Source organism: Citrobacter telavivensis (assembly GCF_041807075.1).
GTDB lineage: Bacteria > Pseudomonadota > Gammaproteobacteria > Enterobacterales > Enterobacteriaceae > Citrobacter_A > Citrobacter_A telavivensis.
Genome location: NZ_JBGUBF010000001.1, coordinates 1,317,233 through 1,374,903, shown reverse-complemented (window position 1 = coordinate 1,374,903; position 57,671 = coordinate 1,317,233). Strand labels below are relative to the sequence as shown.

The following is a 57,671-nucleotide window of genomic DNA, read 5'->3' as shown; positions in this document are numbered from 1 at the left end:
TCCGCTTCCGAGTATTTCTTGTAGTCGCCCTTGTTGATCAGCATATTGTCCAGCGCGTCGCCAAGTTCACGGATGTCGTCATCAGTGGCGTGTGCGACGGCGAGTTCCACGCATTTAAACTCCACAGTCTGACGGAAAATCATCATATCGTGAAACTCTTCGCGGCTGAGGTGCATGATTGGGCGGGGATCGTTACTTAACATCTGCGGGGTGAAGTTTTCGCTGACGTAGCTGCCGCTGCCCTGACGCGTCACCACAATCCCCAGGTCGCGAAAGCGCTGAACCGCGCTGCGAACGCTGACCCGGCTGACGTTAAATGAGGCGGTCATCTCCGCTTCTGAAGGCAGACGGCTACCCGGCGCCCAACTGCCGTCCAGCAGTTTGCCGCTTATCTGATCATAAATTTCATTTACAACATTTTGTTTTTGAATGGATTTTATGCTCAAGGTGGGTATCCGCTACGATGTCGCTCAGGTTTTTCATTGTATAACAATTCACTTTTAAGAACAAAGCGCCCGGCCGGGCGCTCCACAGTGTTAATCAAAACGAATGAGTACCTTCGCAGAGACATTTTTGTCGGTGGCGGTAATCAGCGCATCCTCAATTTGCTGAGGGGGAAATTCAGCGCTAATGAGAGGACGAGGATCAACGCGTCCGTCTTCCAGCCAGCGAACCGCCGTCACGAATTCGTCGATAAAGCGGAATGAACCTACCCAGTTGATCTCTTTGACCAGCATTGATGAGACCGGCCAACTGACCGGGCTTGCTCCCATCCCTACCTGGACAATGGTTCCGGCAGGACGAGTGAAATCCACGGTTGATGCCACGGCGCCCGGTGCGCCAGAGGCCTCAAACACAACGTCAAAATAGCCTTTTCGTTGCTGATAATGCGCCACCTGCCCTTCATCTCGTGGATCCATCGTGGCAGTTGCCCCCATCTGACGTGCCAGTTCCAGGCAGCGCGGGCTGAGATCGGAGGCCACCAGTTCAGACGCTCCGGCACTGCGCGCGGCGGCAAGAATCAGACAACCAATGGGACCCGCGCCTATCACCAGTACGCGTTTTCCGGTCAACTGCCCTGCCACTTTTACCGCGTGAATAGCGACCGCCAGCGGTTCTGAAAAAGCCATCACGTTCGCAGAAACGCGACTGTCGTACGGGACACATTGATCCGGTTTCACCACCACATATTCAGAAAAACCGCCATTCACATGAGGATTGAACTGCGCACTGCCCATAAATCGCATCGATCCACACAGGTTCTGATGGCCGGAAAGGCACATTTCGCACTGATTACAAGGGCTGGACGGATTCACCGCAACCGCCTGACCGACAGTCAGATTGCTTCCAGCCGGGACTTTGCTGACCACACCGACAAACTCATGACCAATCACCATGGGGTGTTTGAGAATCGACATCCCTGCCCGCCCATGTTGGTAGTAGTGAATATCAGAGCCACAGATGCCGCCACAGGCCACCTTCACAACAACGTCATTTTCTCCACGTTCTATTTCGCGTGATTCAAAACGTACGTCTTTTTCCGCATGTGCCAGGCAAGCGTTACAGGTTATTTTTTCCATTTTCATCATGACCTCATTATTTGTTGGCAGTTGCCGGATTAATTGCATTCTTATCCACGGTGTCGGCATTCTTTTTTTCGGGAACGATCACCTCAATTTTTCCGACCAGGAAAAGGTAGGCTAATAAGCCCAGCCCGGCGATGCCTGCGATATACCACATGGCATACTGGAAATTTTGTGTGCGCTGGAGAATAACCCCAATGACAATGGGACTCACGATCCCCGAAAGATTACCGCAAATATTTAAAAATCCACCCATGGTGCCGAGGAAATTACGCGGAATGACATCACTCCAGACAACCCAACCCAGATTGGAAAAGGCATTAGCAAAGAACGCGATTGACAGAATCACAATCGCAATGACCGGTTGGTCTTCAAAGAAATTGACCAGACCAATAATCATCGTGACACACAGTCCTGCCATCACCGGTAATTTTCGGGCCAGCGTTCTGGATTTACCCTTCTTAAGCAGCATATCGCTTAAAGTGCCGCCGCAGAGAACACCAAACATCGCCATAATATAGGGCAGCATGGCACCAATACCGGCTTTAGAAATTGAGAGGTGCAGCCCTTTCTCCAGGTAGACAATAAACCAGGTCAGGAAAAAATAGAGTGTGGACGAACAGGCAAACTGAGTAATGAACAGTCCCCAGATAGTCTTTTTGCTCAGAAAGAATTTAATATCATGCCAGCTGATTTTCTCGCTAACGGTGGACTGGTTGGCTGAACCATAGCCACCGCCTGCTTTAATGTAGTCCAGTTCAGCCTGGTTCACAGAGGTGCTGTGTTGCGGATCGCGATAATACAATAACCAGTAGATACCGAACAGAATCCCCGCGCCGCCAGACAGGTAGAAAGACATCTCCCAACCGTAATTGGCCACAATAAAGGAGAGTGCCGGCGTCAGTAAGGCCAGCCCGATATATTGTGCGCTGGAGTAAATCGCGGTGGCGCGTGCGCGTTCATGATCCGGGAACCAGGTGGCGATTATTTTCGTATTGGATGGGAAAGACGGCGCTTCAGCAACACCGATTAATGCGCGACAGGCCAGCAACATCGCAAATGACGCCGTCGCCGTTGCGAATAAATGATGCGAAGCAAATCCCATCATAAAGGTAAAAATACTCCACAGAATAATCGCGCCACCGTAAAGAATACGTGAACCGATGCGATCAAGGACATAGCCGACAGGAATTTGACTGGCAGCATAGGCCCAGGTAAACATGGAGAAAAGCAAGCCCAATTGGGTGGGTGTCAGACTGAAGTCATTCTGGATATTCGTTCCCGCAACGGCAAGATTGGCGCGATCCATATAATTAATTGCAGTCACAATAAACAGCAATGTGAGAATAAAGAGTCGTGATCTTGAAGCCTTCATAATAATACCTGTGTTATATCGGCATGCTGAGTAATAAACACATGCCGTGAATTTTAAAGGCGAGTCATTAGCGTACTTACGGCTTACAGTACGGCGAGCCAGCCACCATCAACATAAATAATTTGCCCGTTGATGTAATCAGATGCTTTAGAGGATAAGAAGACAGCGGTACCGATTAACTCTTCCGGACGGCCCCAACGCTGAGAGGGGTTACTGCTTTTCACCCAACTGTCGAACTGCTTGTCCTCGATAAGCGCCGTATTCATGTCTGTCAGAATGTAACCCGGCCCAATGGCATTGGTCTGGATATTAAACTGCGCCCATTCGGCTGCCATCGAGCAGGTGAGCATTTTGATCCCCCCTTTCGCCGCGGTGTACGGGGCAACGGTCGGACGGGCCGCCTGACTGGTGAGGGAACCGATATTAATAATTTTGCCGCCACTGTTACGCGCAATCATCCGTTTCGCCGCCGCGCGGGAGACCAGAAACGCGCTGGTCAGGTTGGTATCGATAACCTTCTGCCAGTTTTCCAGCTCCAGTTCGACCATCGGTTTACGGTACTGGATGCCAGCGTTATTGATCAGGATATCGACATCGATTCCCTGTGCATCCAGTTTGCTGAAGGCAGCTTCAATCGCCTGTTCATCGGTAACGTCAAACGCCACCCCGTGCGCGTCGTAGCCTTTGCTTGCCAGTGAATCCACCGACTCTGCCAGCAGTGCATCGCGAATATCATTCAGAATGACCCGGGCACCCGCAGCGGCAAGCCCCTCCGCGTAGGCAAACCCCAGCCCACGCGCAGATCCTGTTACCAGTGCCGTTTTCCCCGTTAAGTCAAATAAAGCGCTCATGTTGTTTTTCTCCCTCGATTAACTTGTATGACGACTGTCTTATTTAAGGTTGAATTTTCACTTGGATAAAATCAACAACCCGCCCATGAATTTGCAACAAAGATCACAAACAGTTGAGATTCACATCACTTCAAATCATTGTATATCATGCAGTTAAATGAAATTAAAAATTCAGAGTCACAGGCAATTTGATCATCATCACAGAATGGCACTTTCAATATCGCGCGCTAAAGGAAGCGTGATATAACAACATCAAGTTGTAGGACAACTTACAAATAAGGGTCATGTTATTTTTAACAGTATGACATGCCGTAAATACGCTGAGTTGAGGAGTGAAAGTGAGTAACCTGAAAATTACCAATGTAAAAACGATTCTAACGGCGCCCGGCGGAATTGACCTGGCGGTCGTTAAGATTGAGACCAACGAGCCGGGACTGTATGGTCTGGGATGCGCAACATTTACCCAACGTATCTTCGCGGTAAAAAGCGCGATCGATGAGTACATGGCCCCTTTTCTGATGGGTAAAGATCCGACGCGTATTGAAGATATCTGGCAGTCGGGTGCGGTGAGCGGTTACTGGCGCAATGGACCTGTCATGAACAATGCGTTGTCCGGTGTGGACATGGCGCTGTGGGATATCAAGGGTAAACTGGCGGGCATGCCGGTTTACGACCTGCTGGGTGGCAAATGTCGCGATGGGATCCCCCTGTACTGCCACACCGATGGTGGCGATGAAGTCGAAGTGGAAGATAACATCCGCGCCAGAATGGAAGAAGGCTACCAGTATGTTCGCTGTCAGATGGGCATGTACGGCGGCGCAGGGACCGACGACCTCAAACTGATCGCCACACAACTGGCGCGTGCGAAGAACATTCAGCCGAAGCGTTCACCGCGTAGTAAAACGGCCGGTATCTACTTTGATCCGGACGCCTATGCAAAAAGCGTTCCGCGTCTGTTCGAGCATTTGCGTAACAAACTCGGCTTTGGTATCGAATTTATCCATGATGTGCATGAGCGCGTGACGCCGGTGACGGCGATTAATCTGGCAAAGACGCTCGAACAGTATCAGCTATTTTATCTTGAAGATCCGGTCGCGCCGGAAAATATCGACTGGCTTAAAATGCTGCGCCAGCAGTCTTCAACACCGATTTCTATGGGTGAGCTGTTTGTGAATGTGAATGAGTGGAAGCCGCTCATCGATAACAAACTGATCGACTATATTCGCTGCCACGTGAGCACCATCGGCGGGATTACGCCAGCGAAGAAACTCGCCGTCTACAGCGAACTGAACGGCGTACGTACTGCATGGCACGGGCCAGGAGACATCTCCCCGGTCGGGGTCAGCGCTAATATGCATCTTGATTTGAGCTCGCCGAACTTTGGCATTCAGGAGTACACGCCAATGAACGACGCGCTGCGCGATGTCTTCCCTGGCTGCCCGGAGATAGACCAGGGTTATGCGTACCTGAACGATAAGCCGGGGCTGGGTATCGATATCGATGAAGCCAAAGCAGCAAAATATCCGTGCGAGGGAGGGATCCCGTCCTGGACAATGGCACGTACGCCTGACGGTACGGCCTCAAGACCGTAAATCCGTAAATAATGATGACCCGGTTGATGATTGCCGGGTCGTTTTAACTGTCTTTCAACCTCTGCTCATCGCATGACATCTACTCTCCCTTCTTCAATGTATAGCGTTTAGATATACATTTGCTACGGTCTCTGGCCCATACCGCCGCAATGCCCCCGAATCAGTTCCCGTAGTGGTACGTCCTGTACGGCTGACTCACCAGGCTTCAGGCTCTCTTAGCATATGGACGATGTTGCACGGATTCATGATCCAGCCGCCGTTGAAGCCGTCGGGTAACGGTTCTACGGCATCACAGCGTACGACGCCGCATTGTTCGGCGTATTCTTCTGCGGCACTGAAATGGGGCGTGAATAATTCCAGCCAGAGTTCAGCCTGACTGAGTCCCGGCGCTTCATCAATCCAGAGTTTGTTCGGTCCGAGTTCGAATCCGACCGCTGGCGGCTTATCGGTAATTTCAGGCAGACCAATAATGTTCCGATAAAAATCAATCGTCTGTTGATACTGATGTGATGGCACCTTCATCGCGATGTCGATGCCACCTTTGATATCTGGTTTATTCATAAGGAATTTCCTTACCGATGGCGGGCAATACTAAACTAGTATAGTTCATACGGTGTGCCCGCTTAGCTAACCCATCACAGGAGAATTGATGATGTCCGACTGGAATCCGGCGCTATATATGCAGTACGGTGCAGAACGCTCAAGACCCGCCGCTGAGCTGCTGGCCAGAATTCAACTTGAGCATGTCTCTTCTGTGGTGGATTTGGGTTGCGGGCCCGGTAACAGTACGTCGTTACTGCAACAGCGCTGGCCTGGCGCGAGTATTACCGGCGTGGATACCTCCCCGGCGATGCTGGATGAGGCGCGAAATGCCTTGCCTAATTGTCATTTCGTTGAAGCAGACATTCGTCAGTTTCAGCCCGTTACGCCGCCCGATGTCATTTACGCAAATGCCTCACTGCAGTGGATCCCCGATCATTATGCGTTATTTCCCCGGCTGGTCGCCCTGCTTAAAGATAATGGCATTCTGGCCGTTCAAATGCCGGATAACATGCTTGAGCCTTCGCATGTGCTGATGCGGGAGGTGGCTTATGAACAGGATTATCCGAATCGTGGTCGCGACGCCCTGCCCGGCGTTCACGCGTATTACGACATTCTGAGCGAGGCGGGATGCGACGTGGACATCTGGCGCACGACCTATTACCACAAAATGCGTTCGCATCAGGCGATCGTTGACTGGGTCAGCGCGACGGGATTGCGCCCCTGGCTGCGGGATCTGAATGCACACGAACAGCAACAATTTCTGAATCGCTATCATCAACTGCTACAGGAGCAATACCCGCTGCAGGAAGATGGCCAGATACTGCTGGCATTTCCCCGCCTGTTTATGGTTGCGCGTCGCCAGTCCTGATCTCAGTCTCTCAGTATACTGACCGCTTTCCTGGCGGCCAGTTTTGCTTCCTGTTTCGGTCTGTCACTCTTTACGTCAACTGGTAGTGTTTGTCCGGCATCCGTTTCGGCGGAATGGCCGATTCATCATTCATCTGCAAGAGGTCAATTTCGATAGCGTTGCAAATGGCATCAAGGGGTAAATCATTATTTTCGGTGCCGAAGGGATCCTCCAGCTCTTCTGCCAGCGCGTCCAGAGAAATAAAAGTGTAGGAGATGAGTACCGAAATAAAGGGAGTCATGTAGTGCAGGTCAACCACCAGGGCAAAAGGCAGCATGATGCAAAACAGATAAACCGTACGATGGAGGATCAGCGTATAGGCAAACGGCACGGGCGTATTGGCAATTCTTTCGCATCCGGCAAGCACGGCGGACATGTCGTTTAACCGATTGTTCAGACTATGAAATAAGATATCCGATAGCTGTCCGTCTCGTCGACGCGTCGCCAGCCATTCTCCCATCATCAGCAAAATTCGGTTTGCCGGAGAGTGAGCAGCAAACACGCGCTGTAGATCTTCCGCGCTAAGATACTTCGCAATCGGTCCAGCCTGTGGTTTGCGCCGCAGCATCATGCGCAGGCAGTGAGCAAAGGCGATTTGTAGGCGGACAAACTGCCCTAACTCGCGGTCATCCGGTAAAACCGTCTTGACCTCCCGCAGCAACGAACGGGAAGCGATCATCAGTTGCCCCCAGAGTTGACGCGCCTCGACATAACGGGAGTAACAGGCGTTATTGCGAAAGCCCAAAAAGATAGCGATCGCCACGCCGAGTATGCTAAACGGTGCGAGAGTAAATTTGATGCCCAGCATCGTGTACCACGGCAGCAGGACGATCACGGCAATAGACAGCAGGAAATTGAGCAGTAAACGAGAAGAGATTTTTGCTAACACGGAACCATGCCAGACGAATATCAGGCGTAACCAGTGCTGTTGTGGACGAACGATCATGACGGTGTTCTGGAAAGAGACGAATCTGACCATTAAACGTGATCTGGATCAAACATTCAAGCGAGTTAAAAGTGACATTGTCACTTGCTTAGTGCTGGACGGGCTCTTTTCAGCGCAGGACTTACAGACGGGATAAGTAGTTAACTACATTGTATGTTGTAACTACATGGTTCTGCTAAGAAACCCGGTCTTAGCCGGGTCCTGTATTAGCACAGCGGTTTCACCGCTTCGCGCATTCCCTTCGTCAGAATGGCATCGAGATCGGCCGTCACCTGCTCAACCAGCCCCGCCACCTTCGTCAGGTCTTGCTCCCAGTGCGCTTCTACTGCCAGAACGTTACTCACCAGTTGCTGAGTACCGATCTGGCGATCGCCATGCTGGCTCCAGAGCTGCTGGAAACGGGTAAGCCAGTGCGCATCATCCTGAACCGGATAAGATTCCCCGTCACGCTCACCCCGATAGAACGCAATCAGCGCGGCTAAGGCGAATGTCAGACGAGCCGGCAGTTTGCCATTCGCCTTCTGCCCTGCCAGTAACTGCGGGAGAATACGGGTACGGAATTTGGTCATCCCGTTTAGCGCAATCGACAGCAACTGATGCTTGATGTACGGGTTGCGGAAACGTCCGGTTACCGCGCTGGCAAATGATTCCAGTTCATCACGCGGCAGATCGAGAACCGGGATGATCTCGTCATAAATCGCTTTTTCAACAAAGGCGCAGATCTCTGCGTCATTCATCGCCTCGCCGACCGTATCCAGTCCGGCCTGGAATGCCACCGGCACCAGCGCGGTGTGTGCACCGTTGAGGATGGCGACTTTGCGCTCTTTATACGGTTTGATGTCGTCGACAATCAAAACGTTAAGCGGATATTTGTCGAGACGCAGTTCTGCGGCCAGTGATTTCGGCCCCTGAATGACAAACAGATAGAAGTGTTCGGCGGTATCGAGGAAACCATCGTGATAGCCCAGGTCAGCTTCCAGCTGCGCCGCTTCATCGCGCGGGTAACCGGTGACGATACGGTCCACCAGCGTAGAACAGAAGACGTTTGCCCGATCCAGCCAGGTAATAAATGCCGCAGGCAGCGCCCACTCTTGCGCATAGCGCAGCACCAGTTCACGCAGCGCATCACCATTATAATCAATCAGTTCGCAAGGGATGATGACCCAGCCTTTATCCTGCGCGCCGTTGAAATGGCTGTAGCGTTCGAACAGCAGACGCGTTAGTTTCGCCGGATAACTTACCGCCGGCGCATCATCAAATTTATCGCCAGCGTGATAGCTGATGCCCGCTTCCGTGGTGTTAGAGAACACAAAACGCATCTCAGGATTGTGCGCCAGTTTCAGGAACGCATCGTAATCACCGTAAACGCTGATTTCACGATTCACTGAACGAATCAGGCGGGCATCGCTGACGGCTTCTCCCTGTTCATTCAGACCACGAATGATTGTGGTGTAAAGGCCATCCTGTGTACTGAGTGACGGTGGGAATGTGCTTTCAATAGGTCGAACAATGACCACACCAGAATTCAGATCGGTATGTTCATTCAGGAGATCTACTTGCCAGTCAACAAAGGCGCGAAGGAAGTTACCTTCACCAAACTGAATAATGCGTTCAGGATAGTGAGCACCGGGAAAATCGCGACGGTTAAGTGTTTTCACAATGGGTTCCCTTTCGATTAGTCATACAACCTGATTAAATTGGTAGAACAGGTTAGCAAAACTTTACGAGAGTAAAACCCTGTTTTGATCAATTCATGACGACTATTTATAGAGATTTATAGAAAATCGTGGTGCCGGTCAGCTTTCCATCAGGCATCAGCGCATAGTTCGGGATCTCACCCGCTTTGAGCCAGCCACAAGAGTGGTAGAACAACTCAGCATCGCTTCCCGTTGCCGTATCCAGCACCAGCTGTGTTTTGTGCTGTTGTGCTGCGCTCGCTTCCAGCGCCATCATGAGCTGGCGGGCGAGTCCCTGACGACGAGCGCTGGAGTGAACGAGAAGTTTCGCGACGTCCGCGCGATGAGGTTGATTTTCCGGTTGCTGGACAATGAGTTGAACCGTACCGACCATTACGCCAGAAGCGTTGTCGACCGCAAGAACGACGCGCTCTCCTCTACTCACGCTTTGCGCGACGCCATGCCAGAACGCACGCGCTTTTGACGGTTCAAACGGTAAAACAAAACTGACCGATGCGCCGCGCGTCACGCAGTCGATCAGGACGTCACAGAGCTCATCAATTCTTGCCTCGATGGCTCCTGCGTCCAGCACATAACAGGGTTTTGATGGGGGCATGTTGTCTCCTTAAATTGAGACAACACCATGCACTTAACATTGTGATAACACAACGGGGAATAACATAGGATATTGTTATGCCAGATCGCTTTCGGTAAAGACTGCACTGCCGGTCCGGCGGTCGCTGGTACGATTTCGACCTTCGTTCTTCGAACGGTAGAGGCATTCATCCGCTTCAACCATCAATTTGTTAAATACGTCCGTCAGCAAATGGGGGCCGATACTGCCGTTCCCCAGGCCAATGCTCACCGTCATATAGATGTTCTGCTGGTTCCAGGTGAAGGGTTGCTGCGCCACCGCCTTACGGATGTTTTCCGCCAGAAGCATTCCCTCTTCAGGGTGCGTCGAAGGTACCACGACGACAAACTCTTCCCCTCCCATACGCGCCACCAGTCCCCGATCGCCGACAATCTGCTGAATACGCTGCGCAAACACGCTCAGCACCAGATCGCCACATTCATGGCCGAAGTTGTCATTAATGCTCTTGAAATAGTCGATATCCAGCAGCATGACGGTAATATGCTGTGAGCGCGAATATTCCTGGCGCTTCAGCGCTTCATAGAGTCCGGAACGGGAATAGACCTGGGTGAGAAAATCGAAATCGGCGCGCAGGGAAACCTGCTTCATCAAGGAATTAATCGCCGCTACGCTGACTGAAACCATAATGGGACAAATCGCCATCGTGGCAATTCCCAGTCGTGCAGAGAACATCTGCGGCGTAGACAATGGCGACTCCACCGCGATATTGATAATCGAATTTGCCACCAGCACGATTTCAACGGCACCGGTAAGAAAGGTCAGCAGACAGGTGACCTGCGGCGTATAACGCACCGCACACCAGATCAGCGCCGGCAGCGGAAAAGCCAGGCTTCCGGCACCGCCAATAATGACCGACGCCAGTACCGAGATAATTAACGCCGCCACCGGCATCAGTTGTTCTGGCTTAAAGCGTTTGACCGCACCGGGAATACCCAGCGTCAGCATACAGGGCACAATCAGCACCCCTGTCGAGAATTGTTCGCTAAACCAGTCAGCAACCAGCGGCCAGAATGAAAGTCGGTCGATGCCAACGGACCCCATCGCCCCCAATATTGCGCAGAGCAGCGCCGCTACCAGACAGTAATTAAATAAGCGTAAGGCACTGATGGGCTCATATTTATTTTTCCCCAGTCGTTTATCGCGGATCACCAGTTGGGCGACAACCACGATAAACACCATGTTGGAGAGATTAATGACAAGCGACACCCAACCCCACTCGGTGGTGATCGCATCATAACCCAACATCGCAACGTAGCTGACGGCATAATAATGCAGTTTATTAAGCCAGACATAGCGGGCAAAAACCCCGGCGATCACGCCGTTTAGCGGCCAGAACAGAGAAAGTTCATGCACCAGACGCAGTTCCGCACCAATAAAGTAGAACAGTGTCGTTAAAGCAAAAATAGCGCTGGCGTTACGCAGTGGATGGCCTTCCTGAAACAACCGGAAAGACGGAATGTGGAGTGCGTGCATTAAATATCTATCCATATAATTGCCGTTGGCAATTATCTCTGGGTAATGATTATATTATTTAAGAGAATAGCATGAATTATTCTCAAAGATAGTCATCCCCCGCTGCGTTAACCTATTATTTTGTTAAATCCCCTGCCATTAACCCTGGTTATTAAATGGGTATTTTCAGGGAGCGGTTGTAACCATTTAATTATTACTGTTTATTCATTTGGATAACTAACCAGTGATGGATAACAGCAACCACATACCGTTGTTGCTCGTCGCTCAGCGGCTGTCCCTGCGCGATATTATGCCATTTAGCAAGACAACCGCGACAGCAGGTCGCCGTGGCGTGCTGGGCGATAAACACCGGATGACCGCGCATCGGCGTTTGCTTGCCATCATTGACAGGCATCGCCGGAGCAAGCCGCTGCGCCACAAAATCCGCAGCATGCCTGTCGATAACCTCAGCCCCTTTATCCCAGCAATACTGTCTCTCTTTTGTTCCCAGACGAAAACGGGAACGAAACGTCGAGCGCGACAGACGGGCAAAAAGTGGATCAAACGTGTTCATCAGTACACTGAGCGTCCTAATCGTTGAGTGAGTTGTTCCAGAACCGCAATGCCTGCCAGCGAATTACCGGTTGGATCCAGTTCCGGGCTCCAGACGGCGATCGCCATCTCATGCGGCACAATCGCGACAATTCCCCCACCAACGCCAGACTTCGCGGGTAAACCAACACGCCACGCAAACTCTCCGGCGTTCTGATACATTCCGCTGGTCGCCATCAGCGCATTGATCTGTCGCGCCTGCATCGGCGTCACCACGGGCTCATCGAGATGAAACGCTTTTCCCTGGTTAGCAAGAAAGACAAAGGTCTTCGCCAGCTCTACGCAGCTCATTTTTAGCGCGCAGTAATGAAAATAGTTTTGCAGGACCGTCGTGACGTCATGGTGAAAATTGCCGAAGGATTTCATCAGCCAGGCGATGGCGGCATTGCGGGCGGAATGTTCGAACTCCGAACGAGCCACCACCGCATCATAAGCGATATCGGCCACGCCGCTCAGCGCGCGCACCACTTCCAGCATACGTTGACGCGGTGCGCTGAGTCGTCCCTGCAACATGTCGCAGACGACCAGCGCCCCGGCATTAATAAACGGATTGCGCGGGATGCCGTGTTCCATTTCTAACTGTACCAGCGAGTTAAACGGCGAGCCGGACGGATCTTTCCCCACCCGTTGCCAGATCTCATCCTCTGAATAGTGACGCATCGCCACCACCAGACTGAGCACCTTCGAAATCGACTGAATGGAAAAGCGCTCTGTCGCATCTCCGGCATGCCAGAGCTGTCCCTCCACGGTGCAAATCGCAATACCCAGTCGGGAACCCTCAACCGAAGCAAGCGCAGGAATATAATCCGCCACGTTGCCCTGACCAATCAGCGGGCGAACCTCTGTCAGAATGGTCTCTAAAATTGAATTGTCCAGGGTGATTGCCACACCACACTCCTTGCCGGCCGGTCTGAAAAGGGCTGCGAGTATAGCAGAGCTAAATACCTCGCGTCAGGCCGGAAGACGGAATCTCGCCACGGCGTGAATCAACTGATGCGATTCATTATGCAACTGCCGTGAAGAGGCCGATGCGGTATCCACCAGCTCGCGGGTGTCGCGGGCAACCAGATTCAGCGCCTGCAACTGACGCGTCATCTGGTGGATTCGGGTTCCCTGATGCAGCGTTGCGGCTGAGATATCATTCAGCGAGGCGCCCAGATTCTCCACCAGCGCGATCACCTGTTGCAGATTTTCTTCCAGATGCGTCACCGCACTCGACCCTTCTTCTATTCCCTGCAATGAATGATAGATCAGCGCCTGAATATCCTGCGTAGACTGACTGCTCTTGCGCGCCAGCAGCCCCACTTCTTTTGCCACCACCGCAAAGCCGCGTCCTTGCTCACCGGCATGGGCGGCTTCAATGGCCGCGTTCAGCGCCAGGATGTTGGTCTGGAAGGCGACATTATCAATCAGCGCAATAATCCCGCGCATCTCTGCCGAGCGCGCCACGATCGCCTGCATCGAACGATTCACCGTGTCCATCATTCTGTCACCGCCAGCCGCAATGGTACGGGCTTCTTCCGCCCGCTGATTCGCCAGTTGGGCAAACCCGCTGTTATCTTCAACGTGCGTTTCCAGCACAGAAATATGCGAGGTAACGTTATTCAGCTCCTCGTTCTGTTTTTCGGACTGTTGATACAGGCGCGTATTGTTCTGCGCCAGCCTTTCGATATTGTCGGCCATCGCCGTGGTCGCCTTGCTGACCTGTCGGACTAACTCGCGCAGTCCCTGCTGCATCGAGCCGATACGCACGTGGAGTTGCGACACTTCCCGGTTCGCCCCGGACACTGCAGGAAGCGGTTGTGAAAGATCGCCAGCCGCCAGAATGTCGATGAACGCTATCAGCCGACGCAGCGGAGAAATGACCCAGCGCGACATCCCCCACCAGACCGCAACCGCAATAGCCAGCAGCACCCCCGGCAGTACCAAAAACAGATGCTGGAGATCCAACAGGCGATCCAGCAACTGCTGCCGTCCGCTTTCCCGCGCCTGCGCGCTGACCTTTTGCACTCTGGCATAGTTATCATTGAAGTCGGCCTGAAATGCCTGAATGGGCACGGCGAAGAACGCATCAATCGACTGCGTCTGGCTTAATCCTGCCACTTGTTCCTGAATGCCGCCGCTAAAGCGCTGATAGCTGTCGACCAGCCCGTCGTCCGCCTGCGGGTTCATCTCGCGCCACGCCTGCCATGCGGTTGTCGACTGGGTTAACGCCTGTCGGGCTTCGTCGATCAGCGGCTGCCAGCTTCCTTCAGAACCCGTGGCGGCATCCTGCATAAAGTAGACCCCCGCCCGGTTGAGCAGATCGCTGGCCGTCAGTAGCGCAATCCGCGCCTCTTCGACCTTTGTCTGCTGACGCAACGCCAGTTGGTTACGCTGTTCATTTTCCCGGGCCTGGCTAACTGAAAATGACAGCATCAGTGACGAGGTCAGTTGCAGTACGGAAAACAACGCAATGATGCAAAAAATCCCGGTCAACAGGCCAAACTGCTGCGGTAAAAAACGGCGCGCCAGGCGACGTAAAGTTTGAGTTAAGTTCATAATATTCTTCAGTATCAACACGTTAATCGCGAGTCTACGAAGCGTAAATGACAAAACTATGGCAGAAATGTGACAAGACGCCCCGCAGGGCGTCAGAAAGATCAGCGTCGGTTCTTCCAGACGGTCTGCACGTTACAAAATTCATGCAGGCCAAAGTGCGAGAGCTCGCGACCAAAACCGCTCTTCTTCACGCCACCAAACGCGACCCGGGCATCGCTGGCGCTAAAACCGTTAATAAAGACACCGCCGCATTCCAGACGCGCAGCCATCTCCTGTGCACGGGCTTCATCGGCGGTAAAGAGGGTTGCGGACAGACCAAAATCACTGCAGTTTGCCATCTTCAGCGCGTGTTCGGCACTCTTCGCCACGCCGATCGCCGCAACCGGTCCGAAGAGTTCCTCACGAAACGCGGTCATCTCTGGGGTCACATTCGCCAGCACGGTGACCGGATAATAGCTCCCACCGGTGGAAGGCTTCTCGCCGCCAAGCAATAGCTGAGCGCCTTCGGCGATCGTAGCCAGCACCTGCTGATGCAATTCATCGCGCAGATCGGCACGCGCCATTGGGCCGAGTTCAGTCTCCTCCGCCAGCGGATCGCCCTGCTTCAGCGCGCCCGCTGCCGCCACAAAGCGCTCGATAAAGCGCTCCGCGATCCCCTCTTCGAGGATAAAGCGTTTCGCCGCCGCGCAAACCTGTCCGCTATTCTGATAGCGCCCGGCCACTGCCGCCTTCACCGCCAGATCCAGATCGGCATCGTTAAGCACAATAAACGGATCGGAACCGCCCAACTCCAGCACGCATTTTTTCAGCGCCGCACCGGCCTGAGCGCCAATGGCCGCCCCGGCTCGCACGCTGCCGGTCACCGTAACCGCCGCAATTCGCGGATCCTGAATCAGCGTACTGACGCCCTGATTATCCGCATTCAGCCAGCCGTAAACGCCAGCGGGGATCGCCGCGTCGGCAAAGACCTGGTTTATTATCTGCGCACAGCCGGTGACGTTGGGCGCAGGCTTGAGCAAATACCCATTCCCGGCCAGTAAAATCGGCACCGCCCCGCGCAGTACCTGCCACAAAGGAAAATTCCACGGCATCACCGCCAGCACGGTGCCTAAGGGACGATACTCAATCACCGCCTGATGGTTTTCCACCTGTGTCGGTTCGGCGGCCAGCATCGCCGGACCGTGTTCCGCATACCAGTCGCACAGCGCCGCCGATTTGGCGACCTCCGCACGCGCCTGCTTAATGGGTTTGCCCATCTCGCGGGTAATGCACTGCGCCATCTCTTCGCCACGCGCACGTAAGGCCTCGCCGATATCGCGTAATTTCTGCGCCCGATGCGCTGGCGTCGTCAGTTTCCAGCCGCGCAATCCCGCAGCAGCACACTGTAACGCCTGCTCGATTTCCTGAGCCGTAGACCACGGCAGCGCCGAAAGGTGTTCGCCATTATGCGGGTTGGTGGAAATGGCATGGGTTGCCGATGAAATCGTCATACTGTCTCTCCGTGGTTCTTGATGTCATCATCATGGACGCGTTTACTCTTTCCGAAAAATGAATAATATTAACGAAACTATTCACTATGAGAGAATGCTATGGATCTGACCCAACTGGAGATGTTTAACGCGGTTGCCGAAACGGGCAGCATCACCCAGGCAGCGGCGAAGGTGCATCGCGTCCCTTCCAATCTCACCACCCGTATTCGTCAACTGGAGGCTGACCTCGGCGTCGATCTGTTTATTCGTGAGAACCAGCGACTGCGACTTTCTCCCGCCGGGCATAACTTTCTGCGCTACAGTCAGCAGATCCTTGCGCTGGTTGACGAGGCGCGGATGGTCGTCGCTGGCGATGAACCCCAGGGATTATTCTCACTGGGGGCGCTGGAGAGTACGGCAGCCGTGCGTATTCCGGCCACGCTTGCCCGCTACAATCAGCGCTACCCCAAAATCCAGTTCTCCCTGGCGACCGGTCCTTCTGGCACGATGCTGGACGGCGTGCTTGAGGGTCATCTCAACGCCGCCTTTGTTGACGGCCCGATTACTCACCCCGGTCTTGAAGGGATGCCGGTGTATCAGGAAGAGATGATGGTGGTCACGCCGCACGGCCATGCGCCGGTAACTCGCGCCAGCGAGGTCAACGGCAGTAATATTTACGCCTTTCGCGCCAACTGCTCTTACCGCCGCCACTTCGAAAGCTGGTTTCATGCCGATCGGGCGATGCCGGGCACAATCCACGAAATGGAGTCCTATCACGGTATGCTGGCCTGTGTGATTGCTGGAGCCGGGATCGCGCTGATCCCCCGTTCGATGCTTGAAAGTATGCCCGGACATCAGCAGGTCGAAGCCTGGCCATTGGCCGAGAACTGGCGCTGGCTGACCACATGGCTGGTCTGGCGACGCGGTACGATGATGCGACAGTTGGAAGCGTTCATTGAGCTGTTAGCTGAGCAGAAATGAAAACGAGATCTGAGTCACAAAACGGTTGTCTTTTCATCAGCAAACGTTTTAAGATCCCCTTCTCTCCTTTTTCGCAACGAACCGATTCATTTTTATGACAACTCAAACGGTCTCCCGCAAAGTCGCATGGTTACGGGTCGTTACGCTGGCTATTGCTGCGTTTATTTTCAATACCACAGAATTTGTCCCTGTGGGCCTGCTCTCCGATATCGCGCAGAGTTTTAACATGCAGACCGCGCAGGTCGGGATCATGCTGACGATCTACGCCTGGGTTGTCGCGCTGATGTCCCTGCCGTTCATGCTGCTGACCAGCCAGGTTGAGCGGCGTAAATTGCTGATTTGCCTGTTTGCACTGTTTATCGCCAGCCATGTGCTCTCTTTCCTGGCGTGGAACTTTAGCGTGCTGGTGATAAGCCGTATCGGGATTGCCTTTGCTCATGCAATCTTCTGGTCGATTACCGCCTCACTGGCGATCCGCCTTGCCCCAGCGGGCAAACGCGCTCAGGCACTAAGTTTACTGGCCACCGGAACAGCGCTGGCGATGGTGCTGGGCTTACCGCTCGGGCGCATTGTCGGCCAGTATTTTGGCTGGCGAACCACGTTCTTCGCTATCGGGATGGGAGCGTTAATCACCCTGATTTGCCTGATCAAACTGCTGCCAAAATTACCAAGCGAACACTCCGGCTCGCTGAAAAGTCTGCCGCTGCTGTTCCGTCGTCCGGCGCTGATGAGCCTCTACCTGTTGACGGTCGTGGTGGTAACGGCGCACTACACCGCGTACAGCTACATCGAACCGTTTGTGCAGACCGTTGCCGGACTAAGCGCCAATTTTGCCACCGTACTGTTACTGGTACTGGGCGGTGCGGGCATTATCGGCAGCGTTATCTTTGGTAAGCTTGGCAATCGCCACGCTTCGGCGCTCATTACCGTTGCCATTGCATTGCTGCTGGCCTGCCTGATCCTGCTGTTACCTGCCGCGGACAGTGAATCTCATCTGGCGGTCCTGAGTATCTTCTGGGGGATTGCCATCATGGTCATTGGCCTGGGAATGCAGGTAAAAGTCCTGGCGCTGGCCCCGGACGCCACGGATGTAGCGATGGCGCTGTTCTCCGGCATTTTCAATATTGGTATTGGCGCAGGCGCGCTGGTGGGAAATCAGGTGAGTCTGCACTGGTCGATGTCAACGATTGGTTATGTGGGCGCTATTCCTGCCCTCGCTGCGCTTATCTGGTCAGTGATTATCTTTCGTAAATGGCCAGTCTCACTGGAAGAGCAGCCACAGCATTCCTGACAGACGGCCCGGTCACGACGACCGGGCTTTTTTTCAGTAGGTTTTAATAATTTCCAGCACGCCGTTAATAATAAACTGCACGCCCATACAGACCAGCAGAAAGCCCATCAGGCGGGAAATGGCTTCAATACCGCCCTTACCCACCAGACGCATAATCGCCCCGGAACTGCGTAAGCATCCCCACAGGATCACCGCCACCAGCGCAAAGATGATCGGCGGCGCGACGGTAATCACCCAGCCAGGAAAATCCGTTCCGTGACGCACCGTTGAGGCGGAGCTGATGATCATCGCAATGGTTCCCGGTCCCGCCGTGCTTGGCATCGCCAGCGGCACAAAGGCAATATTGGCGGTCGGCTCGTCTTCCAGTTCTTCCGACTTACTCCGTGCCTCAGGCGAATCATGCGCTTTCTGCTGCGGAAATAGCATACGGAAACCGATAAACGCCACAATTAAGCCCCCGGCGATGCGCAGGCCTGGAATGGAGATGCCGAAGGTATTCATCACCAGCTGGCCCGCATAGTAGGCCACCATCATGATGGCGAACACGTAAACCGAAGCCATAAGCGACTGGTGATTGCGCTCCGCACTGTTCATATTCCCGGCAAGGCCGAGAAACAGCGCGATGGTTGTCAATGGATTCGCCAGAGGAAGAATCACCACCAGCCCCAGTCCTATTGCTTTAAACAAATCCATCATATTGACTGCCATTCCTGTTTAACCCTGTGTTAGCGGCAAGTATAAGTGGAAAACCATGAAGTTAGCCATTCTGGCGCTGTAAGGATTCGTTATCGGTTAGAAGCATAACCGGTAATTATCATTAATTAAATAAAGTGTGACGTGAGGTGCATCTTTTCCCTTTTAGCAATTCGTGTGATCGGTAAATCCATTCGTTTGACTTATAGTTGCCTGGGCAATATTATCTGCCGTAACTAAATACTTGCCAGGGCAACCATTGTGAAAAGCACCAGTGACTTATTCAATGAAATCATCCCACTGGGGCGCTTGATCTACATGGTCAATCAGAAAAAAGATCGTCTGTTGAACGACTATCTCTCACCGCTGGATATCACAGCAGCACAGTTTAAAGTGCTCTGCTCTATCCGCTGTGCGGGCTGCATTACCCCGGTTGAACTGAAAAAAGTGCTGTCTGTCGATCTCGGTGCCTTGACGCGCATGCTCGATCGTCTGGTCTGCAAAGGCTGGATTGACAGACTTCCTAACCCGAATGACAAGCGCGGCGTACTGGTGAAACTCACCGAGCACGGCGCGGCAATTTGTGAGCAATGTCATCAATTAGTAGGACAAGACCTGCACCAGGAATTAACAAAAAACTTAACGGCGGACGAAGTGGCAACGCTTGAGCATTTGCTTAAGAAAGTCCTGCCGTAAAACAAGAAGAGGTATGACGATGTCCAGACGCAATACTGACGCTATCACCATTCATAGCATTTTGGACTGGATCGAAGATAACCTGGAATCGCCGCTCTCACTGGAAAAAGTGTCTGAGCGTTCAGGTTACTCCAAATGGCACCTGCAACGGATGTTCAAAAAAGAGACCGGCCATTCATTAGGCCAATACATCCGCAGCCGTAAAATGACCGAAATAGCGCAAAAATTAAAAGAAAGTAACGAGCCGATTTTATATCTGGCGGAACGTTACGGTTTCGAGTCACAGCAGACGCTGACCCGGACGTTCAAAAACTATTTCGACGTTCCGCCGCATAAATTCCGTATTACCAATATGCACGGCGAATCGCGCTATTTGCTTCCGCTGAATCATTGTAACTAACCATCGCCTGTAAACGACGTAATCGAGGAAATCATGAAACTGTTGTCTTCTGCAATGCTGGCCCTGCTGCTTGTTGTCTCAGGTCAGAGCGTTGCGGAACAATCCGCGCAGCCCACCACGACGAACAGTCGTGACACGATGATTGTCCCCACCTCTCTGGAACAATCGCCGTTTGATTTTAACCACATGGGCGCGGGAAGCGATAAGTCCGACGAACTGGGCGTGCCTTATTACAACCGGCACCGCCTGTGATTCGTTTTTGCCCTGCTCATGCAGGGCTTTTTTTTACCCTCTCACCTGCGCTGTTTTGCGCCAGCGAAAGCCAAACACGTTGATGTACAGACCTGCCATAATCAGCACCGCACCAAACAATTGCAGCGCGCTCAGCGTTTCGTCGAGCAGCAGCGCTGCGCTTGCCAGTCCCACCACCGGCACCAGCAGAGAGAGCGGCGCGACACGCCAGGTTTCATAACGACCAAGCAGCGTTCCCCAGATCCCGTAGCCGACAATTGTGGCGACAAAGGCCAGATAGACCAGCGATAAGATCGTTGTCAGATCGATGGCGATAAGGCTTTGCACGATTTGCGCCGCGCCGTCGAGAAACAGCGAGGCGGCAAAGAACGGCAGTATCGGGATCAGCGCGCTCCAGACCACCAGCGACATCACCGGCGGGCGCGAGGCATGCCCCATTATTTTTTTGTTGAAAATATTGCCGCAGGCCCAGCTGAATGCCGCCGCCAGCGTCAGCATAAAACCGAGCAGCGCCACATGCTGCCCATTGAGACTGCCTTCAATCAGCACCAACACGCCAAAAACGGCGAGCGCAATCCCGGCAATTTGTTTACCCTGCAAACGTTCGCCAAAGGCAAATGCCCCGAGGACGATGGTGAAGAAGGCCTGCGCCTGCAACACCAGCGACGCCAGCCCTGCCGGCATGCCGAATTTAATCGCGCAAAACAGAAAGGCAAACTGACCGAAGCTTATCGTCAGGCCGTAACCGAGCAGCAGCGAAAGCGGAATACGCGGACGCGCAACAAAGAATATCGCCGGAAATGCCACCAGTAAAAAGCGTAACCCCGCCAGCATCAGCGGCGGCATCGCGTGCAGTCCGACCTTAATGACGACAAAATTCAGCCCCCAAACCACCACCACCAGTAATGCCAACAGCCCGTCTTTGCGCGTCATACCACGGCTCCGCGAAGTTTAAATTTTTGTAAACAAGTTAAAGTAGCGGAAATCCCTTCCCCGTAACAGATCATAAATTCTGGTAGGGATAACAGTGCACAATAGAACAATTTATCCGCTATACATCACAATTTTGCCGTGCTATTCCTTTACATATCTAAAAAAAACATAACGAATCGCACTGTCGGGCAGATAAATGAACAAGACTCTGAGACGATCCACCCTCGCTTTACTCGCCTCCTCACTGCTGCTGACGATCGGTCGCGGCGCAACGCTGCCCTTCATGACCATTTATCTGAATCGCCAGTACGACCTGGGCGTGGATCTGATCGGCTATGCCATGACCATCGCGCTGACCATCGGCGTGGTCTTTAGCCTCGGCTTTGGCATTCTGGCAGACAAATTTGACAAGAAGCGCTACATGCTGCTGGCAATTTCCGCCTTTGCCTTTGGCTTTATCGCCATTCCACTGGTGCATAGCGTGGTGCTGGTGGTACTGCTCTTTGCCCTGATTAACTGCGCTTACTCGGTGTTCGCCACCGTGCTGAAAGCGTGGTTTGCCGACCATCTCTCACCCGGCGCGAAGGCGAAAATCTTCTCACTGAACTATACGGTACTGAATATCGGCTGGACGGTGGGCCCACCGCTCGGCACGCTGCTGGTGATGCAGAGCATCAACTTGCCCTTCTGGCTCGCGGCAATCTGCTCCGCCTTTCCGCTGGTGTTTATCCAGCTGCTGGTCAAGCGCTCTGTCGCCGCCGTCGATGGCGAAAACAGCGTCGCCTGGTCGCCTTCCGTGCTGCTGCATGATAAAGCGCTGTTCTGGTTTACGCTGTCAGCGTTTCTGGCCTCGTTTGTGAGCGGCGCGTTTGCATCCTGCCTCTCCCAGTACGTTATGGTCGTTGCCGACGGCAACTTCGCGGAGAAAGTGGTGGCAGTGGTGTTACCCGTTAACGCCGCGGTGGTCGTCAGCTTGCAGTACGCACTGGGACGCAGACTGACACCGGGAAACATTCGCCCTCTGATGGCCTTTGGCACGGTCTGTTTTGTCATTGGCCTCGGCGGGTTCATGATCTCCGGCAACAGCCTGCTGTTATGGGGTATATCCGCCGCGATCTTTACCCTTGGCGAAGTGATCTACGCGCCAGGTGAATACATGCTGATCGACAACATCGCCCCTTCGGGCATGAAGGCCAGCTATTTCTCCGCGCAGTCGCTGGGCTGGTTGGGGGCGGCGGTTAACCCGCTGGCCAGCGGCGTTATTCTGACCTCTTTCCCCGCGTGGACGCTGTTCGTCGTCCTGATGATAGCGATTATTGCCGCGTGGGCGCTGATGCTTAAAGGCATGCGCGCCAGGCCCTGGGGCCAGGCGGCGCTGTGCTGATCCGATGTCGTGCAGGCGCAGGCCTGCGCGATTGTCAGATAGCCACTAATCCGCGTACCCCTTCTGATGCCATATTTTCGCCACGCCCGCGTTGAATAATGCTGCCGCGTGACATCAGCAAATAGTTGTCCGCCAGTTCTGCCGCGAAGTCGTAGAACTGCTCAACCAGCAAAATCGCCATGTCGCCGCGACGGGCAAGTTGGGCGATCACCTGACCTATCTCCTTGATAACAGAAGGCTGAATGCCCTCCGTCGGCTCATCGAGAATCAACAATTGCGGACGACTCGCCAGCGCACGACCAATCGCCAGCTGCTGCTGTTGACCGCCCGAGAGATCGCCGCCGCGTCGCTGTTTCATCTCTTTCAGTACCGGGAACAGCGTGTAGATCTCTTCCGGTACCGTTTTGGCTTCACGCGACGAAAAACGCGATAACCCCAACAGCAGGTTTTCTTCGACCGTGAGTCGCGGGAATATTTCGCGGCCCTGTGGTACATACGCGATACCCGCCTGTACCCGCTGGTGCGGCTTACGATGGGTGATATTCTTCTCCTGCCAGGTCACCGTTCCGCTACGTGCCGGGATCAACCCCATCAGACACTTCAGCAAGGTGGTTTTACCCACGCCGTTGCGCCCCAGCAGGCAGGTCACTTCACCAGGCCTGGCGTCAAAGGTGACGCCGCGCAGAATATGGCTGCCACCGTAGTATTGATTCAGTTCATTCACCTGTAGCATCTTCTGCACTCCTTAGCGCCCAAGATAGACATCAATCACCTGCTCATTGGCCTGAACGTCGCGCAGGCTGCCCTGCGCCAGCACCCGTCCCTGATGGAGCACCGTGACGTGGTCGGCAATGGTTTCCACAAACCCCATATCATGTTCCACCACCATCAGCGAATGCTTACCCGCCAGCGTGCGAAACAGCTCTGCGGTGTATTCTGTCTCTGCATCCGTCATTCCGGCGGCGGGTTCGTCGAGCAGCAGCAGATGCGGCTCCTGCACCAGCAGCATGCCGATCTCGAGAAACTGCTTCTGACCATGAGACAACATTCCGGCGCGACGCCCTCTTTCTGTCCGCAGGCGCAGCAGACCCAGCATCTCATCGATGCGATCGCGCTGTTCGCTGTTTAGCCTGGCGCGCAGTGACGCCCACACCGATTTGTCGTTTTTCATCGCCAGTTCGAGGTTTTCCTCCACCGTCAGCGCTTCGAACACCGTCGGCTTTTGAAACTTACGGCCAATTCCCTGGCGGGCAATGGCGATCGGATCCAGCGTGGTCAGATCGGTTGACTGGTCATACAACGCCTTGCCGCTTTGCGGACGCGTCTTCCCGGTAATCACATCCATCAGCGTGGTTTTCCCGGCACCGTTAGGGCCAATGATGCAGCGCAGTTCGCCGACGCCAATATTCAGCGTGAGATCGGTTAACGCTTTAAAGCCATCAAAGCTGACGTTGATGTTTTCCAGTTGCAGCACCGGGTCCGTCTGCTGGCGATAGCGATCGCCGGGAACCTGGCGGGTAAAAAGGCCTTCATCTGGCTGCATTATTTTTCTCCTTTGCGGAACAGGCCTATCACGCCGCGCGGTAAAAAAAGCGTGACGCCGATAAAGATAAGCCCCAGAAACAGTTGCCAGTATTCCGGCATGATAACGGTGAAGAGGCTTTTAGCGCCGTTCACCGTCACCGCGCCGATGACCGGGCCAATCAGCGAACCGCGCCCGCCGAGCGCCACCCAGATGGCGGCTTCGATAGAGTTGGTGGGTGACATTTCGCTGGGGTTAATAATTCCGACCTGTGGCACATACAGCGCCCCCGCCAGCCCGCACAGCACGGCGGAGAGCGTCCAGACCAGCAGCTTGAAGCCTTTCGGATCATAGCCGCAAAACATCAGCCGGTTTTCCGCGTCGCGCACGGCGGTGAGGATCCGGCCAAATTTACTGCGCGCCAGCGCAAATCCCAGCCACAGTGCCAGCATCAGCAGTAATAGCGTCGCCAGAAACAGTCCAATGCGGGTAGTCGTCGCGGTGATCGGCATTCCGAGGAGAGTGGTAAATCCGGTAAAGCCATTGTTGCCGCCAAAACCGGTTTCATTACGAAAGAACAGCAGCATACCGGCGAAGGTCAGCGCCTGCGTCATGATCGAAAAGTAGACGCCCTTAATTTTCGAGCGGAAGGCAAAATAGCCAAAGATGAGCGCCAGTCCCCCCGGAACCAGCATCACCAGCGCCATTGCCCACGCAAAATGCTGGGTTCCCCACCAGAACCACGGCAATTCACTCCACGAAAGAAAGGACATAAACGCCGGCAACCCTTCTCCGGAGGCCTGGCGCATCAGGTACATCCCCATCGCATAGCCGCCAAGCGCGAAGAAAAGCCCGTGTCCCAGCGACAGCATTCCGGCATAGCCCCAGACGAGATCCAGCGCCACAGCAACGACCGCATAGCAGAGAATTTTCCCGGCAAGCTGAAGCGTCCACACAGAAATGGCCAGCGGATGATCGGCGGGCAGCAAGGTGAGAAACGGCAGGATAATCAGCGTCAGCAGGATAATCGCCCCCAGCGCCCGGCTGACGCGCGGCGCTTTACGCGCCAGTGTTAAGGTCATTGGCATCGTCATGATTCGGTAACCCTCCCTTTCAGGGCAAACAGTCCCTGGGGTCGTTTCTGAATAAACAAAATGATCAACACCAGAATCACTATCTTCCCGAGAACCGCCCCCATCTGCGGCTCAAGAATTTTGTTGAACACGCCCAGACCAAACGCCGCCGCCACGCTGCCGGCAAGTTGACCCACGCCGCCCAGTACCACCACCAGGAAGGAGTCGATGATATAGCCCTGACCCAGTTCCGGGCCGACGTTACCCAGTTGCGACAAGGCGACGCCGCCGAGGCCCGCAATCCCCGAACCGAGTCCGAAGGCCAGCATGTCCACACGTCCGGTCGGCACGCCACAGCAAGCCGCCATACTGCGGTTCTGGGTGACCGCGCGTACCCGCATGCCCAGTCGCGTTTTGTTCAGCAGCAGCCAGGTGAAGAACAGCACCAGCAGCGTGAAACCCAGTACCACAATGCGGTTCCACGGGAGTACCAGACTGGCGTAGACCTGCACGCCGCCGGAAAGCCACGCCGGATTCGCCACCTCCAGGTTTTGTGCGCCGAAGGTCATCCGCACGAGCTGAATCAGCATGAGGCTTATCCCCCACGTCGCCAGCAGCGTTTCCAGCGGACGCCCGTAGAGATGACGGATCACCCCGCGTTCCAGAATCATTCCCGCGCCTGCGGTAAACAGAAAGGCGACTGGCAAGGCAACCAGTGGATAAAAGGCCAACCACTGGGGCATGAACTGCGCCATCGCCTGTTGCACCATCCACGTACAGTACGCCCCGAGCATCAACATTTCGCCGTGCGCCATGTTGATAACCCCCAGCAGACCATAGGTGATCGCCAGCCCCAGCGCCGCCAGCAGCAGTACCGATCCCAGCGAGAGCCCCATAAACGCCTGTCCAAGCAGATCGCCAATCGCCATCCGCTGCTGAATGCGCGCCAGGCTATCACTGGCCGCCGCACGCACGCTGGCATCCGGTTCATGCGTCTTGTCAGTAAAAGGCTGCAGGCGCGCCTGCATCTCCGGATCGCTGGATTCCCCCAACAGCGCGATCGCCTCGCGACGAATCTCAGCGGATGGACTGGTCAGTTGCAGATTAGCCAACACGCGGGTCAGACGTGTTTTCACTTCCGCATCTGTTTCCTGTGCCAGGCGCTGTTGGATAAAAGGCAGCATGGCTGGCTGTGCGTCGCGCTGAAGCGTACGGGTTGCTGCCAGCCTTTGTGTGACACTGTCACTAATAAGCTGATGTGTCGCCAGCGCGCCAGCGACAAGAATACGTAGTCGGTTGGTCAGGCGCAGCGGTTTTAGCACGCCCGTTGGACTGCTGGCACTCCCCAGGGCGACGACCTGCGATCCCTCTCGGGTAAAAGCCTGTTTTGTGCCATCAGTGAGCACCGCCTCCCGGCTCAGTGCCGTCAGCAGCGGCAAACGTTGTGTTTCAGGTGCAACCGCCCACTGTTCGAGCAGTTGCGCCTGCTCGCTGCGACTGGCGGCAACGAACACATCGGCATCGCTCGCCTGAACGAACCATGGCAGAAGCCCGAACGCCAGCAGCAAGCCGCGAATAAAGCCCATGGCTTTCATGTCGTGATCTCCAGAAGTCACCCTCCGCTGGAGGGATAAGAACGTTGACAAACCTTGCGACGCGTTCGCCGGATGACGGCTTGCGCCTTATCCGGCCTACATCTGCTTACCCCTGCTCAATGTAGGCCCGATAAGCTTGCGCCATCGGGCATTACGCCGTCAGCGCCCGCAGGAAGGCTTAACGTTAGTTGCTGGCTGTTTTCACCGGTTGTTCTGATTTTTTGTCATTACCGGCAATGAACGGGCTCCACGGTTGGGCTCGAACCGGCTCTTCGGTCTGCCACACGACGTTGAACTGACCGTTGCCTTCAATCTCGCCAATCATCACCGGCTTATGCAGATGATGGTTGGTGGCATCCATCGTCAGGGTAAAGCCAGACGGGGCCTTGAAGGACTGTCCGGCCATCGCCGCACGGACTTTATCCACATCCGTCGTCCCGGCTTTTTCAACGGCCTGCGCCCACATATGCAGGCCAACGTATGTCGCCTCCATCGGGTCGTTAGTCACAACGGTGTCGGCATTTGGCAGCTTATGGGCTTTGGCGTATGCGCGATAATCGGCGACAAATTTCTGATTAGTGGCGTTATCAACCGATTCGAAGTAGTTCCAGGCGGCAAGGTTACCCACCAACGGTTTGGTATCAATCCCACGCAGTTCCTCTTCTCCCACGGAAAACGCGACCACCGGAACGTCGGTGGCTTTCAGCCCCTGGTTTGCCAGCTCTTTATAAAACGGGACGTTAGAATCGCCATTGATGGTCGACACCACGGTCGTTTTACCCCCGGCGGAGAACTTTTTGATGTTGGCGACAATGGTCTGATAATCACTGTGACCAAACGGCGTGTAGACTTCTTCAATATCTTTATCGGCAATCCCTTTTGAATGCAGGAACGCACGCAGAATTTTGTTGGTCGTACGCGGATAAACGTAATCGGTGCCCAGCAGGAAGAAGCGTTTGGCGCTTCCACCGTCCTCACTCAGCAGGTACTCAACCGCCGGGATCGCCTGCTGGTTGGGTGCCGCGCCGGTGTAGAAGACGTTCGGCGACATCTCTTCCCCCTCGTACTGGACGGGGTAGAACAACAGGCCGTTCAGCTCTTCAAAAACCGGCAACACCGACTTACGCGACACGGAGGTCCAGCAGCCAAACACCACCGCCACCTTATCCTGGCTCAGCAACTGTCGTGCTTTCTCGGCAAACAGCGGCCAGTTTGAAGCCGGGTCGACCACCACCGGTTCCAGCTTCTTGCCTAATACGCCCCCTTTGGCGTTGATCTCATCAATCGTCATCAGAGCCACATCTTTCAGCGGCGTTTCGGAGATAGCCATCGTGCCGGAAAGTGAGTGCATAATGCCCACTTTGATGGTATCGGCGGCCTGAACGCTAAAACTGAAGCCCATGGCGACAACCGAGGCCGAGAGGGCAAACGCTTTGAGTAAGGTACGACGCTGCATAATTTCACTCCTGGAAATAAAAATGCTGTGAGTTCTGGTGCGACCCGACAAACAACACGGCGCAAAAATTTGTTCAGGAGGAATAAGGCAAAAAGGATGCCAGAACGGGGATGAAGAGGAAAAAGTGTTAAAACGCACGACCAGACGGGCTTAGCGTGGAGGATGCTCCATCATGAACCCGCGTTGCATTATTAGTGTGCAACGCGGTGTGCATTATTGAGGCAACTTACCAGACCTGTTGGGCTATTTCGGTGATAAGTTTAATTTTGTTCCACTGCTGGGCTTCCGTGAGGGTGTTCCCTTCTTCCGTCGAAGCAAAACCGCACTGCGGGCTGAGGCAAATTTGCGCTTTGTCGACATAGTGTGCCGCTTCCTGCAGGCGCGCTTTTACTCCCTCCGGGTTCTCCAGTTCACCATTTTTGGTGGTCACCAGTCCCAACACCACCTGCTGGTGGCCAGGGCGGATAAAGCGCAGCGGCGCAAAGTCGCCGGAGCGATCGTTGTCGTATTCCAGGAAAAAGGCATCGACATTGACGCTGCCGAACAGGATCTCCGCAACCGGTTCATAGCCGCCTTCGGAGATCCAGGTTGAGCGGAAGTTGCCGCGGCAGACGTGCAGGCCCACCGTCAGATCGGCCGGTTTATCCGCCAGCGCCCGGTTGATAACATCGGCATAAATCCGCGCCAGTTCGTCAGGGCAGTCTCCACGCTCGCGAATTTGCTGACGCTGGGCATCAGAGCAGAGATACGCCCATACCGTGTCATCCAGTTGCAGATAGCGACAGCCTGCGGCGTAGAAAGCGTGGATAGCATCGCGCCAGGTCGTCGCCAGATCGTCAAAATAGGCCTCAAGATCCGGATACACTGAGGCATCGATATCCTTACGCCCACCGCGAAAGTGCAGCACGCTGGGGCTGGGAATGGTCATCTTCGGTTGCGCGTTACCGCTGATGCTCTTCAGATAGCGGAAATCCTCCAGCATCGGATGATCGCCGAAAGCCAGTTTGCCGGTAACCCGCACGCCGTGCGCTTTGGTCTGCACACCATTAAACTGAATGCCCTGCTGTGAGTCATAACGCTCCACCCCTTGCAGACCGTCGAAGAAATCAAAATGCCACCAGGCGCGGCGGAACTCACCGTCCGTGACAACGTGCAAACCGCAAGCGCACTGCTGTTCGACCACCCGGCGAATCGCGTCGTCTTCGACGGCGCGTAACTGCAGTGCGGTTAACTCGCCGCGCGAAAACTGTTGGCGGGCAACTTTGATGTCGTCGGGGCGTAAAAAGCTGCCAACGACTTCTGCGCGAAATGGGGCCTGTTGTCTTTGCATGTGATCTCCTTCGTCGTCAGGCAAAGGTTGCCTGACGTGATAGTTTCTTATTTAAACATTTAGACTTCTGGATGTCCATGCGTCCAAATTGACATGTAAGGGTCGTGCAAGCAAACGAGATAAATTCATGAATGATGAAAAAAATTCATCTTCATTCTGCGGGACAGGCAAACGCGTAGCCTTCGTCTGCCCATCCGGTGATACCGCCAATCATCACCTTCACCGGTATGCCCAGCCTTGCAAGCTTCAGCGCCGCGCGGTCGGCACCGTTACAGTGAGGTCCGGCGCAGTAAACCACAAACAGGGTATCCGCAGGCCATTGCGCCATCCGTTCGGCGGTCATCATGGCATGCGGCAGATGAATAGCGCCCGGAATATGGCGACGTGCAAACGTCTCCGGCCTTCCCACTACGTGGAGTAAGACGAAATCCGGCTCCCCGCTATGGATACTTTCATAAACATCGGCGCAATCTGTTTCCAGACTCAAACGCGACAGGAAATGGTTGACCGCAAGGGCGGATGCGGCGGCTGGAAACTCAGTGACATGACTCATTCTGCTTTCTCCTCAGGGACGATTGTGTTTACAATAATTTAACCATCCCTGACCTCACATACCGCCTTCAACTATGCCAAAAAACGCCAGGATTATGCCAAAAACGCCGCGCCCGCTGGTGGTCGTGCTCGCCTATGACGGACTGTGCACCTTCGAGTTTGGCGTGGCGGTCGAAATCTTTGGTCTGCCGCGCCCGGAACTGGGTGCTGACTGGTATCGTTTTGCCGTTGCGTCTGTCGATCCCGGTCCACTCTGCGCGACCGGCGGCGTGCGGATGATGGTGGATGGAGGGCTGGAACTGCTGGCAGAGGCGGATACCATTGTTGTTCCCGGCTGGCGGGACAGCGACGCGCCGGTGCCGGAAGCCTTGTGTGCCGCACTGCGCACCGCACAGGCGCGAGGTTGCCGCCTGTTGTCGATCTGTTCCGGCGTGTTTGTACTGGCGGCGACCGGGTTGCTGGATGGGCGCAAAGCCACCACCCACTGGCGCTACACTGAGAAACTCCAGCAGCGTTTCCCGGCGGTCGAGGTGCTTGATGACGTTCTCTACCATGATGCGGGACGGTTGCTGACCTCGGCGGGCAGCGCGGCGGGTATCGACCTTTGTCTCTACCTGGTCAGAGAGGACTACGGCCTCGAGGTTGCCAACAGCGTTGCCCGACGACTGGTGGTGCAACCCCATCGCGACGGCGCGCAATCACAGCAACTGCTACGCCCCGTTGCCCGGCAGCGTGAAAGCCAGACGCTTGGCCCGTTGTTTGATTATCTGCATCAGAATCTGACGATGAATCATGACGCCGCCTCGCTGGCCAAACGCGCCGGAATGAGTTCGCGCACATTTTTGCGGCGTTTCACCGACTGTACGGGCACCACGCCTGCACGTTGGATCCTCAACGAACGTTTATTACGGGCGCGCGATTACCTGGAAAATTCACCGCTCAGCGTGGAAATGATCGCGGAACAAACCGGTTTTGGCAGTGCGGCGCTATTTCGCCACCATTTTCGCCACGCTTATTGTCTGTCCCCGTCACAATACCGAAAGAAATTTACTTTTAACGTTAAATAATCACCTAATTCAGCTTTTGTTTAGGTTAACGCTGCTATTATCTCTTTCACCAACCGAAATTAAGGTAAGCGAGGAAAAACACAACCCGTCAAAGGAGGTAATTATGCTGGGTAATATGAACGTTTTCATGGCCGTTCTGGGAATTATTTTATTTTCTGGATTCCTGGCCGCTTATTTCAGCCACAAATGGGATGACTAATGAACGGAGAAAGTCCTGAACCGATAAGGCCCCTTGTCGCAACACTGCACAAGGGGCCATTTTTTTATCTCAGACAGGCAAAAAAAAACCGCCGGATAACCGACGGTGAATGCTTGCATGGATAGATTTGTATTTTACTTTTTCTATCATCCTGCCAATCCCGGCAGAGACAATAGACAGCTAATACCTTACCACGCCAATTCTCAATGAATGTTAAACGACAGGAACTAAGATTCCGGCGCGTCTCGTTTCCACTCTTTCTTACTCTGGCAACATGCAGTACGTGAAGACCACGGTTCAGCGGAACGTGTATTCTGTAAATCTTGCGATTCAGGACGGGAATTCCAGCGTTTTCTCTGTAATTTCTTGCGAATCAACAGCTGCATATGACCTCCGGGTTTCACTGTTTTAGTCCATTAATCAACTTGTTGACAGGAATTTAGCATATCGAGTGCAGACTTATGTCAGCCAACGGCCTGTTTTGTAAAGACCGCGTGAACGGGCGCAAAATTAACAACATTGGTGATTCGTTGGTTTTTATCGATAAACATACAACGGTTTCTGCCCGTCATTTTCCCTTCATACATAGCCTTGTCGGCACGCCCCAATACGGTATTGAGGGATTCGCCCGGCCAGCCGCGGGTGACGCCACCTGTTGCCGTAATATCCAACGCGCCTCCCGGATAGTGGAGCGTGGTACTCGCAATGGCCTGACAAATACGCAAACCGGCCTGCCGGGCTTCGTCATCCGATTTTGCCCGGATGACAATCACAAATTCCTCACCGCCATAGCGGTAAGCCGTTTCATCGTTGCGCGTCCATGCCGTCAGATTTGTCGCCAGCATACGTAACACGGTATCGCCCACCAGATGACCATAGCCATCGTTAATTGATTTAAATCGGTCAATATCCAGTAACAGGAGATATAAATTCAGCGAGGCTGCGTCGTTAAGTTGCCTGTCAAACGTTTCATCCAGCATTCGACGTCCCGGAAGACCGGTTAATATATCCATATTGCTTCGCAGATTGACCAGGGATATTTTATATTCCATCACTTTCCCGGTGAAGTTTAATAAGCAGTCCTGAAAATGGTCAAAATGGGCAGCACGCCAGCGCTTTTCAATGACCGCCAACATTAATTCACGACCCGATTCATGCATTTTAGCGTGTGCATATTCCATTTCGCGAAAATGTTCCCACTCCTCGTGACTGTGCACAGTATGATTTTTTAACCACTGACCAAAATGGCATAAACAGTGTGCGTTAGTAGCAATAATATCTGCCTGCGACGCATCCTCTGTGACCACACAGTGGAACATTTTGACTAACCACTGATAATGCGTATCAATAGACTGATTAAGTTCTAAGAGGATAGCATCAATTTCTACTGTCTTTTTAATCATCGCCACTCCTTCGCACCTGTTCCATTTTGAAAAATAGTGTAACGAGATAAAAGCAAGGTTATGTCAATTTATTAATAGAAGAGGATGGGATCAACGGTTCAGAGCAATATGCTGATTTAACCCCAACACAGCGCCCTCAGAATGGCAGGTTCTCCTGTTTGTCCAATTTTGTAAGAATGGTATGCCCCAGATAATTACTCCAGTTAAAACTATTTTGCAGCACCACCACCGCATTCTGATTCCGTTTGTCAAAACCAATATAACTGGAATAGCCGCCAATATACCCTACCTGCCAGGTTATCTGGCGATCGGCTAAGGTATCTGTCACCCACGCAATATTCGCTGCTTCTTTTTGACGATAAAACTGGATGCGGGAAACATCCGCAAACGCGCGAGCGAGCACGGCGTTGTCCCCTGGCGCAAAATGGGCCCGTGCGTAGCCCGCCAGATCGCGTGCGCTGCTGTATAAACTCGCCGCCCCGACCATGTTGTGGCGGAACGTCCAGTCCGGCGTCGGTTCGCCGCGTTGAATGAGCTTCGGCTGATCTCCCGCGTGGCCTAATGCGCGATACGGATAGGCTTTGAGCGACGTCGGCACAAAACTGCTGTTGCTCATCTGTAGTGGCTGGAAGATTAGACGACGGGCCAACGCCGGGATCGACTCACCGGTTTGACGTTGCACGATGTAGCCAAGCAGCGCGTAACCGATATTGGAATAACGCGGCACGCGCGCTTCAGGCGCGGTGAAGTCGGAGAGAAATGTCAGCACCGTGTCGTTATCCAGTTGGGTATAAAAATTTTCACCCGTACTGAAATAGCGCAGAAGATTTTCCAGAGTCAGCAGATCCATCGGTTGTCTGGGTAAACCGGAAGTATGCGTCGCCAGTTGCAGCAGGGTAATTTTTCTGGCGTCCTCGCTTAACGGCGTACTGGCCGGTAGCAGTTGCGCCAGCGTGTCGTTCCACTGAAGCACGCCCTGATTCACCAGAACGGTAGTGACTTCCGCGGTCACCCCTTTACTCAGCGACCCCAGCGCAAATAGCGTGTCCGGCGTGATCGGATAACGATGCCTGCTGTCGGTCACACCGTAACTGTGGAACTCCACCGGCCCGTTGTGCTGAATAACCGCCACCACCATCCCGGTCACCTGCTTTTCCTGCATATACTGGCGGATCATCGGATCGATGCCGCGCGCGTAGTAACCCACCACCGCCTGCGCACGCTGTTCAGCCGGCATATTCATTTGCGATAAGGTGCTGTTGCCACAACCGGCCAGCAGCAGGACAGAGGAAAGAAGGAGGGGTGCGGATCCTTTCATGGGATGAAAATCACCTGAAGGGTATCTGCGCAGAAAGGGAGGAAAACAGGCATGTGCAATCGCGGACTCCGAAAAAAGAAGCCCGCATTGTACATCAAGTTACCCGTATTGGGTTGTCAATCGTCTTATCCCGCCAGGCCACGGTGTTTGAGCATGTGGTCGATCTGCGGTTCATTTCCTCGCCAGCCCGGGTAAAGATGCTCTAAATCTTCACTGTTGCCCCGCGATAAGATCGCCTCGCGGAAACGCTGACCGTTCTCGCGCGTCAGCCCACCCTGCTCCACAAACCACTGAAAGCCGTCATCCGCCAGCATCTGCGTCCAGAGATAGGCGTAATAGCCTGCCGCGTAACCCCCGCCAAAAATATGCGCAAAATAGCTGCTGCGATAGCGCGGCGGTACCGCCGGAAGACTGAGTTGCTCTGCCGCCAGCAGTTGCTTTTCAAACGACTCGACCGGCTGGCTCGATGCTTCAACAGACAGCCTGTGCCAGCCCATATCCAGCAGCGCGGCGCTGAGCAGTTCGCTCATGTCATAGCCTTTATTGAACAGGCTTGCCTTACGCATTTTGTCCTGTAGCGCCTCTGGCATTTTCTCGCCGGTAGCATAATGGCGGGCGTAGCGCCCAAATACCGCCGGGTGGCTCGCCCAGTGTTCGTTGATCTGCGATGGAAATTCAACGAAATCACGCGGCGTATTGGTGCCGGAGAGCGTGGCATAACGCTGTGAGGCAAACAGCCCGTGCAGGGTATGACCGAACTCATGGAACAGCGTGATGACATCATCCCAGAGTAACAGCGCGGGCTGTCCCGCCGCGGGCTTCTGATAATTGCAGACGTTGTAGATAACCGGTTGGGTTTCGTTGAGCGTCGACTGCTCGACAAAATTGCCCATCCAGGCACCGCCGCTTTTCGAATCACGGGCAAAGAAATCACCGTAATAAAGCGCCAGTCCGACGCCGTTATGATCGAAGATTTCCCAGACGCGCACATCCGGATGGTAGACCGGAATATCAAAGCGCTCGATGAATTTGATGCCAAAGAGTTGGTTGGCGGTCCAGAACACCCCTTCGTGCAGAACGGTATCCAGTTCAAAATAAGGTTTTAGCTGTGATTCATCTAACGCATATTTCGCGCGGCGCACCTGCTCGGCATAAAACGACCAGTCCCAGGCCTGCGCGCTAAACCCGCCCTGTTCGTCATCAATGACCTGCTGAATATCGGCCAGTTCATTCAACGCCCGCTGACGTGCGGCAGGAACGATTGCGCGCATAAACGCCAGTGCGGCGTCTGGCGTTTTTGCCATCTGATCGGCGATTTTCCACGACGCGTAATCCGCAAAGCCCAACAGTTGCGCCTGACGGGCCCGAAGGGTGACCAGTCGCTGAATCAGCGCTCGCGTGTCATTGTCGTCCCCTTTCTCCGCGCGACGCCACCCGGCGTTAAACAGATTCTCCCGCGTCTGACGATCGCGCAGCACGCTTAACGCCGGCTGTTGGGTCGTATTCAGTAGCGGAATGAGCCATCCCTCGGTTAGCCCTTTTTCACTCGCCGCCTGACGCGCGCTGGCTACCTCTTCCGCACTGAGTCCCTCCAGCTGATGGGCATAGTCCACCACCAGACCACCGGATTTATTCGCCGCCAGCAGACGCTGGTTAAACTGGCTGGTGAGCGTCGCCGCTTCGGTATTAAGTGCCCGGAGCTGCATTTTGTCGGCGTCGCTCAGTTGCGCACCAGCAAGGACAAAGCGCTGATGCGTCACCTCAATCAGACGCACGGATTCGCTGTCGAGTCCCAGCGCATCACGATGCTGCCAGACGTGGTCGACACGGGAAAATAGCGCACTGTTAAGCCAGATATCATTCGCCAGTTCCGCGAGCTCGGCGGAAAACGCCTCATCGAGACGCTGAAGTTGCTCATTGGTATGCGCGGCGGTCATGGCAAAGAAGACACTGGTAACGCGGGTCAACAGTTCACCGCTTTTCTCCAGCGCGAGAACGGTATTGGTAAAATCCGGCGCATCGCGGTTAGCGATAATCACGGCGATATCGTCCCGCTTTTGCTTCATCCCTTCATCAAATGCGGGACGATAATGACTGACTTCAATCAGATCAAAACGGGGTGCCTGATACGGTAACAGGCTGTGGCTAAAGAACGGATTCGTTAACGACATCTTTCACTCCTGAAAACGATTTGTTCAATAGAGTAGGCTTCAGGGTAAAAGACCGCAATCCTGTAAAACCAGGATTACCCGCGTGGGCGGATCGCGTGCTATGGTAGTTAAACGTAAAAAGCGTTGAGGAACAGTGAGATGATCGTTTTAGTAACCGGAGCAACAGCAGGTTTTGGTGAATGCATTACACGTCGTTTTGTTGAGAACGGGCATAAAGTCATTGCCACTGGCCGTCGCCAGGAACGCCTGCAAGAGTTAAAAGAGTCGCTGGGTGATAACGTGCTGACCGCGCAACTGGATGTCCGCAACCGCGCGGCCATTGAGGAGATGCTGGCGTCATTGCCTGCCGGGTGGCGTGATATCGACCTGCTGGTCAATAACGCCGGTCTGGCGCTGGGCCTGGAACCTGCGCATAAAGCCAGTGTGGAAGACTGGGAAACCATGATCGATACCAACAACAAAGGGCTGGTTTACATGACCCGCGCCGTCCTGCCGGGCATGGTAGAGCGTAACCGGGGTCATATCATCAATATTGGCTCTACGGCAGGCAGTTGGCCTTATGCCGGCGGTAACGTCTATGGCGCGACCAAAGCGTTTGTTCGTCAGTTTAGCCTGAATCTGCGTACCGATCTGCACGGTACGGCGGTTCGCGTCACGGATATCGAACCGGGTCTGGTGGGCGGTACTGAGTTTTCCAACGTGCGCTTTAAAGGCGATGACAACAAAGCGGGCAAAACCTATGAGAACACCACGGCGCTGACGCCGGAAGATGTGACCGAAGCAGTCTGGTGGGTTGCCACCCTGCCTGCCCATGTGAACATCAATACGGTAGAAATGATGCCTGTGACGCAGTCATTTGCCGGACTGAGCGTTCACCGCGGTTAATTTTGCCTCCCGGCCTGCGGGCCGGGTATAGCTCGCGACAAAAAAGTGGTAGAATTTGTGGGTTAACTTTTTAAAAAGTAAGAGCGAATGACCGTCGAAACGCAACTCAACCCTACACAGCCCGTAAATCAGCAGATTTATCGCATTCTTCGCCGTGACATCGTGCACTGCCTCATTGCGCCAGGCACGCCGCTGTCCGAAAAAGAGGTGTCTGTACGCTTCGATGTCTCTCGTCAACCGGTGCGCGAAGCGTTTATTAAGCTCGCGGAAAACGGATTGATCCAGATCCGCCCGCAGCGCGGCAGCTACGTCAACAAGATCTCCCTCTCGCAGGTGCGAAACGGCTGTTTTGTCCGCCAGGCTATCGAATGCGCAGTGGCGCGGCGGGCCGCAGCCCAAATCACCGACAGTCAGTGCTATCAGCTTGAGCAGAATCTCAATCAACAGCGGATTGCCATTGAGCGCAAGCAGCTGAATGATTTCTTCGAGCTGGATGACAATTTCCACCAGAAGCTGGCAACCATTGCCGACTGCCAACTGGCATGGGACACCATCGAAAATATCAAGGCCACTATCGACCGCGTGCGTTACATGAGCCTTGATCACGTTTCCCCGCCGGAAATGTTACTCCGTCAGCACCTCGATATTTTTGCCGCACTGGAAAAGCACGACGCCGATGCCGTCGAGCAGGCAATGACCCAACATCTGCAAGAAATTGGCGAATCGGTCCTGTTGATCCGCCAGGAAAACAGTGACTGGTTCAGCGAAGAGTAATTCCCCCACCTCATCTCCTGTGAGATGAGGTTTCCTCGTTTTCTTCCCTGCATGTCCGCATCAAAAAAGATGTGAGATTGATCAAAAACAAAAAAAATCCTGACTGATAAGCGTATTTATATAGCGCCCGTTACGTGGGACCTGAGCCCACGGGCTTTGACGGTAAGTTAGAAAGGAGAAAATACCATGATGACATACGATCGTAACCGTAACGCAATCACCACAGGTAGCCGTGTGATGATCAGTGGCACCGGCCATACCGGTCGCATCAAAGCGATTGATACCGAGGGCCGGGATGCGGCGCAAATTCGTCGTGAAAAAACAGTCGAAGTGGAAGGCTGTGAAGGCAAATTTGCCCCGGTAGAACTGATTCGGCTCGGCATGAACTAATGGTGTGAGTGCCGGATAATGCCTTGATTATCCGGCAGTCCTGAGGCAGTTACTTCACTTTTGCCGCATATTTTGCCACGGTGGCTTTCGCCCCATCCGCCAGCAACGTCCGATACGCCTCTTTCACCGCCTGCGTGAACAACGCCACTTGCGGCAGTTCGTTACCAAAGATCGCGTCAATACCCAGCAGTGCCTCAACGCGGCTTTCACCTTCCGCACTGTTTTGCACTGCCTGTTGGATCACCGGCAACAGCGGATCGTTCACTTCAATGGCATTTCCCTGCTCGTCCACGCCGCCGACATAGCGCATCCAGCCCGCCACGCCCAGCGCCAGTAAATCAAAACGGCTGTTGTGCGCCAGATGCCAGCGCACAGAATCCAGCATCCGCTGGGGTAGTTTCTGGCTACCGTCCATCGCAATCTGCCAGGTACGGTGACGCAGCGCCGGGTTGCTGTAGCGTTCGATAAGGAGATCGGCATAATGCGTGAGATCCACCCCCTGCACTTTCAGCGTCGGCGCCTGCTCGTTAAGCATCAGCGCGCGGGCCGCCACGCGGTAATTTTCATCCCCCATGCAGTCGTTGATATGCTGATACCCTGCAAGATAACCCAGATAAGCGAGGAATGAGTGGCTGCCGTTAAGCATACGCAGTTTCATCTCTTCAAACGGGATCACGTCAGAGACCAGTTCTGCCCCCGCTTTTTCCCACTGCGGACGACCGGCAACAAAATTATCTTCAATCACCCACTGGCGGAACGGCTCGCAGGCCACGCCCGCCGGATCGCGCACACCGGTCAGTTTTTCGATTTTATCCAGCGTGTCGGCGGTGACGGCCGGAACGATACGGTCAACCATCGTCGACGGGAACGTGACGTGTTGTTCGATCCAGGCGGCCAGTTCAGCATCCACTGCGCGTGCATAGGCGGTGACCACGTTACGCATCACGTGACCGTTTTCCGGCATGTTGTCGCAGGACATCACGGTAAAGGCCGCTAAACCCGCGGCTTTGCGACGCGCCAGCGCTTCAACCACCACGCCTGGCGCAGATTTCGGCTGATGAGGGTTTTGCAGATCGGCGGCGATCATTGGATGATCCAGCATCAGTTGTCCGGTTGCCGGGGAGTGGCAATACCCTTTCTCAGTAATCGTCAGTGAAACAATGGCAACCTGCGGTTCACACATCGCCGCCAGCACGCTCTCCAGCCCGTCAACCTGAGCATGCAGCGCCTTTTTCACCACGCCCACGACTCTCGCCGTCCAGGCATCGGCAGACATTTCCGCCACGGTATAGAGATTATCCTGCTGCTTGAGATCGGCGATTTGTTGCTCGCCGCCGATTAGGTTTACTTCGCAGTATCCCCAGTCGCTGTTGTGCTCTGCTGCCAGAATATCGGTATAGACGCCCTGGTGCGCACGGTGGAAAGCACCAAAACCAAGATGAACAATACGCGGGATCAGTCGGTTGCGATCGTAGTCAGGAAGCGTCGCCTTTGCCGTTAAGAGCTTGTTTTGCATTGTATGACCTACTTTGAATGAAATCAGGACGGTCCCAGAGTAACGCCTGTATGGTTGTATGTTTTGATTTGAATTAATATTTTGCTAATTGGTATAACATCATTTGGAAGTTATGTGACAGCCCTGGTGATTTGATATTCACGACCAGGACTGTCCATCCATTAACTCTGCGTGGTGACCGGTTTAGCGGATTTTGCAACCTGAGGTTGCGCGTCGCACCACAGCGTGTCGTAGTTGTAGCCCGTCAGATCCTCTACTACTCGGCGGGTCTCAGGATCCACATCCTGTTTAGCGCCGTTAGCTTTTAAACGATCCACCTCATCAACAAAGATTTTGTGGGTCTGTTTGTTCAGATGGAATGTCACTGCCTGCCAGAGCGCCAGAATCAGTAAACCAGCGGTACCGGCAAAGAGGAGTGTCGCTATGGTATTGATGGCCTGCTCGGGTTGCACCTGACTACCCTTCACAAACCCACCGTTTTGCAGCATCAATCCCACAATAAAGGTGGCGATTGCTACGGTTGTTTTGCGCGAAAACGTCATCACTGCAGCGAATAAACCTTCACGGCGCTGACGGGTGATCATCTCGTCAATATCAGGAATAAAGGGGAACACGTTCCAGGGCGTAAACTCAAGTACGCAGCGCCCAACCTGATACAGTGCGGCAAGGATCACCAGCAAGGTGACTTTGCTGTCTGTCGGGAACTGGTAAACCATAAACAGTCCGCCCAGACAGAGCATCATTAATGTATAGGCAAAAATGTAGAGGCGAGACGGACCGTACTTGATGATCCCTACTCCTGCCAGTAAGGTAACCGGCAGTCCCACAATGCTCATCGACAGCAACGTTCCCGCCAGCGATGACGACACGTTAAGGCAATAGACGCAGAAAAAAACAAAGACCGTGTTGTAGACGTCTTTCGCCGTAAACGAGAACAGGTAGATCGCCAGATGTTTACGGAAAGCACGTACTTTCAGCGTTGACGCATAATCTTTAAAGAGCTGTCCAACCTTCACGACTTTCTCAGCAAACGTGGAGGGTTGATTGCTACGTTCCAGTTCCTGCAGCATTTCTGGGGTTAACTCGCGTTCCCAGGTCACTTTCCAGGAGATAAAGACGCACAGCATAAACATGACGGCAAATACAACGCCATTAATAAAATAGGCATTAGGATCTTGTTCGCCAAAATAACCGATTAGCAGTCCCGGAATAAAGGTCGCCAAAAATGTCCCGGATGCAGAGAGGAACATACGACAGGTAGAAAGTTTGGTTCGGGAATTAAAATCTTTGGTCATTTCCGACGGTAATGTTTCCCACGGGATTAATACCATTGCCGCGATAATTTCAAAGGCAAGGTAGACCGAAAGATAGAACCAGAAATTCATTCCGGTGACCCACAACAGAATATAGACCAGCATCAATGGCGCGCCGATCAGCAGGAAAAAACGTCTTCTGCCAAAGCGTTTACCTAACGCATTCTTATAGAAATGGTCGGTAAATGATCCCATAAACAAACTGACAATAGCATCGACAATTCGCGCAATCGCCACGATGGCAGCAGCCTCTACCGGCGACAGGCCGACAAAAGTGGTGTAGAAGAAGAGTAGCCAGGCGCCAATAACGGTAAACGCGCCTCCCCCCATTATATCCGTCAGTCCGTAGCCGATACTGACCGGAATGGTTATTTTTCTATTGGTACGAGTCATGTTCTATCCTCACCGGAGAGTATTAGAATTTAAAATAGTTATTAGCGTTATCGTGACAAATATTTCTGATCATTCGTGCCAGAATCTCTTTATTGTCGGGTACTTCACCTTTCTCAACCCATCCCCCGATCAGATTGCACAGGATCCTGCGGAAATAGTCATGACGGGTGTAGGAAACAAAACTGCGCGAATCCGTAAGCATGCCAACAAAATGCATCAACAATCCCTGATCGGCCAGACTGTTCAGTTGATTTTCCATGCCACGTCGGGTGTCGTTAAACCACCAACCGGAACCAAACTGCATTGGTGATTTCACCCCATGTTCGGCACTCTGGAAATTAGCGATGGTTGTCGCCACAACGTCGTTATAGACAGCGTTCAGGTTATACAGGATGGTTTTTGGCAGCGCGTTTTCCCGCGCCATCGCATCCAGTAACTGATTCAGAGACATCGCCAGATTCGACTGATCGTTTATCGAGTCAAAACCTGTATTAATCCCCAGTTGTTGACGCATCCGACTATTGTTATTGCGAATCGCGCCAAAATGGATTTGCATCGCCCAGCCTGATGCTTTGTAGTGTCTGGCCAACATGACAAAAATAGCGCTGCTCAGCTGTCGCTCTTCTTCTTTTTTCAGCGTCTCACCAGAGGCTTTGCGCATAAAAAGTTGATTCACGCGGGACGGTTCGGCTGCCTGATAGTCAATAGCTATCGGACCATGATCAGAAATACGGCACCCTGCCTCATGGAACCAGGCAATACGTTTGCTCAGCGCCGCGCTGAACTGCTCGAACGTCGTAATCTCAATCTGCGTTAACTGCCCAAGTTTTGCCGTAAACTGCGAAAACTGTACGGCATCCTCATTAAAGACATCGTCCGGACGGAAGGTAGGTAATACCTTAATGGCAAACGTGTCGTCCTGCTGGAGCAGACGATGGTATTCCAGAGAATCGAGGGGGGCATCGGTTGTACAAATCACTTCAACCCTGGAGCGTTCCATTAAGCGGCGCGGTTTAAAATCAGCCAGCTTAATAAGCCGGTTACAGTGATCCATCACTTCACGCCAGTTATGACTGTCAAGCATAAGCTGACAATCAAAATAGTGATTTAATTCCAGATGCGTCCAGTGATACAGCGGATTGCCAAATGCCGCTTCCACGGTTTCAGCCCATGCCTGAAATTTTTCCTCCGCGCTGGCATTGCCGGTAATAAAACTCTCGTCGATGCCGTTTGCCCGCATCGCCCGCCATTTATAATGATCACCCGCCAGCCAGAGTTGGGTAATATCATCAAATGCGTGATTTTCGTAAATGTCTTTTGCTTCAAGATGGCAATGATAATCGATGATCGGCAGATCTTTAGCGATATCCTGATAGAGCCGAACACCGACTTCATTGCCAATCATAAAGCGATCGTTAATGAAGCCCATGTTATTTCTCCTGCGTGAATCGAAATAGGTTTTTTACCAATTCCACAAGGTGCCATCTTCAAGCCGGGCAACCGGCAAATAGGCGGGGTCATAGGGATATTTCGCGGCCAGCTTTTCATCGAACTCGATACCCAGTCCCGGCTTCTCGCCCGGATGCATATAGCCGTTGTCAAAGGTCCAGTTGTGCGGGAACACTTCCAGCATCTGCTCGGAATAGCCCATGTACTCCTGAACGCCAAAGTTCGGAACCCACAGGTCAAAGTGCAGCGCAGCGGCCATACAGACCGGAGAAAGATCGGATGGTCCGTGCGATCCTGTACGTACCTGATACAGAGAGGCGAAGTCGGCGATACGACGCATGCCGGTAATCCCGCCCGCGTGGGTGATCGTGGCCCGGATGTAATCGATGAGCTGTTCTTCAATAAGCTGCTTGCAGTCCCAGATGCTGTTAAAGACTTCACCGACGGCAATCGGGGTCACCGTATGCTGACGAATCAGTCGGAAGCACTCCTGATTCTCGGCAGGCGTCGGATCTTCCATCCAGAAAAGACGATAATCTTCGATGCTTTTACCAAAGCGCGCCGCTTCTATGGGCGTCAGACGGTGGTGCATGTCGTGTAACAGGTGTTCGTTAAAGCCGAACGTATTGCGCACCGCCTCGAACAGTTTCGGCGTGAAATCGAGATATTTTTCGGTTGACCACAGTTGTTCTTCCGGCCACTGCCCTTTAGTCGCCGGTTCATAAGCCTGCCCTTTCCCCTTCGCCATGCCGTAGGTGGTTTTCATGCCCGGCACGCCGCACTGTACGCGAATGGCTTTGAATCCCATCTCTTTATGACGCGCATAGTCTTCCAGCACATCATCAACGGTATGACCCGTGGTGTGGCAGTAAACCATCACGCCTTCGCGAGATGCGCCACCGAGCAACTGATACAGCGGCATGTTGGCGGCTTTGGCTTTGATATCCCACAGCGCCATGTCGACGGCGGAGATGGCAGACATGGTCACCGGTCCGCGACGCCAGTACGCCCCCTTATAAAAGAACTGCCAGATATCTTCGATGCGATGGGCATCACGGCCGATTAACTGCGGGCAAAGATGATCTTTCAGGTACGACGCGACGGACAGCTCACGTCCATTCAGCGTTGCGTCTCCCAGACCGGTGATGCCGTCCTCGGTCGTAATCTTCAACGTGACAAAGTTACGCCCCGGACAGGTGACAAAAACCTCAGCCCCTACAATCTTCATTTTTTCTTCCTGGTTCTGTGTGGTGATGGAGAGAATCTACGCAATTCACATACTACCATACAAGTATAAATGATCTGTTTTTCTGAGCAGATCACAAAACTCGCGGGTTATGGCATGGAATGCTGCATTCAGAAAGGGTGAAAAGACGGCCCTGAAGGACAGGAACCGTCACTATTTAAGGAGGTCAGACGCGACTGGCTGTCGCAGAACGCCGATTCCCGGTCACCGGCTGCGCGGCATCTTCCGGTATCCGCAGATCGCGGTCGCACACTTCTGGCATCAGGAATGCAGAGAGCAGACCAATCAGGGAATAAATCACGATCATCACCAGAATTGGCAGCCAGTTTCCCGTCATGTTGCAGAAAATCCCTGCCAGCACCGGTCCAAAGCCGACCGCCACCAGTCCCCCTGCTTCTTTGGCGATCGCCATGCGGGTAAAGCGATTACGTGAGCCAAATATTTCAGCCATCGTAATGTTTTCCAGAGCAAATAATCCCAGCACCGCGACGTTATGAATGACGATCAGAGCCGTCATAATCACGCCCGGTTGGTAAGTGTTATCCACCACGATGGATAACATTGGGTATGCGAGAATAATCGCCGAGATATTCAGCACGATATACGGTAAACGACGACCAAATTTGTCGGATAACCATCCCAGTAGCGGGATAGTGATAAAACCAATCACCGAACTTATCATCAGCGCATCCGTCGGGATGGCCTTATTGAACAGCAGCGTCTGCACCAGATATCCGGCAAGAAACGTCTGGATCAGCCCCGAGTTACCGGCCTGACCAAAGCGTAATCCCGTTGCCAGCCAGAAAGATTTACTGGTAAACATCGTTCCCATTGAAATCGCCTCCTGTGAGGCTGTCGCCGGTGCGTCTCCTTCATTGACCTGCTCGAAGACGGGACTTTCTTTCAGATTCAACCGCAGCCAGATCGCAAAAATCATGACGACGACGCTCGCCAGAAATGGAATTCGCCAACCCCATGCCAGCAAGGCTTCACGATCGAGCGCAAAGAACATCACCGCCCAAATCGCGGTCGCGCTGAGCGTGCCGCAGTTTGTTCCCATAGCGACCAGTGATGAAATAATTCCCCGCCTACCGACTGGCGCATATTCTGCGAGCATGGTTCCGGCTCCGGATATTTCCGCCCCGGCCCCGAGTCCCTGAATAATACGTAATGTCACCAACAGCACGGGTGCAAAAATGCCTATCTGCGCATAAGTCGGAAGTATACCGATTAAGGTCGTACACATTCCCATTAACGTGATGGTAATAAACAGCACCTTCTTACGCCCGATCCTGTCCCCCATTTTGCCAAAAAAGAAGGCCCCGATAATGCGGGCGATATAGCCTGCGCCGTAAGTTCCCATTGCGAGAATTAACGCCATTGCCGCCGATTGTTCCGGGAAAAATATTTCATGGAAAACCAGTGCGGCACCCAGAGAATATAACTGAAAGTCCATAAATTCTAATGCGGTGCCTAACCAACCGGAAACCGCGGCGCGCACCAGATCCCGGGTGCTTCTTTCATGCGTTGTTGTATTCATATCGTCTGTCTCTACAGAGTAAATGCGTACCACGGAATACCCGAATCGTCAGGAATCCATCGCATGAATTAATTTTAAGCGGAAAAGGTGAGTAATACTTTACAACAGCTCTGCTGATCGGTTTCGAATAGCGTTATTGCGTCGATGACCTGTCGATAGTCAAACTGATGCGTGATTAATTTATCAGGGTCGATTAATTTATTTTGCATCCACTCAATAACGGTTGGAAATTTATGTGCGTTCAGTCGGGATGAGAAAATCGTGAGCTCTTTTCCGGTAATCCCCTGTTGGATTATCTGACAAGGGTCACTGGAAAAACCCATTATCACAATACGCGCCGCAGGTGATGCCAGGCCAATGGCTTCAGACAGGATGGTGGGATGGCAGGCCGCATCGATAATCAGCGTCGGTCTGATGCCCTTCTGTGCCAGATATTCCGCTAATGACCGCCGGGCATTATTCATCGTTTCATCGGCCCCGCACGCTTTCGCCATTGCCAGGCGCGCGTCAATCCGGTCAACAACAATCACCGTTTTGACCTGATATACCCCTTTAAGCGCCTGGACGGTGGTTAACCCCATCGGACCGGCGCCGTATATTAAGGCAACATCATTTTCTGTTGGCGCAATCTGGCCCGTGACATTCGCGGCAATCGTAAAGGGTTCAACCATTACTGCCTGTCGGTCGCTAATCGAATCCGGAATACAATAAACATTACTTTCCGGAACCGTGACATATTCACTGAAGCCACCATCCCGATGAACACCTAATACCGTTAAAGAGGTACAAACATTGGGTTTGCCAACAGTGCAGGGATAACAAACACCGCAACTTATTACGGGATCCACCACCACACGTTCGCCAGCGCGTTTATTCTCCACGCCCTCGCCAATTGCATCAATAATGCCATAGAACTCATGACCAATGACGCGAGGATATTGCGCAAAAGGATTATGTCCACGATATATATGACTATCCGACCCGCAGATCCCTGCTATTTTTACCTTAATCCTCACTTCTCCAGGTTTTGGTAAAGGTAATGGCCGCTGTTCAATGCATAATTTATTTGGCTGTTGAATCACTATACTTTCCATGCGTTTTCCTTACATCAAATTAGTGATGCAAGAAATTTATTCTCCCTATAACTACCATACAAGTATGATGATCAAAAAATCACCAGGCGATCACAAAAAAGAGGCGCTTATCCGCGTCCCCATCCCGCCACAATAATCAGCATTCCGCTGAGCGCGATGAGCGCCCCGCTCCAGTCATACACGCTGAGCTTTACGCCATCCACCACGCGCAGCCAGATAAGCGCAGTACAAACATAAACGCCGCCATACGCAGCATACACCCGACCACTGGCGGCAGGATGCAGCGTCAACAGCCAGACAAACAGCGCCAGCGCAACGCCCGCGGGTAACAGCAGCCAGGCGGTAGCCCCCCGCTTTAGCCAGAGCCAGGGGAGAAAGCAGCCGATAATTTCGCAAAGTGCGGTGGCAAAAAAAAGCAGCGTCGTTTTGATCATCTGTATCGTTCATTTACCTGAGGTTCAGGCATGATACGTCATAATTGCCTGAACTTATCCATAACCTTCCGGCGGGTATGCCCTGTGCGAGGAATGGTGTAGAATTTGCCTGTCAATGATGCTTTTTGCGTCGCTCATAAAAGGAACTTGCCATGAACATTACGCTTCGCAAACGCCTGTGCCTGACGGCAATGCTGCTGCTGAGTGCCGTCGTCTACACCGCGACCGCGCAGGCTGAGACCAGTCGACTGGTGATCGAATCCGGTGACAGCGCCCTGAGCCGTCAGCAGGCAGCCATGCAAAAAGAGCAATGGGATGACACACGTAGCCTGCGTCAGAAAATTAACAAGCGCGCGGAAAAAGAGTGGGATAAAGCGGATGCCGCTTTTGATAACCGCGATAGCTGCGAGCAGAGTGCCAATCTGAATGCGTACTGGGAGCCGAACACCCTGCGCTGTCTGGATCGCCGCACCGGTCGCGTGGTTGCCCCCTGATACAGAGAACTAAACGAGACATTAAGGATTTGGTATGACAAGCGCCCTCAGTGTCAAGCTACGCCCGCTGGAGCGTGAAGATTTACGTTTTGTCCATCAACTCGATAACAATGCCAGCGTGATGCGCTACTGGTTTGAAGAGCCTTATGAGGCCTTCGTCGAGTTGTCCGATCTTTACGATAAGCACATTCACGATCAGAGCGAACGCCGTTTCGTTGTCGAATGCGACGGTGAAAAAGCGGGACTGGTCGAACTGGTTGAAATCAACCATGTCCATCGTCGGGCCGAATTTCAGATCATTATTTCCCCGGAGTATCAGGGAAAAGGTCTCGCCTCACGTGCCGCCAGGCTGGCGATGGACTACGGATTTACCGTACTTAACCTCTATAAGCTGTACCTCATCGTTGATAAAGAGAACGAAAAAGCGATCCATATCTACCGTAAGCTGGGCTTTATGGTTGAAGGTGAACTGATTCATGAATTCTTTATTAATGGTGAATACCGCAATACTATCCGGATGTGTATCTTCCAGCATCAGTACCTGGCGGAACATCGGTCGCCCGGTACGGCGATGTTGAAACCTACCGCGCAGTAATCGCTGCGCGGTCATCTTAGTAGTAATCGATGGTATTTTTGATTGTGTAATTGTGCTCGACCGCAGGCTTGACGCTTTCATCAACGATCACCAGCGTACAGTCCGTGGGATTGGCATGACGGTCATAATCACAGGTTTGCTTAACGTTCCCCAGAGGGCGATCGTTAAGCAGACTTACCGCCGTATAATCAAGCTTCTTACGCGGATCGGTCGAAGGTTTTGCGCTGACGGATAGCGTCTGGTCCTTGCTGACGGTAGTCTTGCCGAGCGGATAACCTTCGGCATCATAGCGATACTGGACTTTCATCTCTTTTCCGGTCGCCGCGACCACAAAGCCATTATCATCGGTATCCCAGACGACGCCGGCTGAAGGCAGTTCCGCGAGCTGACATTTCCCCTGCAGGCGCACCTTTTTCTCCAGCGTTTCGGCATCGCGATAAAAGTTCGCATCCAGCACCAGCGCCACGCCGGTATTGTTTTCAAGATCGTGCAGCTCCAGCGAGTCAAAACAGCCTTCCTCAGACAGCGTACCGTTGACGCGCTTCGCCACTTCGCCCTTCTCATTGAGCAACGTCTGGCTGAAGTCCTTTACCGGCCCGCGCAAAGGGTCAAAATCAAACTCATTAGAGAAACTGGCCATTTCCGGCGTAAAGGAGAGCGGTACCGTACCGTTGTCACATCCCACCAGCAAAGTACCGAGCACGAAAAGAGATATCTGTTTTTTCACAGCTTCCCCGAAAGAAAAGGATGATCTACAGATATAGTAGCAAAGACTATCGTTTACACTCCAGCAAAGCGAAAACGACAGAAGCCAACTGGACATAACGCCTGGCGGAAAAATTCTGAGAAAATCGCACTCAAATTTTACGTATCTCAAATGCGACATTTGATCGAAATCAAACAATTGTGTATTAGATTTTCGCAAAATTCCTAAATCATCACGCACGCCGCATTTAAGCAATGATGCCCTGACAAATGACTAGCGAATTAGTCATTCAGCCTGCAATAAAAATTACTCATCCTCTGCGCATATTATCTCCTTGTATAAGGATAATTATTTGCACTATTCCTAATATTTTAAACGTCCTTAATAAGATACGTTTCTGGCAAAAAAAACATTTAAGATCTTATATAAGAAAATGAAAGCAATATTAAATAGATAGAACCTATTGGAGAACGCAATAATTAGTCGATAAAACCATTTCTCAATGCTAGATCATGCAAATAAAATATGCCTTAGAGAAAACAATTTATTTTTATAAAATGTATTTCGCTCATCACATACACTAAGAGATTGTTCTTCATAACAAATATCATTTCGTATACCAGGCTCTCTCTTATGGAAGAGACAATTATGAATATTAAAAAATCGCACCACCCAAAATCAATTCTGGCAATCGCTATTGCCTTCGCAGTACAAACTGCCGCCGCAGCGAATGTGGATAATATCAATCTGTTAACCGTGACGCCTCCGACGGACATCACGAGCGATCTCATTATCGATAATAATGACTCTCTCACCCTTTCCTCAACCGAAAATACCGGCAGTAACTGGAATCAGGTTCGTGCAGTAACCGTTGGGAGTACCGGAGTCGGGACATTGATTATTGATGGTCGGGATATCATTGTTGCCGAAGGGACTATCATTGGTTACGGGGGGACCGGTACCGTCACCTTGACCAATGGCGCCACCTGGAGAACGAATAACTGGCATATCCAGCTTGGACTGGGTAATGGTTCCGGTACGCTGAATGTGCTAAACGGCAGTAAAATCATCGGTCTTAACAATTTACTTATTGGCGATTCCTACATCGACGCCAGAGGGGCTGTGACCATTGACGGCGCGAATTCCTCCATTACCAATTACCAGACCGTCGTTGGCCTCCGGGGCCACGGTCAATTAGTCATTACCAACGGCGGTAAGCTCTCCTCCGCAAGTCATATGATAATTGGTTATCTTGGCGTAGCCGACTTTGACGTCGGCGATGGTACAGGGGTTGTACGGATAGACGGGGCAAACTCAATTCTGGATGTCGCTACGGAAATTAACCTGGGTGGCATTTACACAAGCAATAACACCGGCAAAGGTTATCTCACCGTCAGCAACGGCGCAACGGTCAAATCCGGCTCGTTGATCCGCCTGGCCTATGGCAACGGCAGTACCGGGATTTTAAATATCGGCGGCGCGCAGGGCGAAGCCGAACAGGCAGCGGGTAAGATTGACACACCACGAATCTGGCTGGGTAACACCAACGGTCAAAAAACCGCGATTCTGAACTTTAACCACTTCAGTCCTGACTTCCTGCTGGCATCTCAGATTTATGGCACAGGTGAAGTCAACCACGTCGGCTCAGGGGTGACCACGCTGACCGGGGCCAATACCTACAGCGGCAACACGCTTGTCTCCAGAGGGACGCTTCGTGCAGGTGCGGAGAATACGTTTAGCGCCGCGTCAGATTACATCGTTAACGACGGTGCCAGTCTGGATCTTAATGGCTATTCGCAAACCCTGAACTCGCTGGCACTGGCAGGCACGACAACACTCTCTTCCCCACCGCGAGTGAAAGCGGCCTTTAGCCCGACCACGTTAACCATCAACGGCAATTACACGGGCAACAACGGTCTGCTGGCCTTACGCACCGTATTAGGCGATGACCTTTCGGCGACCGATAAGCTGGTTGTTCGTGGTGATACCAGCGGCACCACGCGTGTCAGCGTCACCAACGCCGGCGGTGGCGGTTCGCAGACGGTAGAAGGCATCCCCATCGTGGAAGTCGAAGGTGCATCCAACGGGACCTTTGTTAAAGAAGGTCGTATCGTCGCGGGCGCATACGACTACAATATAGTCAAGAAAAACAATCAGAACTGGCATCTGACCAGCGAGGCCATTCCGCAGCCATTACCGCCGGATGAGCCCGCGCCAGCATCACCGGAACAGCCGGTTCCGGAGACTCCTGCCGCCCCGGAAGGTAAACACCAGTATCGCCCGGAAACCGGCAGCTATCTGGCAAACACCCTTGCCGCCAACACGCTGTTCACCACCCGCCTCCACGATCGTCTGGGTGAAACCCAGTACACCGACGCGTTAACCGGCGAGCGGAAGGTGACCAGCCTGTGGATGCGCCACATCGGCGGACATAACCGCTTCAAGGACGGTTCCGGGCAGATAAGCACCCAGAGCAACCGCTATGTGATGCAACTGGGCGGTGACATCGCACAATGGAGCACCGACGGCCTGGATCGCTGGCATCTGGGTCTGATGGCCGGTTACGCCAACAGCAAGAGCCGCAGTCATTCCAGTCTGACCGGATACTCTTCTCGTGGGGAAATCAGCGGCTACAGCGCCGGTCTGTACGGCACCTGGTATGCCAACGACGCCGATAAAACCGGGGCTTATGTTGATGGCTGGATGCTCTACAACTGGTTTGACAACACCGTCTCTGGACAGGGACTGGCGTCTGAAAAGTATGACTCAGACGGTATCACCGCCTCTGTCGAAACGGGCTATACCTGGAAACTGGCCGAACTCAGCGAGCGTAACGCGCTGTACATTCAACCTAAAGTCCAGGTGACCTGGATGGACGTGCAGGCCGATACGCACGTTGAGAAAAATGGTACCCGGGTGGTGGATAAAACCGACGGCAATCTGCAAACGCGCCTGGGCGTCAAAGCGTACCTGCAAGGGCATAACGCAATTGATGACAGTAAAGGACGTACCTTCCAACCGTTTGTCGAAGCCAACTGGATCCACAACACGCAGAATTACAGCGTGCAAATGGATGACATCAACAGCGAAGTGAAAGGCAGCCGCAACATAGCTGAACTGAAAGCCGGTGTTGAAGGTCAACTGACGAAAAATGTCACCCTGTGGGGCAACGTTGCCCAACAGATTGGCGACAACGGCTACAGCGATATGCAAGGTATGCTGGGGCTGAAATACAGCTTCTAGTCCCTTCCCCCGTGGCGACGCGGGGATTTCTCATAAACCCTGACACCGTCGGGTTTTTTGCTTTTGGGGAAAAGAGAGATCTTTCCGATTCTTCAACAGGTTGCTGGCAATGACAATTGCTTACACTATCAATGCTATGCTTAATCGGTGCATCTCAACAATGGAGCTGATGATGAAATTTTCCCGAGGAATACTGACATGTGTACTGCTGAGCGCCTCCCCGCTGGTGTTCGCCGTCCCTGACTCCTGCGAACGCGTAAAGAGTGATATTGAGCAGCGCATCATCAATAACGGCGTGCCGGAGGCCAATTTCACCCTGAGTATTGTGCCAAACGATCAGGCCGACCAACCGGACTCACAGGTTGTCGGTCACTGTGCCAACGACACGCATAAAATTCTCTATACCCGAACCAGCAGTGGTAATGCACCTGCCAGCACCACGCCTTCTCAGGAAGGTGCCAACACCGAGCCGCAGTAATTCCGCCTGTTTTTCGCCCTCCGGCAACGGAGGGTTTCCCTCACTTTGATATGGATTAATAACCCCTACTCATTAAGGGGTAAAATTCATTCCTCTTTAATATGTCTCTGATATCGATATAGAAATCAATATACAACGATCTGTTTAACGGTGTGGCATCAGCACAACACCGCCTGCACCACACCGTTTAATACAGAAAACAAAGGAATGGCTGTTCCCGGAAACAGGAACGCAACCAGGTCAGTTTTTGACATTAGCAAAGTGAGCAACCATGAAAATCACCACGCCTGAGGCCCTCATGACGGCCAGTATCAGTCGCCGTAGTCTGGTGAAATCATCCGCTATTGGCAGCCTTGCGCTTGCCAGCAGCGCTTTCACCCTCCCTTTCACCCGGCTCGCGCGCGCCGCAGACGGCATGACGCCTGCGCCGGTCGAAGAAAAAGCGGTCTGGAGTTCCTGTACCGTTAACTGCGGAAGCCGTTGCCTGCTGCGTCTGCACGTCAAAGATGACACGGTTTATTGGGTGGAGTCTGACACCACCGGCAACGATGAGTATGGCAACCATCAGGTTCGCGCCTGCTTGCGCGGTCGCTCGATACGTCGACGCATGAATCACCCCGACAGGCTGAAATACCCGATGAAACGCGTCGGCAAACGCGGTGAAGGCAAGTTTGAACGCATCACCTGGGACGAAGCGCTGGATATCGTCGGCGACAACCTGAAGCGGATCCTCAAAGAGTATGGCAACGAGGCGGTCCACGTGCTGTACGGTACCGGCGTCGACGGCGGAAACATTACCAACTCCAATGTCCCTTACCGTCTGATGAACTCCTGCGGCGGCTACCTTAGCCGTTACGGCAGTTACAGCACCGCGCAGATCAGCGCCGCTATGAGCTACATGTTTGGCAGCAACGATGGCAACAGCCCTGATGACATTGCCAATACGAAACTGGTGGTGATGTTTGGTAACAACCCTGCGGAAACCCGTATGAGCGGCGGCGGCGTCACTTACTACGTCGAACAGGCGCGTGAACGTTCCAATGCGCGAATGATCGTTATCGATCCGCGTTATAACGACACCGCCGCCGGACGCGAAGATGAATGGCTGCCCATCCGTCCCGGCACGGACGGCGCGCTGGCGGCAGCAATCGCCTGGGTGTTGATTACTGAAGATCTGGTCGATAAGCCGTTTCTCGACAAATATTGCGTCGGTTACGATGAAACCACCCTGCCTGCCGGTGCGCCGCGTAACGCGCACTACAAGGCGTACATCCTCGGCGAAGGTCCGGACGGCATAGCCAAAACCCCGGAGTGGGCGTCCCGCATCACCAGTATTCCGGCGGATAAAATCATCCAGTTGGCCCGTGAAATTGGCTCGGCGAAACCGGCCTATATTTGCCAGGGCTGGGGACCTCAGCGTCACTCCAACGGCGAGCAAACCGCACGGGCTATCGCCATGCTGTCGGTACTCACCGGCAACGTCGGCATCAACGGCGGTAACTCAGGCGTACGTGAAGGCACCTGGGATCTCGGCGTGGAGTGGTTTTCGATGCTCGATAACCCGGTGAAAACGCAAATCTCCGTGTTCACCTGGACTGACGCTATCGATCATGGCACCGAAATGACCGCCACACGCGACGGCATACGCGGCAAAGAGAAACTGGATGTTCCCATCAAGTTTATGTGGTGCTACGCCAGTAATACGCTGATTAACCAGCACGGGAATATCGCCCATACTCATGAGGTGCTACAGGACGACAGCAAGTGCGAAATGATTGTCGGCATTGAACATTTCATGACGGCCTCGGCGAAGTACTGCGACATCCTGCTGCCAGATTTAATGCCAACGGAGCAGGAAGATCTGATCTCCCACGAATCTGCGGGCAACATGGGCTATGTAATCCTCGGCCAGCCCGCGACCTCAGCGAAGTTTGAAAGAAAGCCTATTTACTGGATGCTCAGCGAAATCGCCCGCCGACTTGGGCCTGACGTATACCAGACGTTCACCGAAGGACGCTCACAGCATGAATGGGTGAAATACCTGCATGCGAAAACCAAAGAGCGCAATCCGGAAATGCCGGATTACGAAGAGATGAAGCAAACCGGTATCTTCAAGAAAAAATGTCCGGAGGAGCACTACGTCGCCTTCCGCGCGTTCCGTGAAGATCCAAACGCTAACCCGTTGAAAACGCCGTCAGGGAAAATTGAAATTTACTCTGCGCGGCTGGCCACTCTCGCCGAGACCTGGGAACTGAAGGCGGATGAGGTAATCCATCCTCTGCCCGCCTATGCTCCCGGTTTTGACGGCTGGGACGATCCGATCCGCAAAACGTACCCGCTACAGCTCACCGGGTTCCACTACAAAGCGCGCACCCACTCCAGCTATGGCAACATTGACGTCCTGCAACAGGCCTGCCCGCAGGAGATCTGGATTAACCCGATTGATGCCAACGCACGCGGGATTCAACACGGTGACACCGTCCGGGTATTTAACAATAACGGTCAGATGCTGATCCCCGCCAAGGTGACGCCACGCATTCTGCCCGGCGTCACGGCCATTGGTCAGGGGGCGTGGCTCAAGGCCGATATGTTTGGCGACCAGGTAGACCACGGTGGCTCCATCAACATCCTGACGTCACACCGCCCTTCGCCGTTGGCAAAAGGGAATCCTTCGCACAGTAATCTCGTTCAGGTTGAAAAGGTTTAAGGAGTAACCGATGACAACCCAGTATGGATTTTTTATCGATTCCAGCCGTTGCACCGGGTGCAAAACCTGCGAACTGGCCTGCAAGGACTACAAGGATTTAACCCCGGATGTCAGCTTTCGCCGCATTTATGAATACGCGGGCGGAGACTGGCAGGAAGACAACGGCGTCTGGCATCAGAACGTTTTTGCCTACTATCTCTCTATTGCCTGCAACCACTGCGAAGATCCGGCCTGTACCAGGGTCTGCCCGAGCGGCGCGATGCACAAGCGGGAAGACGGTTTTGTGGTCGTGGATGAAGATATCTGCATCGGCTGCCGCTACTGCCATATGGCCTGCCCGTACGGCGCGCCACAGTACAATGCCGCTAAGGGTCACATGACCAAGTGCGACGGCTGTCATGACCGCGTGGCAGAGGGTAAGAAACCGATCTGTGTCGAATCTTGTCCGCTGCGCGCGCTGGATTTCGGCCCCATCGACGAACTGCGTAAGAAACACGGTGAACTGGCTGCCGTTGCGCCACTGCCGGGTGCGCACTTCACGAAGCCGAGTATTGTGATCAAACCGAATGCCAACAGCCGTCCGACCGGGGATACCACCGGTTATCTGGCAAATCCGAAGGAGGTGTAAAATGGGAAGTGGATGGCATGAATGGCCGCTGGTGCTATTTACGGTACTCGGCCAGTGCGTCGTGGGCGCGCTGATTGTCAGTGGGCTTGGCTGGTTTGCGATGAAAGACGATGCCGCCGCCCGGCAACGCCTGGTTCGCAGCATGTTTTTCCTCTGGCTGGTGATGGGGCTGGGATTCCTGGCGTCGATCGTGCATCTCGGGTCGCCGATGCGGGCATTCAACTCACTCAACCGCATTGGCGCATCCGGGTTGAGCAATGAAATCGCCGCTGGCTCAGTCTTTTTCGCCGTGGGTGGTATCTGGTGGCTGGTCGCCGTACTGGGTAAAATGCCGCCCGCGCTGGGAAAACTCTGGCTGCTGCTCGGCATGGTGCTGGGGATCGTCTTCGTCTGGGCAATGACCCGTGTTTACCTGATCGATACCGTACCGACCTGGTATACTGGCTATACGACGCTGGCGTTCTTCATGACGGTATTGCTCAGCGGCCCCCTGTTCGCGGCATTACTGTTGCGGGCGTCCCGCGTCACCTTTAGCGGAACCGTGTTCGCCAGTATCAGCGTACTGGCGCTGCTGGTCAGCGTGGGTGTCATTGTCCTGCAAGGCATGTCGCTGGCGACGATTCACAGTTCGGTTCAGCAGGCCTCTGCGCTGGTACCGGATTATGCCTCCCTGCAGGTATGGCGTGTGGTGTTGCTTACCGCCGGACTGGGCTGCTGGATCTGCCCGCTGGTACGCCGTAAAGAGCCGCATGTCGCCGGGTTGCTACTGGGGTTACTCCTCGTGCTTGGTGGCGAAATAATAGGTCGTGGCCTGTTTTATGGCCTGCATATGACCGTCGGTATGGCGGTAGCAGGTTAACAAATCCGTGCGGGGAAACCCGCACTTTTCAGGATGTTTCAGATGACTGATTTTACTCAACGTGATGATTTTGCGATGACGGCACGCGTGCTGGGGGCCCTGTTTTATTACGCGCCCGACAGCGCCGAAGCCGCCCCTCTGGTATCAGCGTTAACCGCAGATGACTGGCAGACTCAGTGGCCGCTGGCAGCGGAAGTACTGGCCCCACTGGCGACGGATTTTAAACGCGTCAGCGATGAATCACTTCCCGAGGCGTTTCAGCGCCTGTTCGTGGGGCCGTATGCGTTACCGTCGCCACCCTGGGGTTCCGTCTGGTTAGATCGCGAAAATGTCCTGTTTGGCGAGTCCACTCTGGCCCTGCGTCAGTGGATGCGCGACAACGGCATTCACGTCGAGGCAACGCAAAATG

55 protein-coding genes (2 of these 55 running past the window's edge) are annotated in these 57,671 nt (G+C 53.5%); 22 read left to right on the top strand and 33 right to left on the bottom strand.

Annotated features, from left to right (window positions below; translation table 11 throughout):
• From ACERJC_RS06605 to ACERJC_RS06590, 4 genes are all read right to left on the bottom strand, one after another.
• Positions 1-446, bottom strand: the 5' portion of a protein-coding gene (locus tag ACERJC_RS06605; RefSeq protein ID WP_178827004.1) for a FadR/GntR family transcriptional regulator. The gene continues 274 nt to the left of window position 1, outside the view; the window shows 446 of its 720 coding nt (coding positions 1-446); it begins with the start codon at positions 444-446; its stop codon lies off the left edge, out of view.
• Between the two features lie 90 nt (positions 447-536).
• Entirely contained in the window at positions 537-1,628 is a 1,092-nt protein-coding gene (gene idnD, locus ACERJC_RS06600; RefSeq protein ID WP_373671306.1) for an L-idonate 5-dehydrogenase, read from the bottom strand.
• Positions 1,597-2,958, bottom strand: coding sequence for an MFS transporter (locus tag ACERJC_RS06595; RefSeq protein WP_178827008.1), 1,362 nt, complete (start codon positions 2,956-2,958; stop codon positions 1,597-1,599). The genes idnD and ACERJC_RS06595 overlap by 32 nt, the downstream gene beginning before the upstream one ends.
• Before the next feature lie 83 nt (positions 2,959-3,041).
• Positions 3,042-3,809, bottom strand: coding sequence for an SDR family oxidoreductase (locus ACERJC_RS06590; protein ID WP_286633253.1), 768 nt, complete (start codon positions 3,807-3,809; stop codon positions 3,042-3,044).
• A 338-nt stretch (positions 3,810-4,147) separates the two neighbouring features.
• Between ACERJC_RS06590 and ACERJC_RS06585 the strand changes: the two genes are divergently transcribed.
• Positions 4,148-5,401 (top strand): enolase C-terminal domain-like protein, encoded by a 1,254-nt coding sequence (locus ACERJC_RS06585; protein WP_373671305.1) that lies wholly within the window; start codon positions 4,148-4,150, stop codon positions 5,399-5,401.
• 195 nt (positions 5,402-5,596) lie between these two features.
• Here the strand turns inward: ACERJC_RS06585 and ACERJC_RS06580 are convergent, their stop codons facing one another.
• Positions 5,597-5,962, bottom strand: a complete 366-nt coding sequence (locus ACERJC_RS06580) for a hypothetical protein (RefSeq protein WP_373671304.1) — start codon at positions 5,960-5,962, stop codon at positions 5,597-5,599.
• A gap of 91 nt (positions 5,963-6,053) precedes the next feature.
• Here ACERJC_RS06580 and tam point away from each other — a divergent pair, with 91 nt between their 5' ends.
• Positions 6,054-6,812 (top strand): trans-aconitate 2-methyltransferase, encoded by a 759-nt coding sequence (gene tam, locus ACERJC_RS06575; protein ID WP_286633714.1) that lies wholly within the window; start codon positions 6,054-6,056, stop codon positions 6,810-6,812.
• A gap of 70 nt (positions 6,813-6,882) precedes the next feature.
• On the opposite strand, the gene ACERJC_RS06570 is transcribed toward tam, so the two are convergent.
• The 8 genes from ACERJC_RS06570 to sad form a co-directional block, all read right to left on the bottom strand.
• Complete coding sequence (locus ACERJC_RS06570; RefSeq protein ID WP_373671303.1) at positions 6,883-7,797, bottom strand: bestrophin family protein; 915 nt, start codon at positions 7,795-7,797, stop codon at positions 6,883-6,885.
• Between the two features lie 206 nt (positions 7,798-8,003).
• Positions 8,004-9,455 (bottom strand): tagaturonate reductase, encoded by a 1,452-nt coding sequence (locus ACERJC_RS06565; RefSeq protein WP_373671302.1) that lies wholly within the window; start codon positions 9,453-9,455, stop codon positions 8,004-8,006.
• Between the two features lie 106 nt (positions 9,456-9,561).
• Positions 9,562-10,089, bottom strand: a complete 528-nt coding sequence (locus ACERJC_RS06560) for a GNAT family N-acetyltransferase (protein WP_286633250.1) — start codon at positions 10,087-10,089, stop codon at positions 9,562-9,564.
• Positions 10,090-10,164: 75 nt separating this feature from the next.
• Complete coding sequence (locus ACERJC_RS06555; RefSeq protein WP_373671301.1) at positions 10,165-11,601, bottom strand: GGDEF domain-containing protein; 1,437 nt, start codon at positions 11,599-11,601, stop codon at positions 10,165-10,167.
• A gap of 193 nt (positions 11,602-11,794) precedes the next feature.
• A complete protein-coding gene (locus tag ACERJC_RS06550; RefSeq protein ID WP_178825405.1) occupies positions 11,795-12,154 on the bottom strand; it encodes a DUF4186 domain-containing protein in 360 nt (119 codons plus the stop codon).
• A complete protein-coding gene (gene glsB, locus ACERJC_RS06545) occupies positions 12,154-13,080 on the bottom strand; it encodes a glutaminase B (protein ID WP_152404726.1) in 927 nt (308 codons plus the stop codon). The genes ACERJC_RS06550 and glsB overlap by 1 nt, the downstream gene beginning before the upstream one ends.
• 63 nt (positions 13,081-13,143) lie before the next feature.
• Entirely contained in the window at positions 13,144-14,733 is a 1,590-nt protein-coding gene (locus ACERJC_RS06540) for a methyl-accepting chemotaxis protein (protein ID WP_373671300.1), read from the bottom strand.
• Positions 14,734-14,834: 101 nt separating this feature from the next.
• Positions 14,835-16,223, bottom strand: coding sequence for a succinate-semialdehyde dehydrogenase (gene sad / locus ACERJC_RS06535; RefSeq protein ID WP_373671299.1), 1,389 nt, complete (start codon positions 16,221-16,223; stop codon positions 14,835-14,837).
• 99 nt (positions 16,224-16,322) lie between these two features.
• Here sad and ptrR point away from each other — a divergent pair, with 99 nt between their 5' ends.
• Both ptrR and ACERJC_RS06525 read left to right on the top strand, forming a co-directional pair.
• Positions 16,323-17,183: a putrescine utilization regulator PtrR gene (gene ptrR, locus ACERJC_RS06530; RefSeq protein WP_371894781.1), complete on the top strand. Its 861-nt coding sequence runs from the start codon at positions 16,323-16,325 to the stop codon at positions 17,181-17,183.
• A 94-nt stretch (positions 17,184-17,277) separates the two neighbouring features.
• Positions 17,278-18,474: a sugar transporter gene (locus ACERJC_RS06525; protein WP_373671298.1), complete on the top strand. Its 1,197-nt coding sequence runs from the start codon at positions 17,278-17,280 to the stop codon at positions 18,472-18,474.
• A 33-nt stretch (positions 18,475-18,507) separates the two neighbouring features.
• Here the strand turns inward: ACERJC_RS06525 and ACERJC_RS06520 are convergent, their stop codons facing one another.
• A complete protein-coding gene (locus ACERJC_RS06520) occupies positions 18,508-19,170 on the bottom strand; it encodes a MarC family NAAT transporter (RefSeq protein ID WP_152404736.1) in 663 nt (220 codons plus the stop codon).
• Between the two features lie 258 nt (positions 19,171-19,428).
• Here ACERJC_RS06520 and marR point away from each other — a divergent pair, with 258 nt between their 5' ends.
• Genes marR through marB form a run of 3 tightly spaced genes read left to right on the top strand, consistent with a single transcriptional unit; the run spans position 19,429 to position 20,515 of the window.
• A complete protein-coding gene (gene marR, locus ACERJC_RS06515; protein ID WP_046480788.1) occupies positions 19,429-19,863 on the top strand; it encodes a multiple antibiotic resistance transcriptional regulator MarR in 435 nt (144 codons plus the stop codon).
• Between the two features lie 19 nt (positions 19,864-19,882).
• Positions 19,883-20,263: an MDR efflux pump AcrAB transcriptional activator MarA gene (gene marA, locus ACERJC_RS06510; RefSeq protein WP_152404738.1), complete on the top strand. Its 381-nt coding sequence runs from the start codon at positions 19,883-19,885 to the stop codon at positions 20,261-20,263.
• A gap of 33 nt (positions 20,264-20,296) precedes the next feature.
• Positions 20,297-20,515, top strand: coding sequence for a multiple antibiotic resistance protein MarB (gene marB, locus ACERJC_RS06505; protein ID WP_152404740.1), 219 nt, complete (start codon positions 20,297-20,299; stop codon positions 20,513-20,515).
• 33 nt (positions 20,516-20,548) lie between these two features.
• Here the strand turns inward: marB and eamA are convergent, their stop codons facing one another.
• Positions 20,549-21,448 (bottom strand): O-acetylserine/cysteine exporter, encoded by a 900-nt coding sequence (gene eamA / locus ACERJC_RS06500; RefSeq protein WP_152404742.1) that lies wholly within the window; start codon positions 21,446-21,448, stop codon positions 20,549-20,551.
• Between the two features lie 196 nt (positions 21,449-21,644).
• Here eamA and ydeE point away from each other — a divergent pair, with 196 nt between their 5' ends.
• Entirely contained in the window at positions 21,645-22,832 is a 1,188-nt protein-coding gene (gene ydeE / locus ACERJC_RS06495; RefSeq protein WP_373671297.1) for an efflux MFS transporter YdeE, read from the top strand.
• A gap of 34 nt (positions 22,833-22,866) precedes the next feature.
• On the opposite strand, the gene urtE is transcribed toward ydeE, so the two are convergent.
• The 7 genes from urtE to ACERJC_RS06460 form a co-directional block, all read right to left on the bottom strand.
• On the bottom strand, positions 22,867-23,565 hold the full coding sequence (urtE, locus tag ACERJC_RS06490) for an urea ABC transporter ATP-binding subunit UrtE (RefSeq protein WP_152404746.1): 699 nt from the start codon (positions 23,563-23,565) through the stop codon (positions 22,867-22,869).
• Positions 23,566-23,577: 12 nt separating this feature from the next.
• Positions 23,578-24,375 carry an urea ABC transporter ATP-binding protein UrtD gene (urtD, locus tag ACERJC_RS06485; RefSeq protein ID WP_286633243.1) on the bottom strand — a complete coding sequence of 266 codons (798 nt, stop codon included), beginning with the start codon at positions 24,373-24,375 and terminating at the stop codon, positions 23,578-23,580.
• Positions 24,375-25,448 carry an urea ABC transporter permease subunit UrtC gene (urtC, locus tag ACERJC_RS06480; RefSeq protein ID WP_373671296.1) on the bottom strand — a complete coding sequence of 358 codons (1,074 nt, stop codon included), beginning with the start codon at positions 25,446-25,448 and terminating at the stop codon, positions 24,375-24,377. Before urtC ends, urtD begins: the two co-directional genes overlap by 1 nt.
• Entirely contained in the window at positions 25,445-27,022 is a 1,578-nt protein-coding gene (urtB, locus tag ACERJC_RS06475; RefSeq protein ID WP_373671295.1) for an urea ABC transporter permease subunit UrtB, read from the bottom strand. Before urtB ends, urtC begins: the two co-directional genes overlap by 4 nt.
• Positions 27,023-27,206: 184 nt before the next feature.
• Positions 27,207-28,478, bottom strand: a complete 1,272-nt coding sequence (gene urtA, locus ACERJC_RS06470) for an urea ABC transporter substrate-binding protein (protein WP_373671294.1) — start codon at positions 28,476-28,478, stop codon at positions 27,207-27,209.
• Between the two features lie 226 nt (positions 28,479-28,704).
• Positions 28,705-29,808 carry a cobalamin-independent methionine synthase II family protein gene (locus ACERJC_RS06465; protein ID WP_373671293.1) on the bottom strand — a complete coding sequence of 368 codons (1,104 nt, stop codon included), beginning with the start codon at positions 29,806-29,808 and terminating at the stop codon, positions 28,705-28,707.
• 151 nt (positions 29,809-29,959) lie between these two features.
• On the bottom strand, positions 29,960-30,361 hold the full coding sequence (locus ACERJC_RS06460; protein WP_152404759.1) for a rhodanese-like domain-containing protein: 402 nt from the start codon (positions 30,359-30,361) through the stop codon (positions 29,960-29,962).
• 73 nt (positions 30,362-30,434) lie between these two features.
• Between ACERJC_RS06460 and ftrA the strand changes: the two genes are divergently transcribed.
• The 3 genes from ftrA to ACERJC_RS25510 all read left to right on the top strand — a co-directional run bounded on the left by ftrA (position 30,435) and on the right by ACERJC_RS25510 (position 31,751).
• On the top strand, positions 30,435-31,427 hold the full coding sequence (ftrA, locus tag ACERJC_RS06455) for a transcriptional regulator FtrA (RefSeq protein ID WP_373671292.1): 993 nt from the start codon (positions 30,435-30,437) through the stop codon (positions 31,425-31,427).
• A 103-nt stretch (positions 31,428-31,530) separates the two neighbouring features.
• The gene (mgtS, locus tag ACERJC_RS06450) at positions 31,531-31,626 is read left to right on the top strand and encodes a protein MgtS (protein WP_000901367.1); all 96 of its coding nucleotides are present in this window, start codon (positions 31,531-31,533) and stop codon (positions 31,624-31,626) included.
• On the top strand, positions 31,626-31,751 hold the full coding sequence (locus ACERJC_RS25510; RefSeq protein ID WP_444861455.1) for a hypothetical protein: 126 nt from the start codon (positions 31,626-31,628) through the stop codon (positions 31,749-31,751). Before mgtS ends, ACERJC_RS25510 begins: the two co-directional genes overlap by 1 nt.
• A gap of 339 nt (positions 31,752-32,090) precedes the next feature.
• On the opposite strand, the gene ACERJC_RS06445 is transcribed toward ACERJC_RS25510, so the two are convergent.
• The 3 genes from ACERJC_RS06445 to dcp form a co-directional block, all read right to left on the bottom strand.
• Entirely contained in the window at positions 32,091-33,029 is a 939-nt protein-coding gene (locus ACERJC_RS06445) for a diguanylate cyclase (protein WP_373671291.1), read from the bottom strand.
• Between the two features lie 136 nt (positions 33,030-33,165).
• Positions 33,166-34,347: a serine hydrolase domain-containing protein gene (locus ACERJC_RS06440; protein ID WP_373671290.1), complete on the bottom strand. Its 1,182-nt coding sequence runs from the start codon at positions 34,345-34,347 to the stop codon at positions 33,166-33,168.
• A gap of 125 nt (positions 34,348-34,472) precedes the next feature.
• The gene (dcp, locus tag ACERJC_RS06435) at positions 34,473-36,518 is read right to left on the bottom strand and encodes a peptidyl-dipeptidase Dcp (RefSeq protein ID WP_373671289.1); all 2,046 of its coding nucleotides are present in this window, start codon (positions 36,516-36,518) and stop codon (positions 34,473-34,475) included.
• 138 nt (positions 36,519-36,656) lie between these two features.
• Here dcp and ydfG point away from each other — a divergent pair, with 138 nt between their 5' ends.
• The 3 genes from ydfG (at position 36,657) to ydfZ (ending at position 38,567) form a co-directional block, all read left to right on the top strand.
• Positions 36,657-37,403, top strand: a complete 747-nt coding sequence (gene ydfG, locus ACERJC_RS06430) for a bifunctional NADP-dependent 3-hydroxy acid dehydrogenase/3-hydroxypropionate dehydrogenase YdfG (RefSeq protein ID WP_046480605.1) — start codon at positions 36,657-36,659, stop codon at positions 37,401-37,403.
• A gap of 87 nt (positions 37,404-37,490) precedes the next feature.
• Positions 37,491-38,177, top strand: coding sequence for a GntR family transcriptional regulator (locus ACERJC_RS06425; protein ID WP_152404767.1), 687 nt, complete (start codon positions 37,491-37,493; stop codon positions 38,175-38,177).
• 186 nt (positions 38,178-38,363) lie between these two features.
• The gene (ydfZ, locus tag ACERJC_RS06420) at positions 38,364-38,567 is read left to right on the top strand and encodes a putative selenium delivery protein YdfZ (protein WP_046480602.1); all 204 of its coding nucleotides are present in this window, start codon (positions 38,364-38,366) and stop codon (positions 38,565-38,567) included.
• A 49-nt stretch (positions 38,568-38,616) separates the two neighbouring features.
• Here ydfZ and ACERJC_RS06415 read toward each other — a convergent pair whose 3' ends face one another.
• The 7 genes from ACERJC_RS06415 to ACERJC_RS06385 all read right to left on the bottom strand — a co-directional run bounded on the left by ACERJC_RS06415 (position 38,617) and on the right by ACERJC_RS06385 (position 47,552).
• Positions 38,617-40,083, bottom strand: a complete 1,467-nt coding sequence (locus ACERJC_RS06415; protein WP_373671288.1) for a mannitol dehydrogenase family protein — start codon at positions 40,081-40,083, stop codon at positions 38,617-38,619.
• A gap of 161 nt (positions 40,084-40,244) precedes the next feature.
• Positions 40,245-41,789, bottom strand: coding sequence for an MFS transporter (locus tag ACERJC_RS06410; RefSeq protein WP_373671287.1), 1,545 nt, complete (start codon positions 41,787-41,789; stop codon positions 40,245-40,247).
• Between the two features lie 22 nt (positions 41,790-41,811).
• Complete coding sequence (uxaC, locus tag ACERJC_RS06405; RefSeq protein WP_373671286.1) at positions 41,812-43,218, bottom strand: glucuronate isomerase; 1,407 nt, start codon at positions 43,216-43,218, stop codon at positions 41,812-41,814.
• A gap of 33 nt (positions 43,219-43,251) precedes the next feature.
• Positions 43,252-44,466 carry a starvation-sensing protein RspA gene (rspA, locus tag ACERJC_RS06400; protein WP_042319132.1) on the bottom strand — a complete coding sequence of 405 codons (1,215 nt, stop codon included), beginning with the start codon at positions 44,464-44,466 and terminating at the stop codon, positions 43,252-43,254.
• 184 nt (positions 44,467-44,650) lie between these two features.
• Complete coding sequence (locus tag ACERJC_RS06395; protein ID WP_373671285.1) at positions 44,651-46,024, bottom strand: MFS transporter; 1,374 nt, start codon at positions 46,022-46,024, stop codon at positions 44,651-44,653.
• A gap of 74 nt (positions 46,025-46,098) precedes the next feature.
• Complete coding sequence (locus tag ACERJC_RS06390) at positions 46,099-47,118, bottom strand: Zn-dependent oxidoreductase (protein ID WP_373671284.1); 1,020 nt, start codon at positions 47,116-47,118, stop codon at positions 46,099-46,101.
• Positions 47,119-47,225: 107 nt separating this feature from the next.
• The gene (locus ACERJC_RS06385) at positions 47,226-47,552 is read right to left on the bottom strand and encodes a YnfA family protein (RefSeq protein WP_152404775.1); all 327 of its coding nucleotides are present in this window, start codon (positions 47,550-47,552) and stop codon (positions 47,226-47,228) included.
• A 152-nt stretch (positions 47,553-47,704) separates the two neighbouring features.
• Between ACERJC_RS06385 and ACERJC_RS06380 the strand changes: the two genes are divergently transcribed.
• Together ACERJC_RS06380 and speG are read left to right on the top strand one after the other, a co-directional pair.
• Positions 47,705-48,046 carry a DUF1283 family protein gene (locus ACERJC_RS06380; protein ID WP_152404776.1) on the top strand — a complete coding sequence of 114 codons (342 nt, stop codon included), beginning with the start codon at positions 47,705-47,707 and terminating at the stop codon, positions 48,044-48,046.
• Positions 48,047-48,080: 34 nt separating this feature from the next.
• A complete protein-coding gene (gene speG, locus ACERJC_RS06375) occupies positions 48,081-48,641 on the top strand; it encodes a spermidine N1-acetyltransferase (protein ID WP_152404777.1) in 561 nt (186 codons plus the stop codon).
• Positions 48,642-48,657: 16 nt separating this feature from the next.
• Here the strand turns inward: speG and ACERJC_RS06370 are convergent, their stop codons facing one another.
• Positions 48,658-49,368, bottom strand: a complete 711-nt coding sequence (locus ACERJC_RS06370) for a YnfC family lipoprotein (protein WP_373671283.1) — start codon at positions 49,366-49,368, stop codon at positions 48,658-48,660.
• 627 nt (positions 49,369-49,995) lie between these two features.
• Between ACERJC_RS06370 and ACERJC_RS06365 the strand changes: the two genes are divergently transcribed.
• From ACERJC_RS06365 to dmsD, 6 genes are all read left to right on the top strand, one after another.
• On the top strand, positions 49,996-52,590 hold the full coding sequence (locus tag ACERJC_RS06365) for an autotransporter outer membrane beta-barrel domain-containing protein (protein WP_373671282.1): 2,595 nt from the start codon (positions 49,996-49,998) through the stop codon (positions 52,588-52,590).
• Positions 52,591-52,759: 169 nt separating this feature from the next.
• Entirely contained in the window at positions 52,760-53,068 is a 309-nt protein-coding gene (locus ACERJC_RS06360) for a DUF1161 domain-containing protein (RefSeq protein WP_371894767.1), read from the top strand.
• A 271-nt stretch (positions 53,069-53,339) separates the two neighbouring features.
• Positions 53,340-55,775, top strand: a complete 2,436-nt coding sequence (ynfF, locus tag ACERJC_RS06355; RefSeq protein ID WP_373671281.1) for a selenate/tellurate reductase subunit YnfF — start codon at positions 53,340-53,342, stop codon at positions 55,773-55,775.
• Between the two features lie 10 nt (positions 55,776-55,785).
• Complete coding sequence (dmsB, locus tag ACERJC_RS06350) at positions 55,786-56,403, top strand: dimethylsulfoxide reductase iron-sulfur subunit DmsB (protein ID WP_286633224.1); 618 nt, start codon at positions 55,786-55,788, stop codon at positions 56,401-56,403.
• A 1-nt stretch (position 56,404) separates the two neighbouring features.
• Complete coding sequence (locus tag ACERJC_RS06345) at positions 56,405-57,262, top strand: dimethyl sulfoxide reductase anchor subunit family protein (RefSeq protein ID WP_152404783.1); 858 nt, start codon at positions 56,405-56,407, stop codon at positions 57,260-57,262.
• Positions 57,263-57,304: 42 nt separating this feature from the next.
• On the top strand, positions 57,305-57,671 hold the 5' portion of the coding sequence (gene dmsD, locus ACERJC_RS06340; protein ID WP_373671280.1) for a Tat proofreading chaperone DmsD. It continues 248 nt past the right edge of the window; the window shows 367 of its 615 coding nt (coding positions 1-367); its start codon is at positions 57,305-57,307; its stop codon lies off the right edge, out of view.

What these genes read in the sequence shown, in the direction of transcription:
- idnD (WP_373671306.1), bottom strand. Translation starts at nt 1,628, where the DNA reads ATGCAATTAATCCGGCAACTGCCAACAAATAATGAGGTCATGATGAAA.
- ACERJC_RS06595 (WP_178827008.1), bottom strand. Translation starts at nt 2,958, where the DNA reads ATGAAGGCTTCAAGATCACGACTCTTTATTCTCACATTGCTGTTTATT.
- ACERJC_RS06590 (WP_286633253.1), bottom strand. Translation starts at nt 3,809, where the DNA reads ATGAGCGCTTTATTTGACTTAACGGGGAAAACGGCACTGGTAACAGGA.
- ACERJC_RS06580 (WP_373671304.1), bottom strand. Translation starts at nt 5,962, where the DNA reads ATGAATAAACCAGATATCAAAGGTGGCATCGACATCGCGATGAAGGTG.
- tam (WP_286633714.1), top strand. Translation starts at nt 6,054, where the DNA reads ATGTCCGACTGGAATCCGGCGCTATATATGCAGTACGGTGCAGAACGC.
- ACERJC_RS06570 (WP_373671303.1), bottom strand. Translation starts at nt 7,797, where the DNA reads ATGATCGTTCGTCCACAACAGCACTGGTTACGCCTGATATTCGTCTGG.
- ACERJC_RS06560 (WP_286633250.1), bottom strand. Translation starts at nt 10,089, where the DNA reads ATGCCCCCATCAAAACCCTGTTATGTGCTGGACGCAGGAGCCATCGAG.
- ACERJC_RS06555 (WP_373671301.1), bottom strand. Translation starts at nt 11,601, where the DNA reads ATGCACGCACTCCACATTCCGTCTTTCCGGTTGTTTCAGGAAGGCCAT.
- ACERJC_RS06550 (WP_178825405.1), bottom strand. Translation starts at nt 12,154, where the DNA reads ATGAACACGTTTGATCCACTTTTTGCCCGTCTGTCGCGCTCGACGTTT.
- ACERJC_RS06540 (WP_373671300.1), bottom strand. Translation starts at nt 14,733, where the DNA reads ATGAACTTAACTCAAACTTTACGTCGCCTGGCGCGCCGTTTTTTACCG.
- sad (WP_373671299.1), bottom strand. Translation starts at nt 16,223, where the DNA reads ATGACGATTTCATCGGCAACCCATGCCATTTCCACCAACCCGCATAAT.
- ptrR (WP_371894781.1), top strand. Translation starts at nt 16,323, where the DNA reads ATGGATCTGACCCAACTGGAGATGTTTAACGCGGTTGCCGAAACGGGC.
- ACERJC_RS06525 (WP_373671298.1), top strand. Translation starts at nt 17,278, where the DNA reads ATGACAACTCAAACGGTCTCCCGCAAAGTCGCATGGTTACGGGTCGTT.
- ACERJC_RS06520 (WP_152404736.1), bottom strand. Translation starts at nt 19,170, where the DNA reads ATGATGGATTTGTTTAAAGCAATAGGACTGGGGCTGGTGGTGATTCTT.
- marA (WP_152404738.1), top strand. Translation starts at nt 19,883, where the DNA reads ATGTCCAGACGCAATACTGACGCTATCACCATTCATAGCATTTTGGAC.
- marB (WP_152404740.1), top strand. Translation starts at nt 20,297, where the DNA reads ATGAAACTGTTGTCTTCTGCAATGCTGGCCCTGCTGCTTGTTGTCTCA.
- eamA (WP_152404742.1), bottom strand. Translation starts at nt 21,448, where the DNA reads ATGACGCGCAAAGACGGGCTGTTGGCATTACTGGTGGTGGTGGTTTGG.
- ydeE (WP_373671297.1), top strand. Translation starts at nt 21,645, where the DNA reads ATGAACAAGACTCTGAGACGATCCACCCTCGCTTTACTCGCCTCCTCA.
- urtE (WP_152404746.1), bottom strand. Translation starts at nt 23,565, where the DNA reads ATGCTACAGGTGAATGAACTGAATCAATACTACGGTGGCAGCCATATT.
- urtD (WP_286633243.1), bottom strand. Translation starts at nt 24,375, where the DNA reads ATGCAGCCAGATGAAGGCCTTTTTACCCGCCAGGTTCCCGGCGATCGC.
- urtC (WP_373671296.1), bottom strand. Translation starts at nt 25,448, where the DNA reads ATGACGATGCCAATGACCTTAACACTGGCGCGTAAAGCGCCGCGCGTC.
- urtB (WP_373671295.1), bottom strand. Translation starts at nt 27,022, where the DNA reads ATGAAAGCCATGGGCTTTATTCGCGGCTTGCTGCTGGCGTTCGGGCTT.
- urtA (WP_373671294.1), bottom strand. Translation starts at nt 28,478, where the DNA reads ATGCAGCGTCGTACCTTACTCAAAGCGTTTGCCCTCTCGGCCTCGGTT.
- ACERJC_RS06465 (WP_373671293.1), bottom strand. Translation starts at nt 29,808, where the DNA reads ATGCAAAGACAACAGGCCCCATTTCGCGCAGAAGTCGTTGGCAGCTTT.
- ACERJC_RS06460 (WP_152404759.1), bottom strand. Translation starts at nt 30,361, where the DNA reads ATGAGTCATGTCACTGAGTTTCCAGCCGCCGCATCCGCCCTTGCGGTC.
- ftrA (WP_373671292.1), top strand. Translation starts at nt 30,435, where the DNA reads ATGCCAAAAAACGCCAGGATTATGCCAAAAACGCCGCGCCCGCTGGTG.
- mgtS (WP_000901367.1), top strand. Translation starts at nt 31,531, where the DNA reads ATGCTGGGTAATATGAACGTTTTCATGGCCGTTCTGGGAATTATTTTA.
- ACERJC_RS25510 (WP_444861455.1), top strand. Translation starts at nt 31,626, where the DNA reads ATGAACGGAGAAAGTCCTGAACCGATAAGGCCCCTTGTCGCAACACTG.
- ACERJC_RS06445 (WP_373671291.1), bottom strand. Translation starts at nt 33,029, where the DNA reads ATGATTAAAAAGACAGTAGAAATTGATGCTATCCTCTTAGAACTTAAT.
- ACERJC_RS06440 (WP_373671290.1), bottom strand. Translation starts at nt 34,347, where the DNA reads ATGAAAGGATCCGCACCCCTCCTTCTTTCCTCTGTCCTGCTGCTGGCC.
- dcp (WP_373671289.1), bottom strand. Translation starts at nt 36,518, where the DNA reads ATGTCGTTAACGAATCCGTTCTTTAGCCACAGCCTGTTACCGTATCAG.
- ydfG (WP_046480605.1), top strand. Translation starts at nt 36,657, where the DNA reads ATGATCGTTTTAGTAACCGGAGCAACAGCAGGTTTTGGTGAATGCATT.
- ACERJC_RS06425 (WP_152404767.1), top strand. Translation starts at nt 37,491, where the DNA reads ATGACCGTCGAAACGCAACTCAACCCTACACAGCCCGTAAATCAGCAG.
- ydfZ (WP_046480602.1), top strand. Translation starts at nt 38,364, where the DNA reads ATGATGACATACGATCGTAACCGTAACGCAATCACCACAGGTAGCCGT.
- ACERJC_RS06415 (WP_373671288.1), bottom strand. Translation starts at nt 40,083, where the DNA reads ATGCAAAACAAGCTCTTAACGGCAAAGGCGACGCTTCCTGACTACGAT.
- ACERJC_RS06410 (WP_373671287.1), bottom strand. Translation starts at nt 41,789, where the DNA reads ATGACTCGTACCAATAGAAAAATAACCATTCCGGTCAGTATCGGCTAC.
- uxaC (WP_373671286.1), bottom strand. Translation starts at nt 43,218, where the DNA reads ATGGGCTTCATTAACGATCGCTTTATGATTGGCAATGAAGTCGGTGTT.
- rspA (WP_042319132.1), bottom strand. Translation starts at nt 44,466, where the DNA reads ATGAAGATTGTAGGGGCTGAGGTTTTTGTCACCTGTCCGGGGCGTAAC.
- ACERJC_RS06395 (WP_373671285.1), bottom strand. Translation starts at nt 46,024, where the DNA reads ATGAATACAACAACGCATGAAAGAAGCACCCGGGATCTGGTGCGCGCC.
- ACERJC_RS06390 (WP_373671284.1), bottom strand. Translation starts at nt 47,118, where the DNA reads ATGGAAAGTATAGTGATTCAACAGCCAAATAAATTATGCATTGAACAG.
- ACERJC_RS06385 (WP_152404775.1), bottom strand. Translation starts at nt 47,552, where the DNA reads ATGATCAAAACGACGCTGCTTTTTTTTGCCACCGCACTTTGCGAAATT.
- ACERJC_RS06380 (WP_152404776.1), top strand. Translation starts at nt 47,705, where the DNA reads ATGAACATTACGCTTCGCAAACGCCTGTGCCTGACGGCAATGCTGCTG.
- speG (WP_152404777.1), top strand. Translation starts at nt 48,081, where the DNA reads ATGACAAGCGCCCTCAGTGTCAAGCTACGCCCGCTGGAGCGTGAAGAT.
- ACERJC_RS06365 (WP_373671282.1), top strand. Translation starts at nt 49,996, where the DNA reads ATGAATATTAAAAAATCGCACCACCCAAAATCAATTCTGGCAATCGCT.
- ACERJC_RS06360 (WP_371894767.1), top strand. Translation starts at nt 52,760, where the DNA reads ATGATGAAATTTTCCCGAGGAATACTGACATGTGTACTGCTGAGCGCC.
- ynfF (WP_373671281.1), top strand. Translation starts at nt 53,340, where the DNA reads ATGAAAATCACCACGCCTGAGGCCCTCATGACGGCCAGTATCAGTCGC.
- dmsB (WP_286633224.1), top strand. Translation starts at nt 55,786, where the DNA reads ATGACAACCCAGTATGGATTTTTTATCGATTCCAGCCGTTGCACCGGG.
- ACERJC_RS06345 (WP_152404783.1), top strand. Translation starts at nt 56,405, where the DNA reads ATGGGAAGTGGATGGCATGAATGGCCGCTGGTGCTATTTACGGTACTC.